Below are 57,671 nucleotides of genomic sequence, written 5' to 3' on the forward strand. Positions count from 1 at the left end.
TTATCGGCAGTTTCCCGCTATTTATCGGCGATTTCTTAGTTTCCACTCTTTATCAGCAGCGAAAAATTTATTTTACCAGCGTTTCTGCTTCTTCGAACTTTTTACTCCATGCAGCTGGATCTTTACTCCATAAAAGCAGGCTTTCCTGATTTTCCGAACTAACATAGCCCTTCGAGATAGCCACTTCAATTAAGGTAGAAAAATCGGTTAAAGAAAAACTCTTAATATTTACTTCCTCAAATAATTGTTTCCCTTTTTCAAGGCCATATGTAAAGATCGATACGACCCCTAGCACGTCACACCCAGCCTCTTTTAGCGCATTAACCGCTGTGATTACACTGCCGCCGGTAGAGATTAAATCTTCCACTACGACTACTTTTTGGCCTGCTTCAGCTTTGCCTTCAATTTGGTTCCCTTTACCATGTCCCTTTGCTTTCGAGCGTACGTAGCACATCGGGAGGTCCATAAGACCACTGACCCATGCAGCGTGTGGAATCCCAGCCGTTGCGGTTCCAGCAATGACTTCAGTACCTGGAAAATGTTCCTGAATCAACTGCTGCAGTCCTGCCGCAACTGCGTTCCTCACCTCAGGGTAGGAAAGAGTTAGGCGATTATCACAATAGATTGGAGATCGAAGTCCTGACGCCCATGTAAACGGTGCCTCAGGATTTAGGGCAACCGCGTTAATTTCTAGTAATTTTTCAGCAATTATTTTTTTCATTGTTTTACTCCCTTCCATGCTTCCATCCATTGTTGATAACTTGTGAGCGGGTCGTGTGAACGGGTAATGGATCTTCCTACAACAATCGAACTAACCCCCATTGTCCGTGCTGCTTCAGGGGTTGTGACACGTTTTTGGTCTCCAACCTGATCTGACGCCATCCGAATCCCTGGGCATACCGTCAGAAATGATTGACCAGCCCTTTCCTTTATCAAAGGGGCTTCCCATGCAGAACACACAACTCCATCTAGACCAGCTTGTTTTGTAATCGAGGCATAATGAAGCACCGATTCCTTCAAGGAGATCGGAATAAGCTGTTCTTTTTGCATTTGTTCCTCAGACGTACTTGTTAATTGTGTGACTGCGATACAGGCAGGTCGTTTCCGTCCTGCAGGAGTACCTGCTTCAAGACCTTCAAGGGCTGCCTGCATCATATCTATTCCACCGGCTGCATGAACATTTACTAAATCACACTCTAGACGGGCGAGACCCTTCATAGCACTTTGGACTGTATTCGGAATATCATGAAGTTTTAAATCTAGAAAAATACTGTGGCCTTGCTCCTTTAATTGATGAATGATCGAGGGACCTTCCTGGTAAAACAATTCCATCCCTACTTTTACAAAAAGCTCTTCGCCAGCGAACGGCTTCAGAAATTGATTGACTTCGTTCATACCGGGAAAATCAAGCGCGATGATAAGCGAGTTGTCCATGTTCCTTCCAGCTCCTTCCTGTACATTCACTGATGTGGTCAAATCCTAATTCTTCAAGCAATCCTGGTAATTCATCTATGATTGTCGGGCAAACAAACGGATCTACAAAATTGGCCGTACCCACGGCAACCGCACTAGCCCCCGCATAAAAATATTCAACGACATCTTGAGCCGTCTCCACGCCGCCCATACCGATAATTGGAATGTCTACTGCCTGGCTGACTTCGTGAATCATCCGAATCGCCACTGGTTTTATAGCTGGGCCCGACAATCCACCGGTTCGATTGGCAAGAATCGGTTTGCCTGTTTTTAAATCAAGTCTCATTCCAATAAGGGTATTAATCATGGTCAATCCATCCGCACCACCTGCTTCAACAGCCTTTGCCATTTCTACAATGTTTGTTACATTGGGCGACAGCTTCACATATATAGGTACCTCTGATACCTCTTTAACCTTACGGGTTAATTGTTTCGCTGTTTCCGGAATGGTTCCAAACGCAATCCCTCCTGTTTTTACGTTCGGACAGGAGATATTCAGTTCAAGCGCATGTACATTCGGTGCCTTAGAAATTTGACGGGCTACCTCCACGTAGTCTTCTTCAAGCGAGCCGGCAACATTTGCAATAATTGGTACATCATACTGAGATAAAAAAGGCAGCTCTTCTCCCAGAACTTTATCCAGTCCCGGATTTTGCAAGCCAATTGCATTTAACATGCCTGCAGAAGTTTCAGCTACACGTGGTGTTGCGTTTCCGAACCTTGGCTCTACAGTGGTCGCTTTAATCATAATTGCGCCTAGTACACTCAGATCATAGAACTGACTGTATTCTCTGCCGAAGCCGAAGCAGCCGGACGCAGGCATGATTGGGTTTTTTAAGTTTAAGCCTGGTAATGTAATGTTTAATCGACTCATATCAATACCTCCCCGGCTCGAAATACAGGACCATCACTGCAGACCTTTTTATAAGAAACGCCTGTTGGATCATCCTTCTTTTTACATACACAAGCAAAGCAGGCACCGATGCCGCAGCCCATCCGCTCTTCTAGCGATAAGAATACTTTTTTATCTTGATAATCCTGTTCAATTGCTCGCAGCATCGGAGTTGGCCCGCATGTATAGATACAATCAAACTGAAAATCTTTCATGATATCAGTGACAAATCCTTTTCTTCCATATGAACCATCAACAGTCGCTACGTACGTTTCGCCATTTTTCAAAAATTCCTCTTCGTAAAAAACGGCTGATACAGTTTGAAAGCCCAGCACATGGATGACTTTTACACCTTTTTTAACTAATTGATTTGATAATTCATATAGTGGCGGCACGCCAATCCCCCCGCCGACAAGTAAAGCAGTATCCCCTTTACTGACTTCCTCAACAGGAAAACCATTGCCGAGTGGACCAAGGATGTCGACGTGCATCCCAGGATTTAATTCGGCTAGCAAACTGGTTCCTCTTCCCTCTTTACGGTAAATCATGGTTAACGTTTTTTGTTCTTGATCGAAAGAAGAAATACTAATTGGTCTCCGCAACAGTGGATCCAAGCCATTGGATACTTTAATATGGACAAATTGCCCTGGTGACGTGATTTGCGTCACCAGTTCTCCATTGATAGTCAGCTCATAGATATCTGAGGCTATTTCTTTTTGGCTTAGAATTTTGCATAATTCTTTTTGGATCATGCAAATACTGCCTCCTTTTTCATCGCTGCCATCGGCTCTGCTGAGAAGTTCATCGATTCGATTACCTTTAAGATTGCATCAGCTGTATCTAATGATGTTAAGCAAGGTACACCATTTTCAACCGCTTCCCGGCGGATTCTAAATCCATCACGTTCCGGCTGCTTGCCTTTTGTTAATGTATTGATAATGAACTGTGCCTCACCATGATGAATGACATCTAATAACGTTTTTCCTTCTGAACCAATTTTACCGACAATCTTCACTCTTAGGCCTGCTTCTTCTAAAATAGCCGCGGTACCACTTGTTGCCATTAAGCGATAGCCGTTTGCCGAGAATCGTTTTGCCAATTTTAAAGCTTCCTGCTTATCCTTATCGGCGACAGTAAACAATACGGTACCAAACTGCTGAATTTTCATCCCTGAAGCAACTAAACCTTTGTATAGTGCTTTTTCAAGGGTAATATCTTTCCCCATTACCTCACCAGTTGATTTCATTTCAGGTCCAAGCGTAATGTCGACACTCTTCAACTTTGCGAAGGAGAAGACTGGAACTTTGACATATACCCCTTCTTTTTCAGTAACAAGACCTGGAATGTACCCTTGGTCAAGAATCGATACCCCAAGAATCGCTTTAGTCGCAATTTTGGCCATTGGTACATTTGTAATTTTACTTAAGAAAGGAACTGTTCGGCTCGATCTTGGGTTTACCTCTAATACGTAAACTTGATCTCCCGCGAGCACATATTGGATGTTTAGAAGTCCAATAATATTTAGCCCCTTCGCTAATTTTTCGGTGTACTCCACAAGTGTTTGTTTTACTTTTTCACTCAGAGTTTGCGGAGGATAAACGGCAATCGAGTCACCTGAGTGCACTCCAGCTCGTTCGATATGTTCCATGATTCCTGGGATTAAGACATTGGTGCCGTCACAGATGGCATCCACTTCAATTTCTTTTCCTGTTAAATATCGATCAATCAGCACCGGATGCTCTGGATTTACTTTTACAGCGTTTTTCATGTAGTAGAGAAGTTCTTCTTCACGATAAACAATTTCCATTGCTCTTCCACCAAGAACATAGGAAGGGCGGACTAGAACCGGATATCCGATATCCTCGGCAATCACAAGTGCCTGTTCTACTGACATGGCCGTTTTTCCTAGTGGCTGCGGGATGTTTAACTGCTCTAACGCCTGTTCAAATTTATCACGGTTTTCAGCACGATCTAAATCTTCCAAGCTTGTACCGAGAATTTTCACTCCGTTTTCTTCAAGTTTAGCAGCCAAGTTGATTGCGGTTTGTCCGCCAAACTGGACGACCACTCCAATAGGTTTCTCTAAGTCAATAATACTCATTACATCTTCGATTGTTAGCGGTTCGAAGTAGAGCTTGTCGGAAATACTGAAATCCGTAGAGACCGTTTCAGGATTGTTATTGATAATAATTGCTTCATAGCCTGCTTCTTTGATGGCCTTTACAGAGTGTACAGTCGCGTAATCAAATTCAATTCCCTGACCGATTCGAATTGGGCCAGATCCTAGAACAATAACACTATTCTTCGCTGTTACAATCGACTCATTTTCATCTTCATAGGTGCCATAGTAGTATGGTGTAGCCGATTCAAATTCAGCAGCACAAGTATCAACCATTTTATAAACTGGGATAATACTGAGATTTTTTCTTGTATTATAAATTTCTGTTTCGGATGTATTCCAAAGTTGGGCGATTTTTTTATCAGTAAAGCCTTTTTGTTTTGCTTCAATTAAAATTTCCGCATCAAAAGGATTAGCAGCAAGGACTGCTTCGAGTTCAATAATCCCTTCCATCTTCTTTAAGAAAAACAAATCAATTTTACTCCATTCATGGATTGTTTCAATTGTTAACCCACGTTTTAACCCTTCTGCGATGTAAAAGAGTCTTTCGTCTCCCGCTTTACGGATCCGCTTCTCAAGTAATTCATCATCAATCTCAGATGCACCGTTTAGTTCAAAATGATGAACGCCTGCTTCAAGGGACCTGATCGCTTTCAATAACGATTCTTCGAATGTACGGCCAATCGCCATAACCTCACCGGTTGCTTTCATTTGCGTACCAAGTGAACGATTGCCCGATTCGAACTTGTCAAACGGCCATCTTGGGATCTTTGTCACGATATAATCAAGAGCTGGCTCAAAGCTGGCATAGGTTTTTCCTGTTACCGGGTTTAACATTTCATCAAGGGTTAAACCGACTGCAATTTTGGCTGCAAGCTTTGCAATCGGATAACCGGTTGCTTTTGATGCTAGTGCCGAAGAACGGCTAACACGTGGATTTACTTCAATAATATAGTAATTAAAGCTATCTGGATCTAGCGCAAGCTGAACATTACAGCCTCCTTCAATTCCTAAGGCACGAATGATTTTTAACGAAACATTACGAAGCTGCTGGTATTCACGATCACTTAATGTCTGGCTTGGTGCCACTACAATGGAATCTCCGGTGTGTACGCCGACCGGATCGATGTTTTCCATATTACACACTACAATCGCATTGTCATTTTTATCACGCATCACTTCGTATTCAATTTCCTTGAAGCCCGCGATACTTTTTTCCAGCAGACATTGATTCACTGGGCTGTGCTTTAGTCCGCTTGTGACAATTTCCTCAAGCTCTTCGTCGTTATGACAGATTCCGCCGCCAGTTCCTCCTAAAGTAAACGCCGGACGAACAATCACTGGGAAACCAATTTTTTCAACGAATGCTTTTGCTTCAGCTATTTCATGGATAATTTCACTATCTGGAACTGGCTCGTTTAATTCATTCATCAGGCTGCGGAATAGGTCGCGGTCCTCTGCTTGGTTAATTGCTGAAAGTTTCGTACCAAGAATTTCGACCTCGCATTCAGCCAAGACACCGGATTTAGTTAACTCAACAGCCAGGTTAAGACCTGTTTGTCCGCCAAGTGTTGCCAGCAGCGCATCAGGACGTTCTTTGCGAATAATTCTGCTGACAAACTCAACGGTAAGTGGCTCGATATAAACGGCATCTGCCATCTCTGTATCGGTCATGATAGTGGCCGGATTAGAGTTAACCAGGATCACACGATATCCTTCTTCTTTCAGCGCGATACATGCTTGGGCACCCGCATAGTCAAATTCTGCTGCCTGGCCAATGACAATTGGTCCTGAACCGATTACTAAAATGGAATGGATGTCTGTACGTTTAGGCATTTGCTGTAACCTCCTGTTTGTTCTTTTCCATCAAGGCAAGAAATTGGTTGAATAAGCCGTTTGCATCTTCAGGTCCCGGAGACGCTTCTGGATGGTATTGAACCGTAAAAGCTGGATAATCAAGATGTCTTAGCCCTTCGACTGTTCCGTCGTTTACTGCAATATGAGTAATTTCTAATCTAGTATTCTTAATCGATTCTTCTTCGACTGTATAGCCGTGGTTCTGTGAAGTAATCGCAACTTTCCCTGTTGAAAGATCTTTGACCGGATGGTTCGAACCGCGGTGGCCAAACTTCATTTTTTCCGTATTAGCTCCGCACGCTAAGGCAAACAACTGATGCCCTAAGCAAATCCCGAACAATGGCACCCTTCCTAATACTCCTTTTAACATATCAATTGCTTCTGGAACATCTTTTGGATCTCCAGGTCCATTTGATAGCATGATTCCGTCTGGACGTAACTGCAAGATCTCATCTGCTGTTGTATGATAAGGGACAACGACAACATCACAATCCCGCTGGTTTAGTTCCCGTAAGATTCCGTGCTTCATGCCAAAATCAACAAGGACTACCCTCTTGCCACGACCTGGACTTGGATAAGCATTTTTAGTTGAAACTTGTTTTACCTGATTCGTTTGAAGCGGCGCTTTTCGCAGCTGCTCAATAACCTCGTTCGAATCTTTATCAATGCTGCAGATGGCACCTTTCAGCGTTCCGTATTGGCGGATAATCCGCGTCAATTTTCGAGTATCAATCCCTGCTATTCCCGGGATTTTTTTCATGTCAAAATATTCATCTAATGTGTACTCATTTCTCCAATTGGATGGGAAGTCCGCTGCTTCTTTTACAATTAAACCCTTTATTGCTGGATTGATTGATTCGAAATCGTCTCGGTTGATTCCGTAATTACCGATTAATGGATAGGTTAAGGTTACAAGCTGCCCGCAATAAGAAGGATCGGATATGATTTCTTGATAACCGGTCATTCCTGTATTAAAAACAACTTCACCAATTGTTTCCGTATCACTGCCAAAACCTTTTCCGATAAATATGGTTCCATCTTCTAAAATAAGCTGTTTTTTCATACCAACACACGTCCTTTTTCCCAAGCAATTTCTCCTCCGGCGATGGTGATTTCCGGCCATCCTTTACATTTCCAACCGCCAAATGGTGTATTTTTTCCTTTTGATAAGAATTCCTCTGTGTTAATTTTACGTTCTTCTTCTAAGTCTAACAGGACCAAATCTGCGGGTGCGCCTACTTCAATTTTTCCGTATGGCAGCCCAAATGCCTCTGCTGGTTTAACTGTTAAATAGTCTATTAACTGTTCAAGAGTTAGGATGTTCTTCAGAACAAGGTGAGTATATAATAGCGGGAACGCCGTCTCGAGCCCGACAATACCAAATGGTGCTAATGTCATTCCCTCAAGCTTCTCTTCTGCAGTATGCGGTGCATGATCGGTTGCAATAAAATCAATCGTTCCATCTAAAAGTCCTTCTATTAAAGCTGTGCGGTCTTCTGTATCACGAAGCGGCGGATTCATTTTAAAGTTTGCATCAAGGCCAGGAATGTCATCTTGGGATAACAACAGGTGATGCGGTGTTACTTCTGCCGTTACTTTAATTCCTGCTCGTTTCGCATCTCTAACCACTCGGACTGATTCCTTCGTACTGATATGGCAGACATGATAATGGCAGTCAGCTGCTTCTGCTAACAGTACATCTCTAGCAATTTGAACAGATTCACAGATAGATGGAATTCCATTCAAGCCGTGTTTCTGCGCAAATGAGCCATCATGGACAGAGCCTTTATTAATCAATGTGTTTTCTTCACAGTGAGCAACAATCGCCATATCAAGTGCTGCTGCTTTTTTCATTGCTTCAAGCATCATGCTTGCAGACTGAACTCCTACACCATCATCCGTGAAGGCAAACGCTCCGTTAGCTTTTAGCCCTTCAAAATCTGTTAACTCCTGACCTAATTGACGAATCGTTATCGAAGCATAAGGCAGCACCCTAACCTTCGCTGTATCCTGGATCCGCTTTTGCAAGTCCTCCATGTTACTAATGGTGTCAGGCACCGGTCTTGTGTTTGGCATGTTGGCAATAGTGGTAAATCCGCCTCTTGCCGCGGCTTGTGTTCCAGTTTTGATGGTTTCCTTTTTTTCGCCGCCTGGTTCGCGGAGGTGGACATGCAGGTCGATAAATCCTGGAGAAACTAATTTTCCTTGCGCGTTAATTGTGCGATCTGCGACCGCATCAATTCGAGTTTCAATTTTAGTAATAATGCCATCCTCTATTAATAAATCAGCCTGTTTTTTTCCCCCATTAGATGCTATGTAGCACGCGTTTTGAATAAGTAGTTTCATATTGGTTTCCTCCTTCAAGACTTTCGATTGATCTCTTGATTGCTGCCATTCTGACATACACACCGTTTTCCATTTGTTTAAAGATTCTTGATCTCTTGCACTCTACAAGGCTATCAGCTATTTCTACATTTCTATTAACTGGAGCAGGGTGCATAATAATGCTGCCCGGCTTCATCATCTTTTCTCTTTCAAGTGTGAGTCCATATTGTTTGTGATACTCATTCGCCGTGAAGCTGCTTTTTTCTTGATGCCGTTCATGTTGAACTCTTAGCAGCATAACAACATCCACTTCTTGAATTGCTTGATCAATCGGTCTATATTTCGAAATATCGGCGCTGCGGGAATCAAACCATTCTTCAGGGCCAGAAAAAATCACTTCTGCTCCAAGTCTTGTCAATACATCCGCATTAGAACGGGCAACTCGGCTATGACGAATATCTCCAATAATAGCGATTTTCAACCCGGTAAATTGGCCAAACTCCTCATGAATCGTCATTAAATCTAGAAGTGATTGTGTAGGATGATGGCCGACGCCATCACCACCATTGATAATTGGTATATTTACCTTCCCTACTAATTCATCAAAGTAGCGGTCCTGATCATGTCGAATTACAACTGTTTTTACACCAATGGATTCTAATGTTTTCACTGTATCATAAAGTGTTTCACCCTTTTGAACACTAGATGTCAGTACTTCAAAGTGGATTGCATCAAGACCTAACCTTTTTTGCGCTACTTCAAAGCTGCTTTTTGTTCTTGTACTTGGTTCAAAAAATAAGTTGGCAGCGAAAATTTTTCCCTCTGGATGCCACTCCATTCCTTTTTTAAAGTTATGGGCATCGTTTAAGATTTGATAAATCTCATCCACCTTTAATTCATTTGTGGTTAATAAATGTTGTAACATCCAATTTCCGCCTTTCAAAGATAATAAAAACACCCTGACCTTGTGATCAGGGTGTAAACGACCATACCTTCACAAAGATACGAGAATTCTAGCGCCGCCTCTTTGTTCAAGTTTTACACCCTTAGAAGCCTCACTGGACTTCCTTTAAAAGGTTATCTTGTCTTTATGCAGTTTTTTCATTTGCTGCTTCAGCTTCAAACATATTTTCTTCGGCCGCCTGTCTTCCAGGCAGAATTAGATTTAACAATACTCCGATAATGGCCGATAACGCCATCCCTTGGATTTGAATATTATAGGGAAGTTTTACAATCGCTCCGCCAATTCCAAGAACTAAGATGACGGATGAAATGACAAGGTTTCGTTTGTCGCCGAAGTCAATTTTACTATCTACCAACATTCTTAAGCCTGATGATGCGATAATTCCGAAGAGTAAAATGGATACCCCACCCATGACTGGTGTCGGAATTGTTTGGATTAACGCTGTTACCTTTCCGATAAACCCGAAGATAATCGCGAATATTGCTGCACCGGCAATAACGTAAACACTGTATACGCGAGTAATGGCTAAGACCCCAATATTTTCACCATAAGTTGTTTTTGGTGGTCCGCCGATTAAGGCTGATATGATTGTAGCTGTTCCATCTCCTAAAATGGATCGATGTAAGCCAGGATTTTTAATGTAGTCACGTCCTACTACCTTACTAAGAACAAGCTGGTGACCGATGTGTTCCGATAAAGTTACGATCGCAATTGGCACAACCAATGCGACAATGTCCCATGAAAACTTCAGTTTATAAGTGACAAACGGGATTACGAATTCCGGCATTTCAAACCAGTGTGCATGGAGGACTGGAGTGAAATCGACAATCCCGACTATTAACGCATAGAGATAACCGATGATAATTCCCGCTAGGATCGGGATTACACTAAAAATCTTTTTAGCGTAGATTGAGAAAATGATGGTCGCGGCCAAGGTTACAAGGGCAACCGAGAAATGAAGCATACTATATTTTCCTGCCGCGTTGTTCATCGCGTTTCCCACAGCATTTCCGGAAAGAGCAAGACCGATTACCATAATGACAGGGCCTACAACAATTGGAGGCAGTAAATTCATAATCCAGCGGTGACCTGACCTGCTAATCACGATGGCGACAATTCCATAAACGAGACCGGCGATAAAAGTTCCAACCATTGCAGCTCCAGCTCCGCCTGTTTCATAGAGAATCTTAATTGGTGCTATATATGCAAAAGATGAACCCAGGTATGCCGGTACTTTTCCTTTTGTTATTAAGAGAAAGGCTAGCGTTCCTAATCCACTCGAGATTAAGGCAAGTGCCGGACTTAGACCAATAAGATATGGTACAAGTATTGTCGCTCCAAACATGGAGAATAAGTGCTGTAAACTTAAGGTAAACCATTGACCTGGTTTTGGAATATCTTTCACATCTAAAATTGGTTTGTTATTCATTGTTTCTCCCCCATTAACGATGGTTGTTAATCTTTATTGTCTTCTTTTCAGCCATAAAAAAACCCTCTTGTGTACATGAGGGTACAAAGAGGGTGTAGAAATGCCACTAGTTTCATGGCTTTTCCCCTTTGTCAGCCTCACAGGACTGCCTTTTAAAAGGGCGTGCTATTTATTTGTCAAAAATACCTACTTGATCAATCTTATCTACTTCCACTAGTTCAACGACAATTTTTTCATCGCTGGAGGTTGGTACATTTTTACCTACATAATCAGCTCTTACAGGAAGTTCCCGATGCCCTCTGTCTACAAGGACTGCCAGCTGAATCGCTGCCGGCCTGCCAAAATCCATCAGAGCATCAAGACCTGCTCGGACCGTTCTGCCTGTATATAATACATCATCAACCAGAATAACAATCTTATCACTGATATCAACTGGAATATCTGAACCCTTTACAAGCGGCTCTTGATTTTCTGTTTTTTTTGTTAAATCATCCCGATAAAGGGTTATATCAATTTCACCAACTGGGATTGGATTTCCTTCTATTTCCTCAATTCTTGAGGCTAGGCGTTTCGCCAAATAGATTCCCCTTGTACGAATACCTACAAGCACACATTCCTCAATCCCTTTATTTTTCTCAATAATTTGATGAGCAATCCTCGTAAGTGCCCGATTAATGGCTTGTTCATCAAGGACCAGAGCTTTTTGGTTCATTTTACACCTACTTTTTATTATCTTAAAATAAAAAACCTCTCACCGGTTTTGGCGAGAGGTAGATACGTTAATTTTAGTTAAAGGCATAGTACGCCTATAACTTAACCGTCTCCTTCTCAGCCTCACAGGACTGTTTTAAAGGCTTATTAAACTATACTCATAGTACCTCATAATTAGGCTACCGTCAATTATTATTTACGAAGTTGTTCAAGAAGTCGTTCAAAATCCTCTGGCAGGGGCGCTTCGAATTCTAAATATTCTTTTGTTCTTGGATGGGTAAATCCAAGTATACCGGCATGCAAGGCTTGTCCGTTAATATCTAATGTTTTTCTCGGACCATACTTTGGATCACCAGCAAGCGGATAGCCGATATATTTCATATGGACACGGATTTGATGCGTCCTGCCTGTCTCTAATTGACATTCCACAAAAGTAAAATCCTTAAAACGTTCGATTACATGAAAATGAGTAACCGCATGTTTACCGTTATCGACAACCGCCATACTTTGTCTATCTTTTGTATCCCTGGCAAGCGGCGCATCAATGGTACCAAAATCATGAGGAATGACTCCGTGAACAATCGCTTTATACTTACGAGTAACTGTCTTTTCCACCAATTGATTTACAAGGCTCTCATGTGCCATATCATTTTTCGCAACCATTAATAGTCCTGATGTATCTTTATCAATACGATGAACAATCCCGGGACGTAACACTCCATTGATCCCGGATAAATCATTACAGTGTGCCATTAGTCCATTTACAAGTGTTCCAGACATATGCCCAGGGGCCGGATGAACCACCATTCCCCGCGGCTTATTGACCACTAATACATCTTTATCTTCATAATAAAAATCTAAATCCATTTCCTCAGGAATAACATCCAGTTCTTCAGGATCTGGGATATTAATTTCGATTTCATCATTTAAGCTGCATTTATAATTCGTTTTAACGGGTTGTCCATTAACCAGGACATTCCCATTTTTAATCCATTGCTGAACCTGTGTTCTTGACCATTCTTCGTCTAAACCTGAGATGACCTTATCAATTCGGTCTCCTTTTTGATCTTCAAGAATGGTGTGTTCCATTTTCTCCATATGATTTCTCCTTTGATCCCCGCTCATCTAGCAGCATTTGAATCATTAACAAAATGACACCAATTACTAATGCTGAATCAGCAATATTAAAGACTGGAAAATTATAGTTAAAAATATACGTATGGATAAAGTCAACTACTTCTTTTCTCAAGACACGATCGATAAAATTACCAATCGCACCTCCAAGCATTAATGCTAAAGAGACTCCTAATAACATTTTTCCTCGTGCAGCTTTGTGCAGATAAAACATAATGGCTACAATAACCACAATGGTAATAACATAAAAAAGCCACATTTGGCCTTGGAGAATCCCCCATGCAGCTCCACGATTGCGATGAGAGGTGATATACAAAACATTGTTAATGATTGTAATACTCTCCCCTAAAAACATGTTGTTTACGATTAACCATTTTGTAAATTGGTCTAATAAAATTACAAAAATTGCGATTAAGTAATAAAACACTTAAAAATACCTCCACATTAAGCTGACTAGAGTCAGCAATACGCTTTTCTAATCTCCTTTGCATTTTAGCATACTTAATCGCATAACGACAATGTAACATTATAAAAAAGCAGTTGAAAGGGGCTTTTTGTAATAGTGCTCTAAATCCTCTGTGTCTTTAACCGACCTAATGGTGGGAATCATTTTAAGTAAATCATCAGGGATAAATTCACCAGAAATTTCACACTGGCCAAATTTCCCCTCCTCAACCTTTTGAATAGCGGTATTAATGTCTTTAAGCTCTGCCTTCAAAATAGAGGTTAGCCACTGTTTCTTTTGCTTCTTAAGAGAGTTCTCAATTTCTTCCTTCGTTTGACGGAGTTCTAAAAACAGCTTTTCCTGCATGGCATTCATAGTTGTTACCTCCGTTATTTGTCATTTGTAATATTATCTCCGCAGATTCATTCCTGACACGGTAAAACAATTGACAACCACTACAACTATTAGTGAAAAAGGTAAATTTTAAAAGGTCGAATAGGGTATAACAATATAGAAAAAGCCCCTTGCCAGTTGTTGGCAAGGGGCTAAACATTATGCTAGATGTGAGTAATTTTCTTTAACCACATTGGCACAACGCGGACAAAGGGTACTATGCTCTGGATCTTGACCCACCTCTGGGGTGACAGTCCAGCAGCGTTCACATGTTTCACCTTCCGCTTTTGTCACAACAATTGCGGCTGTTTCTAATTTCACAGCATCTTCAGGTGCCTGATCATACGATCCAGCCACTTCAAAGCCGGAGACAATAAACAACTGCTTTAAATCCTCACTGATGGAATTCAACAGCGCTTTTGATTTTTCATTTACATATAAAGTTACCTTAGCCGTTAAAGACTTACCAATTACTTTCTGATTACGGGCTTCTTCAAGGGCTTTTAACACGTCGTCCCGGAGAGTCATAAAAGCGGACCATTTTTCCTCGAGAGCTTCTGCCCCTGCTAACTCTTTATACTCCGGCAGGTCTGTTAATTGGACACTTTCCTCTTTAACAGCCGGAATAAACTGCCATACTTCGTCAGCAGTATGCGAAAGAATTGGAGAAACCAATTTAGTTAACGCAAGCAGTGATTCATATAACACCGTTTGGATTGCACGGCGCTCGTGATTATCGGCTGCCTCAATATAAAGAACATCCTTAGCAAAATCAAGATAGAATGCACTTAAATCTAACGTACAGAAATTATTGACAGCATGATAAATGCCCGCAAACTCGTAGTTCTCATAAGCATTTCGTACATAACTGATTAATTTATTCAGTTTTACAAGCATAAATTGATCCACTTCACGTAAATCTGCATATTCAACTTTGTTGACAGACGGATCAAAATCAGCTAAGTTTCCTAACAAGAAACGGAAAGTGTTACGGATTTTACGGTAAACCTCTGCCACTTGTTTTAGAATGGCATCTGAAACACGAACATCTGACTGGTAGTCAACCGATGCAACCCAAAGACGTAAAATATCGGCACCTAATTGATTCATAACCTTTGCTGGAACGACCACATTTCCAATTGATTTACTCATCTTTCTGCCTTCTCCATCAAGCGCAAAGCCGTGGCTTAGTACACCTTTGTATGGAGCCTTGCCCGTTACAGCAACAGCCGTTGATAACGATGAGTTAAACCAGCCGCGATATTGGTCCGAACCTTCAAGATAAAGGTCTGCTGGTCTTACTAAATCTTCTCGTTCAAGCAATACCGCCTGATGGGAAGATCCAGAGTCAAACCAAACATCCATGATATCTGTTTCTTTAGTGAATGTTCCATTCGGACTTCCTGGATGTGTAAATCCCTCAGGAAGTAAATCTTTTGCTTCCCGTTCGAACCAAACATTGGAACCATTCTCACGGAATAGGTTAGAAATATGTTCAATTGTTTCATCCGTAATAATTTCCTCGCCACTCTCGGCATAGAATACGGGAATAGGAACACCCCAGACACGCTGACGAGAGATACACCAATCACCGCGGTCACGAACCATATTAAATAATCTTGTTTCTCCCCAGGCAGGAACCCATTTGGTTTCTTTTACCGCCTCCAATAGTTCTTCCCGGAAATCTTTAATTGACGCGAACCATTGAGCTGTCGCACGGAAAATAACCGGCTTCTTGGTTCTCCAGTCATGCGGATATGAGTGCGTGATAAATGATAGCTTTAATAATGCTCCTGCCTCTTCTAAGGCTTGGGCAATTGGTTTATTAGCTGTATCGTAAAATAAACCTTCAAACCCTTCGGCCTCACTTGTCATCACACCTTTATCATCTACAGGACATAACACGTCTAGGCCATATTTCTGTCCAACATAGAAGTCATCCTCCCCATGACCTGGAGCCGTATGAACGCATCCAGTACCAGCATCCGTAGTAACGTGTTCCCCTAACATCACTAGAGAATCACGACCGTATAATGGATGAGCAGCAATGATATATTCCAGCTCTGAGCCTTTGACCTTTTGAACGACTTCTGTTTCTTCCCAGCCTACCTCTTTTGTAACTGCCTCTAATAATGCCTCTGCGACGAGGTATTTCCCACCGTTTACGGCAACCACCACATAAGTTAAATCAGGATGTACAGAAATACCAAGGTTAGCCGGAATCGTCCAAGGAGTGGTCGTCCAGATTACAATACTTGTATCTGTATCTAGGACACCCTTACCGTCTTTAACTTTAAAGCTGACGTAGATAGACGCAGATTTTTTATCTTGGTATTCAATTTCAGCTTCAGCCAAAGCTGATTCACTTGACGGAGACCAATAAACAGGCTTTTTGCCTTTATAAATGTAGCCTTTTTTCGCCATCTCACCAAATACTTTAATTTGTTGTGCTTCATATTCAGGTTTAAGGGTGATGTATGGATTTTCCCAGTCTCCCCTTACACCCAGACGTTTAAATTGAGTGCGTTGGTTATCAATTTGTTCAAGGGCATACTTTGTACAAAGCTCACGGAATTCTGCCACAGTCATTTCCTTCCGTTTAACACCTTTATTGGTTAGAGCCTGTTCAATCGGTAAACCATGTGTATCCCAGCCAGGTACATACGGAGCATGAAACCCGCTCATTGATTTGTAACGGACAATCATGTCTTTTAAGATCTTATTTAGAGCATGCCCCATATGGATATCTCCATTAGCGTATGGAGGTCCATCATGAAGGACAAACATTGGACGTTCCTTTGTCCGCTCTTGTACTTTTTGATAAATGTTCATTTCTTCCCACTTAGCCTGTAGGTCAGGTTCTCTTTGGGGAAGGTTGCCACGCATCGGAAATTCCGTTTTTGGCATTAAAAGTGTGTCTTTATATTCCATTTTCCTTTTCCTCCTAAAATCCTTGTTCATAATCAGAATCGGGAATAGATAAATAAAAAAACCTTCTCATCCCAAATAGGGACGAGAAGGTTTTTTCCCGCGGTACCACCCTGATAGATAATACCTATTCGTACTATCCTCTTTACCATTCGTAACGTGAATAACACGCCTAAGCTTACTATCCCGATTGGGGTTTCAACCTGGAACTCGAGGGTGATCTTCCAATTTTTCAACTTTATCGGGCTTTCACCACCCCCGACTCGCTAGAAAAGTATAAAGAAAAATTGTACTGTCCCTTTCATCGTCAATTTCCATTCTATTTACTATGTCTAAAAATTATATGCTAATAAAATGCATTTCGTCAAGCTAATGAATCTTCTTCTTCATGAATCTTTAATTCTGTAGCATCGACTTCATACTCTAATAAATGATCCCAATCATCAGTATTCAGCATATCGAGCTGTGCTTCAATCAACATTTTAAAACGAGTCCGGAATACTTTTGATTGTTTCTTTAAATCTTCAATTTCCAGAGCAATTTTTCTTGCTTTAGAAAGAGATTCATTCACAATCCGGTCGGCATTTTTCTCGGCTTCTTTGATGATCAGTTTCGCTTCCTTTTGCGCATTACGTTTTACTTCTTCCCCGGCCTCTTGGGCAATAATGATTGATTTATTGAGTGTTTCTTCAATATTCACAAAATGGCCTAGACGCTCATTCATCTCATTGAGGCGTTCTTCCATTTCTCTTTTTTCTCTAAGTACAAGTTCATAGTCCTTGATAACCTGGTCAAGAAATTCATTTACTTCATCTTCATCATACCCGCGAAATCCTTTATTAAATTCCTTATTATGAATATCTAACGGCGTTAACGGCATTAAAGCCACCTCCATGCATTCTGTACTTCGATATGTATAAGCAAATATTCGACAAGTTTTTCGAAAATCCTGCTACATTTACAATTATTTTTGTTTCCCTACAATAACTCGCCATTTTTCTTTTTTTGTTTTGCCATCTAATCCAATAATTTTGGCTCGTCCATGTCCTCTGACCGAGAGCATATCACCTGCTTCACATGGAAAGGAAGGATTCTCGATAGAAGTCCAGTTCACTTTGACTAAACCATGCTGAATTAAGGCAAGAGACTTTTGCCTGGATAGATGATAAATCCCCGATATAACCGTATCAAGTCGTAAGGATGATAATGTTAACTCATTCTCATCCCAAACTGCAGCAGCAGCAACAGCATTTTCGATACCTGTTTCAACTAATTTAACGCCTGCCCTGCCGATTGATTCGACATTGTTCTTTATATATTGACTTATCTCTTTAGCAGCAAAAAATTGAACCCGTCCCTCACTTATCAGAATGTCACCAAATTTTCCGCGTTTGAGACCTACAGACATGAGTGTCCCTAAAACCTGCCGGTGTTCAATCGTGACAAACTTTCGTGGATATTGAATTTCAAATAAACTGATTTGAAAATCATCTTCACTCGGAATTAGATAATCCGGATAAATGAGGGCCCTGTTTCTTTCTAAACCAGAAATCCCGCCAAAGAACTGGTATTTTACCTCGCCATGCTCACCGAGCAGCATTTTGAGAATATGCTGCTCTCTAGGATCGAGGAAATCAGTTAACTTAGGAGCGTATTGCTGCTCTACATTGCTTTTCCATTGTAAGACCTGATCTATAAATTCCCGTTCCTCTGGACGGAAATGCTGATATATATTCATCCCTTTTAACACAACCTATTTTCATTCTTATACAAGCCACCTGTAGAGACTGCCTAAACCGCTAGTGGCAAAATTCAAAACAAGGAATGCCACAATCGGAGAAATATCCATCATTCCAATTGGCGGAATGATTTTTCTAAATGGCTCTAAATAAGGTTCACAAATTCTTGCCAAAAATTGTCCAATCCAAGATGCTCTTGCATTTGGAAACCAAGACATCAATATATAGATAATTAACGCCCATGAATAAAGATTGATTAATTTTATTAATAAGGTAAAGATAAAAGCCATTCACATTACCACCTTGTATTAGGGTTATGGTGTTCAGGTAGGAAATCTGTAATATTCCCAGTGACTTCTACATTATCAGGAGTACATAAAAAAATACTTGAGCCGATTTTTTGAATGTCTCCCCCTATCGCGTAGACGACCCCACTTAAGAAATCTACGATCTGACGGCCTTCGGTCTGGTCAATACTTTGCAGGTTAACGACCACAGCGCGACGATTTTTCAAATGATCGGCAATCTCTGTTGATTCTGAATATGTTATTGGCTCCAGTATGATTACCTTTGAGGATTTTGTGGTATTTGTTGCATTATTCGAACCGGCAGGCTTTGGGATACTTTGAAAACTAACAACGTTTTGACTTTTAACAGGCTGTTGTTTTTGTTTAACTGGAACGGTCTTCTCTACAAATTCTTCATCGTTATTATCATATTCATCATCTAAAAAGAAAAATGTTTTTAATTTTGATTTAATCGTCATTTTCTTCTCTCCTTAACCGTCTTCACCGACAAGTGCCGTACCAATTCTAATCATGGTCGCCCCTTCTTCAATAGCGATGGCAAAATCATTGGACATTCCCATTGAAAGATTTTCACATGGTGCAAAATTTAACTGCAGGCTCTGAACTTGATCGCGAAGCTCTCTTAATTTCCGAAAACAATCCCGAAGAATTTTCTCATCATCAGTTAATGGAGCCATTGTCATAAGTCCATCCACCACAATGTGTTCGTAACCAGAAAGTGCTTTGATAAAAGGAATAGCTTCAACTAAAGAAAGGCCGTGTTTCGATGCTTCACCAGAAACATTGACTTGAACAAGACATCTCACTTGATGGTTTGCACGCTTATTTATTTCTTCTGCAAGTGATAAGCGGTCCAAAGAATGAATATAGTCAACTTTATCAATAATATTTTTAACTTTTCGTGTTTGCAATGATCCAATATAATGCCATGTAGGCTTGTCCTGTAATACTTCCCACTTTTCTAAAAGACTGTCATCACGGTTTTCACCAAGATGACGAATACCTGCCCCCAGTGCTTCTTCGGCACGTTCAATGCTGACGTATTTTGTCACCGCAATCAACGTTACCTCTTCACTGCTTCGATTCACTTTATGGCAAGCCTCATTTATTTGCAGGTTAATGCGCTTTAGGTTTTCAGCTACTTTCATTGTGAATAATTACTCCTTCCAGCCAATAAAACTCATCATTCTTCCTGTTCTGCCTTTATCACGGCGATGAGAAAAAAATTCCTCATGATCGCAGCTAGAACATAAGCCTGTTTGAAGAATATTTTGCTCTGGAACACCAGATGCAAGAAGAATTTGTTTATTTAGTTCCTGTAGATTAAGGGAATATTGCCCTTCACTAATTAAATTATAGGTGAATGCCGCGCCTTCTACTAGTGATTTTTCTACAAAGTTTATAACATGTTGATCAACCATATAACAATTTTCGCAAATGGAAGGTCCAATTGCGACATAAATTTTATCTGGCCTAATCCCCTCTTGACCCCATGAGTCTATCATTTTCTTGGCGATTTGACCAACGCTTCCTTTCCAGCCCGCGTGAGCGATACCAATCATCCTTCTCTCTGGGGCAATAAAAAAAAGAGGGACACAGTCAGCAAAACAAAGTGTTAACAGGATACCCTCTTCATCCGTATAAAATCCATCAGTACCTTTAAAGGCATTTTCGTATGAATCGGATCCAATTCCACGATCACTTTTTGTTATTTTCTTGAGGATCGTATCGTGTGTTTGTTCAGCACCAACCCAGCTGCTTAACGGAAAATTCAGCAATTCAGAGACTTTTTCTCTATTTGAACTTACAACGGTTACATCATCACCAACATGAAATCCTAGGTTCAGGGTTTTAAAGTATCCCTTGCTCGTCCCGCCATTTTTCGTTGTGAAGCCGGCCGTCAATTTCGGGAACCGTCTCATCCAACTATCAATTGATAAATAGGAATGATTATTTTTAACAAAGGGTTCCATCATATTACCTCTTTTGTTTTTCTATAGTTTACCATGAAAAGAAATTTTGGTCACCGCATATGAAAGATTTAAACTTCTGTCTGCTCCCCTATCAATTCATTGCTGCCCTTATATCTAACCAAAATGACGTCATGTCCTATTTTAAGGATATTTTTCCACGGAATGATGATATCTTCATCTTTACCAAAGAAACCAAGAACTCTGCCGCCTCCAGAAATAATCACTGCCTCAATTTTCCCGGTTGTTAAATTAATCTCAATATCCCCAATATTCCCCAGCCTTTTACCATCAGATACATTTACGACATCTTTTATTTGGAATTCCGAAATTTTCACCACATCACCACTCCCGCTCCCATACTATTATCACTATATGTGGGCACAGGCTATTTTATCTATAAAAAATAAAGCTGTCCGGTTGGACAGCTTTAGCTTTGAATATTTTTGTTCATTTGTCTAATTGCTGCTTTCTCAAGACGTGAAACTTGGGCTTGTGAAATACCAATTTCATCTGCGACTTCCATTTGTGTTTTCCCTTGGAAGAATCGCTTTCTAAGAATCAGCTTTTCTCGTTCGTTAAGTCTTCGCATGCCCTCCTTAAGGGCAATTTCTTCAATCCAATTAATATCTTTATTTTTTTCATCACTTAGCTGGTCCATTACATAAATAGGGTCACCGCCATCATTATAGATGGGTTCAAATAAGGAGACCGGATCTTGGATTGCATCCAATGCAAAAACGATTTCCTCATGCGGTACTTCCAAGACCTTTGCAATTTCTTCTGCAGTTGGTTCACGTGAGGTCTCGCTCATCAATCGTTCCCTCACCTGTAGCGCCTTATAGGCAATATCTCGTAAGGAACGCGACACACGAATTGGATTATTATCACGCAAATACCTTCGAATTTCTCCTATGATCATAGGTACGGCATAAGTGGAAAACTTTACGTTTTGACCTAAATCGAAGTTATCAATTGATTTCATGAGTCCAATACAGCCAACCTGAAATAAATCATCAACAAACTCGCCACGATTGTTAAACCGCTGAATGACGCTAAGGACAAGACGTAAATTACCGTTGACAAGCTTTTCACGAGCACTTATATCGCCCTCTTGCATTTGCTTGAAGAGTATTCTCATTTCTTCGTTCTTTAAAACAGGAAGTTTTGATGTGTCTACACCGCAAATTTCAACTTTATTTCGAGTCAATCCTTTTCCCTCCTCACAGGAGCTGCTGTACAAAAAACAGTATCTCCCCGAGAAGGAAAAATATGCACCTGTCCTTATAATCTGGCAGGTGCATAAATGTCGAAAAATGCGGTGACATCACGAATTGAATAGGTTTTTGGAATGGAAAAATTTTTCTTTTATAGTTAAAAATTTATAGTAATTAGTCTGTTCCAACTCCTGTCCGTTCCTAAACCATTTTATTGAATTCTTTCCGCAATCTTTTGATAATTCTTTTTTCCAGTCTGGAAATATAGGATTGAGATATCCCAAGCATATCGGCAACATCTTTCTGGGTTTTTTCTTCTCCATTTGTCAAGCCAAACCTTAGCTCCATAATTTGCTTTTCACGGTCAGTAAGCTGATGTAATGCTTTTGTCAGCAGTTTCCGATCAACACTTGCCTCTAAATCTTTTGTAATAATATCATCGTCTGTTCCTAAAACATCTGATAAGAGCAGCTCGTTACCATCCCAATCGATGTTCAGCGGTTCATCAAACGATACTTCTGATCTTATTTTGTTATTCCGTCTTAAGTACATTAGAATTTCATTTTCAATGCATCGTGATGCATATGTAGCTAGTTTTATTTTCTTTTCAGGATTAAACGTATTGACTGCTTTGATCAATCCAATTGTTCCAATACTAATCAGATCCTCAATATTGATGCCTGTATTCTCAAATTTTCTCGCAATGTACACAACGAGACGTAGATTTCGTTCAATTAGGATTGATCTTGCAGCCTTATCACCACCAGGGAGCTTTTTCAACAAAACCTCTTCTTCGTCCTTACTCAAAGGAGGTGGTAATGCTTCGCTTCCGCCGATGTAATAAACTTCATCTGTTTTAAGTCCTAGTTTTAGTAATAATTTATACCAATAGTAAGTTAAGCGAAATCTCCATTTTTTCATGTATGTTCCTCCTTCTAAAAAATGTTCTGATTGAGTATAGTTATATTAACTTACCTTCACAGTCCCTCCTTGCTGCTTAGGTCCCGTCAGCATTTTGGGATGAACAATACATTGGAAGGCATCATCAGCCGAGAGCTGCTGCATCGTAAACGAAACAAGACCCTTTTCACATACATATTGATCACCGTTATGTTCGATTAAAATGAGATCGGGTTTAATGGCAACAATCAGCTGGTGCTCTTGTCCAACGACTCGGCACGGAATGATTCTTAGCCTATTCTGCCAATCATTAGGCAAATCCTGACTTCCTATTATGAACTGTTCTGGATCGGCCGCTGCCAGCCTGCTAATGGATTCTGGAACAGCTTCCCTTTGGTTTATTAGAGAAACAATCATAACAGGGAGTTTAGACAACGGATCATACAGTTGATTTCCACTATCAACCAATCCCTTGAAATGCATCCTTTCGTCGGCGATATGGAGTTGAACACTGACAATTTGATCAAATTGGATTTTTGTCATTTCCATACCTTCTACATTTTTTCTTGCGAAGTGCCAGGCCAGCGGAAAGCCAATCAGTACAAACAGCCAGCTAATTGGGTCACCAAATCCCTTCACACTTGAAGATAGAACCTTTACGGACAGCTCTAAATCGGATTGAATGAAATAATGGGCACCCATTAAGCCTCCGCCAATCAAAAAAGTAGAAACATAGAGCGTCATTAAGGCCTTAAAGAAAAAGGTTAACCGTTTAAATCCAAAAGTGCATAGTACCATCAACATTGAGCAAATAAGTTTTGAGATAGGATGGCTGGTATAGGCATTTAGTGGTGTAAACGATAATAAAATAATCAATGAACCTATAAATCCACCGGCAAGTAATCTCCAGATTTGTATTCTTCTTTTAAGAAATATAGCCGTTAAGTACAGGAGAAGGCTATCGAATAACAAATTAAGAGCCCAAATTACATCAAGATAAACTGTCAAGCCAGCTTCCTCCTTAATTCAGCTATTGGCTCATGATTCTATTCTTCTGTTTACGAAAAAGTATAACGTACTTTACTAGCGGAAGTGTGTCACTTTCTGTAATCAAAAAATCAGAAATTTTCACAAAAGCAAACGGAATTTGTCATATTTATATAGTTGAAAATATGAAAAAGGCGCAGTCCCTAGTGGACTGCGCCTCTTTCATTTTAAAAAATTATCTTCTTCTATTGCGATTACGTAAGAATGTTGGGATATCTAGTGCATCCTCTTGAGAAACATTGGTATTACGGACTGGTTCCTGTGGAGCTTCTTCACGTTTGTGTTCTCTCTTAACAGGGTTGACAGTCGTTTTCACTTGTCCAAAAGATGGTCTTGTAACTTTTGGCTGAGCTACTTCTTCATTAAAGCCCGTTGCAATAACTGTAACAATAATTTCGTCTTTTAATGTTTCATTGATAACAGAACCGAAAATCATATTTACTTCTTGATCGGTTGCTGTAGCAACGATATCGGCTGCTTCTTGAACCTCATAAAGGCTTAAGTTAGATCCACCGGTAATATTCATTAGTACACCTTGAGCACCATCGATAGATGTCTCTAGAAGAGGAGAATTGATTGCCTTTTTAGCAGCTTCAGTTGCACGATTTTCACCGGCAGCAACTCCGATACCCATTAAAGCAGAACCTTTATTAGACATAATCGTTTTTACGTCAGCGAAGTCCAAGTTAATTAATCCTGGTGTAGCAATTAAATCAGAGATACCCTGAACCCCTTGACGCAATACATTATCTGCTTCACGGAATGCTTCAAGCATAGGCGTACTTTTATCAACTATTTCAAGGAGACGATCATTTGGAATCACAATGAGTGTATCAACTGCTTCTTTCATTGCCCCAATACCGCCTGATGCCTGGTTCGAACGCTTTTTACCTTCGAAGGTAAATGGTCGTGTGACAACACCTACCGTTAAGGCACCTAAATCGCGGGCGATTTGCGCAATAACTGGAGCTGCACCAGTACCAGTTCCTCCGCCCATCCCAGCTGTTACAAAGACCATATCGGCCCCTCTAAGCGCCTCTTCAATTTGTTCTTTGCTTTCTTCTGCAGCCTTTTTACCTACCTCTGGATTAGCACCTGCTCCCAGACCGCGGGTAAGTTTGGCACCAATCTGCATTTTAACTTCTGCTTTTGATAGATTTAAGGCCTGTGCATCTGTATTAACGGCGATAAATTCTACGCCTTGAACTCCATGTTCAATCATTCGATTTACTGCGTTATTGCCTCCGCCGCCAACTCCAATTACTTTTATTGTTGCAAGAGAATCTAAATTTGTATCAAATTCTAACATGACAAATCCTCCTAATTCGTTGATCTACTTTTTCTTATTCAAAAAAGTAACCAAGGAATTTTTTTACTTTTGATGACATTTTTTCTTCAGGTTGTTTTTCTACCTTAGTTTTAGGTTGATGTTGTTTTGGTATTCTTTTTTCGATTGGCTCCGAAACCGACACCGCAGAGGTTGATCCATTGGTTCCTCCAGGTAATCTAGCATTCTTGTAAGCATACTTAATTAAGCCAACCGCTGTTGTATATTGAGGTTCTCTTACACCTATATAGTCAGGTGAGGCAATACGGACTGGATTTTGGAACATATCTTGAGCAAGCTCCAACAAACCTTGCATTTTTGCTGATCCGCCTGTTAAGACAAAACCACCAGGTAAATCCATTACACCCATACGTTTCAATTCATTTGCGATCAGTTCAAAAATTTCTTCCATTCTAGCTTCAATAATTTCAGACACATAGAGTTGGTTAAATTGCTGATGCTGGTCACTTCCGATGATTGGTACGCTGAAGAATTCATCTTCCGAGGCATTATCATAGAAGGCATGTCCATATTTTATCTTAATATTTTCAGCATCCTCTGTTGAGGTATGCAAAACTTTAGAAAGATCATTTGTAAGCAGATCTCCGCCAACTGGAATCACACTGGTTGCTTTTAAGAATCCTTCTTCGAACACAGCAATCGTAGTGGACCCTCCGCCGATATCGATCATGGCAACACCCAGATTCTTCTCATCCCTTGATAAGGCAAAATCTCCTGCTGCCAATGGCTGCAGGATAATATCTAAAATTTCTAGGCCTGCACGTTCCACACAGCGTAAAGTGTTGATGATTATCGATTTAGAACCAGTTATCAGCGTTCCTTCCATTTCTAGACGAACACCAATCATCCCGCGAGGATCATTAATTTCATCCTTACCATCAAGAATAAATTGTTTACGAATAACGCCAATGTTTTCTCTTTCCGGTGGTATAGAACCAACGTGAGATGCCTCAATTACACGAATAACATCCTCATTAGTTATTTCCCGGTTTTGGCTTGATACAGCTACAATACCGTGACAGTTATGCAGCATGATGTCTCTGCCTGATATACCGACCACTACTTCGCGGATTTCCATTCCGATCATTCTCTCTGCCTGCTCAATTGCCCGCTTAATAGAATGAACGGTATCATCCATGTCAACAATCGACCCTTTACGCAAACCTTCTGATTTCACATTTCCAACACCAATTATGTTTAACGTGTCTTTTCCAGAGTCATTGACCATTTCACCAATGATTACTTTTACACTGGATGTACCGATGTCAAGACTAACATATATTTCATTGCTGTTCATTCTATGGCACCTCCTTTTAATCTCCTTGGGAAGAACAACAATTTCATTTTTCGACCTATACTAGTTTCATAGTCATATCTTATAAAATTATTCGTCACAACTACATATTTCCCTTTAAAAAATTCAACTTTTTTCTATTTTTTCTTTGTTTGTTGACCATTTTGTCAATAATATTCTCCGTATCACGGCAATATTTTGAAACAATCTGACACCAAACGCAAAAACGGCTGCTAAATACAAGTCTACACCAAGATGAACACCGAGAAAAGCTAAACTTGCTGCCAGAACAATATTAAAAAAGAATCCTGATACAAACACCTTTTCATCATAAATATTTTGCAGGTATGCTCTAATTCCTCCAAAAAGTGTGTCAAAAGCTGCCAAAATAGCAATCGACAAATAATTGGAATACTCCTCAGGGATTCGAAGTTCCGTTAGTAATCCAAGAATGATACCAATTACAAGTCCCATAAACGGAAGCCACATCAGGAACCGCCTCCTTCTTTAATCGGCTCCATATACTTTACCCGGATCGAATTATCATAGGCAGGTATCGTAATGTCGGGTTTTGATGCCGAAACTTCAAGTCGTAAGCTTTCAGTAAAAAATTCATCCCTGGCTTTTGATACCTTCATTCGGTTTGATAAATTTTCCGCAGTATTCATATCATCTACGCCTATATTTATCTCAATTGGCAGTCCTTTTATGGTATGCCCATCAATTTTTGTTTCTCCATTTATATCTCTAATTACAGTGGTATTAATGATCCTTTGACCATCTATTGCTACATATTTTGCTTCATACATATTCAGTTCGTTTAATAACCTTTTTAAAAGCTCAGGCGAAACCGAATCTTTCACTGGGGCTCCAAGCCGGACATCTTCCATCACCGGTTCAATCATGAGGCTGATTCCAGGACCGGTGATTTCCGTTAACCCTGCCTCCCCTTTTAACTCATGTAATGTATCATTTAACGCTTGTTCCTTACTTTGTTTTCGCTTAGATTCATAGGCTGATAGTTTTTCATCGTTAGAACGTATCTCACTCAGCAAATTAGATTGTAGTGCTTTTTCCTTTAGGAGTGCCTCTCGAAGCTGCCATATATCCCGCGTATCACGTTCTACTGGTTTCTTCACTGTTTGGAACTGAATTGCGATCATAAATCCAACCAAAGTCGCTACTAAGGTAAAGCTTATATTGATCGTCCGCTTGTCCACTTTTTTCACCTGACCTTCTCCTTCATTTCGTGTGGACACAAATTAGCTGCCTAAGATTGGATTAAGGACGATTTCATCCTCCTTTTCCATCGAAAAAACTACATTGTCATTTACTAATTGATCCTTCACTCCACCTGTAAGATTTAATGAAGAAGAAAGAACATCCGGATCACCTATCGCCGTAATAACAAACGGTGCTGGATACGGCATTCCATCAACTGTAATAACCGGTCCATTACAGACAATATAGGAATGGCTTGTCAGCCTCTGTCCGTTAATGGCTACAGCTGCAGCCCCTGAGATATACAATTCGGTGATTACTTTAAAAACATGCTGTTCATGTACAAGGTAATTGTTCACATTGTCTTCTTTTGGGTCATAGGCTCCATCAGAAAGAGTCACTCTAACACCCTTGCCCCGTACCTTTACTTTTCCAAGGAACATCCGATATTTCTCTGCATCTTCTGCAAGATTAAGGAAACTTTCGGTCTCCTTAGAAAGATTTTTTTCATTTTTCAGGACCTCGCCCTGCTTCTGATTTAATTCCTTTTGCAGTTTGCGATTGGTTTCCTCTTGAGCAATTAATTGGTTTCTTAATCCTAGGGTTTCTTCATATTGAGTACCTGAAAGATTCCGTTTTTCATTTTGAAGTTTTATTTGGGTAAGGTGATACGAAAAAGCAACCATAAAACCCAAAACCAAGCAAACGAGTGACAAGATAAAGTGCTTCCCTTTCACCTTTATCTTATTCAACGTTTTTCCCCTCCCCATCCGATTCAAAAGCCTTAAAATAGGAACCTACTTCCAAGTCAATTAATCCTTTCTTTGTCGGATCTAATTGGCTAATAATCGAAGGATAATGGACCATTTTTTCTGAAAAACTTCTCAGCGTTGCGCTGACTTCAAAGCCATCATTCATAAATAAGGAAATATGATACCGGTCAGTTTTTTTCGGAGTATAATGTATTTCAGAAATGGAGTTTGTAATTTCAATTGGAAGTTTTTCTAACTCTTTTACCATTAGGTTAAGAACCGAACCTTCCTTAAATTCGAAAAGAATCGGAGAATTAACTGGGATTATTTCCGTTTTTCTGTCCTTTAAAATCTTACCATTTTCCATAATGGGAAGGTAGTTTTTACCGTTTTTAAGATATGCAACTCTAATATGTTCTTTCACTTGAATTTGAATAGAATTAGGCCATTTTATCTGAACTTCTGCCTTTTTAATCTCTGATAATTGGTCAAGTTTTAAAGCAACATTACTTTTTTTTACCTTCCAGATATTCGATTGCGTTGTAATACCACTCGCCTTAATGATTTCATGATCTGAATATACTTCATTCCCTGTCACAATAATATGTTTTACATGACTTAATGGAGATTGGGAATAGGCAACAACGACTATTACTGCAAAAAACAAAATCAGCAGGAGTACAAGACGTCTGTTTGCCTTTCGTCGTCTTTGCTCCTTCAGTTTTGGTATACGATCCTCAAGAGCAACGATTTTACCATTTTCCATCCCTAAACTCTCCTCCAAAAGAAAAGCGTGAGCGCTATTTTGAGCGCGTAAGTTATAGTTTACAAATTATGTATGAAACCTTAAAACTTTAAGCGGTTGCCCCAAAGCTTGTCCATTTTACTTAACGGCCACTATAAAGAGAAACAACGGCACGAAAATTCATGCCGTCACTGATTTTCTTGCTAGTATCCACGTATTATTATTATTTGTAATTATAACACAATTTTTGTCATTCGTAAGGAGTTTCTTACCGTAAAAGTAAGGTTATCTACCGATAATCTCAACTTCTGTTTCCATTTTAACCTGATATAAACGATAGATTGTATCCTTTACATACTGTATTAATGATAGGACATCTTCCGCAGTTGCATTGCCGGCATTCACAATGAAATTTCCGTGCATTTCTGATATTTTTGCCCCACCGATGCTATAGCCCTTTAAGTCAGCATCCTCAATTAACTTACCTGCATAATTTGGAAGGGGATTGCGGAAAATACTGCCTGCACAAGGAAAATTCCATGGCTGTGTTTCTTTCCGATAATCCTTGTTTTTTTGCATTTGGGCAACAATCGCTGCACGGTCACCTTGGGTAAGTTTAAAAACTGCCTCTAAAACAATCCCAGGGCGTTTCTTTTGAAGAATAGATGTTCGATATGAAAACTCCATCTCTTGATTCGACAGCCATTCCATCGATCCATCATCAAACAGAATATGAGCTTTCGTTAAGATTTTGCTAATATCTGAACCATGTGCGCCAGCATTCATATACACTGCACCGCCAACAGAACCAGGAATGCCGCTGGCAAATTCGAGGCCAGAAAGCCCTTTTTTACTGATTGAAGTAGCCAGACTAACAAGAGAGTATCCACCGCCGACGGTAATTTCAGTTTCATTTATTTCGAGGTGGTCTAAACCTGAACCTAGCTTAATAACCGCCCCTTCTATTCCTTTATCCGAAACTAACAGATTAGACCCTCTGCCAATGGCTCGCCATTTAAGGCCATTCTTTTCAATAACTGCCATAGCCTTTTTTAAGTTATCAACTGATGAAGGTTCAATAAAAAGGTCAGCAGGACCACCAATTTTTATTGTCGTATGATTTAACAATGGTTCATTTGTCTTCACTTTTCCAATATTTAAGTTTTGTAATTCTGTTAAAATTGTGTCCATCTATACCACCTAACTTTCCTAGATGCGTTTTTTTCAGTTTATGCAAGAAATTTATTTGGGCTACTTTTGATTTGTTTTTACAAGTTGTTTCATTACCTCATAAAGCCGTCCGGCTGAATCAGGAACGCCCATTTTTTTGGCTTTAGCTTTCATATCTTTTAAATGTTCACTGTTTAAGAGAATTCGATCAATTTGGAAGACAAGACTTTTATTATTTAAATCCTTCTCTAGCAGTAATTGTGCTGCGCCATGATCACTTAAAGATCTGGCATTTTTTTCTTGATGGTTATTGGTTACATAGGGGCTTGGAACTAGAATACTTGGAATTCCTAATGAGGTTAATTCGGCAAGTGTGGTGGCTCCCGCTCTTGACACAACCAAATCAATCCCAGCCAGCACTTCTGGCATGTTATGAATGAATGGCTTTATCACCACATTTTTGGGATTTCCCACTAGCTCTACTTCCTTTTGGACAGCCTCATAATGGACGTCACCCGTAATATAGAGAACTTGGTATGGTTTTTCTGCTAATTCAGCGAGTGCCTTAACAACAGCTTCATTAATCGGCCGAGCCCCCCGGCTCCCGCCAAAAATTAGAACGGCTGGTTTGGTGGCACTAAGTCCTGCTGATAAACGTCCCTTAATTCCATCCTTACCAAGCACCTCAGAAGCTCTAGGATTTCCCGTAAAAATAACTTTCTCATTAGGAAAATATTCCCTTGCCTCTTCAAAACAAATAGCGATCTTGTTTACATATCGGCTTAAAAATTTATTGGTTAAACCTGGTACACTATTCTGCTCGTGAATAATAGTTGGAATTCCAAGCCCTTTTGCAGCATAAACAACAGGACCGCACACATAACCACCTGTGCCAATCACAACATCGGGTTGAAACTCTTTTAGAATTCTCTTACTATCCTGAACACCTTTTATAAATCTAATAATGGTTTTTACATTATCAAACGATAGTTTTCTTTTAAAACCAGTAATATGAATCGATTTAAACTCAATATTTTCCCTTGGGACAAGCTTACTTTCTAAGCCATTCGTTGTTCCAATATATAAAAACTCTGTTTCTTTGTTTTCTTTTTGAATTTCTCTAATGAGTGCGAGAGCAGGATATATATGTCCACCAGTCCCTCCGCCACTTACTACTACTTTCATTTTCTCACCTCTAAAAAGTTGCTAAACACATTCTACTATAAAAACAAAAGAAAATATGCCAGAAAAAATAATGTTATTGAATTGTAATAAAGAAAGAATGGCTTAATTTTTATCTATTTATAGATAGACTTAAACTGCTGCCCCTATTAAATTTCCATTAAAACATAAAAAGAACCCTGCCAAGTGAACAGGGTATCAATTCAATTTAAAAGCGTGAATATCGGCTGATATTCAGGAGAACACCAATCGCCATTAGCATTAATGTTAATGAAGATCCTCCGTAACTTAAGAATGGCAGAGTAATACCTGTAACCGGCATTAGCCCGGTAACAACCCCAATATTTATCATAACTTGAATGGCCACCATGGCAATAATTCCAACAGCAAGGAAGCTTCCATATAGATCAGGTGCACCAAGGGCAATCCGAATGCCCCGCCATAACAAAAGGGCAAACAAAAGTAAAATGAACGAACCGCCAATAAAGCCGAGTTCTTCGGATAGGATCGCAAAGATAAAATCTGTCTGCGGTTCCGGTAAGTAAAAAAACTTCTGCCTGCTCTCCCCGAGTCCTAAGCCAAATAACCCGCCCGGACCAATTGCATAAAGGGATTGAATAATTTGAAATCCACTCCCCAATGGATCCGACCAAGGGTCAAGGAAAGAGGTGATCCGTTTAATCCGATATGGTGCAGAAGCAATTAATCCAATAAACCCTGCTACTCCCAGAAGACCCAAAAAAGCAAAATGACTGATTCGAGCGCCAGCAATAAAAATCATGACCACGCAAGTCCCCATCATTACCGTTCCCGTTCCTAAGTCTGGCTGGAGCATAATCATAGCAAATGCAACAAAGGCAAGACCAAGAGAAGGCATAAGGCCCTTTTTAAAGGAGGTAATGAATTTTTGGCGTTCTGATAAATATTTTGCTAAAAAAGCGATCATAGCAAGTTTCATAAACTCGGAAGGCTGAATAGAAAATGCCCCTACCCCAATCCAGCTTCTTGAACCATTCCGAACATTCCCGATACCTGGAATTAACACGAGTACTAACAGAACAAAACAAACAATGAGGATTGTTTTGGCATAAGTTCTCCACGTCCAGTAATTTATGTTCATAATAAAAAACATCGCAACGATTCCCACCCCGGCAAAGAGGGTCTGCCTTTTTGCAAAGAAAAAGGAATCTTGGAATTTATATTCGGCCCAGACGGCACTAGCGCTGTATACCATGATGAGCCCGATTGCCAGCAGTGTGAATGTTACAATCATTAAGATAAAGTCGGGAGTTGTTCTTTTTGTCGGCACCACTATCCACCTCAAAACACGTGTTTTTAGGGCTCCGCTAGTAGTTATTAGCTGAACTAGATGAGTGTCTAGCTCCAGCGCCCAGCGGCTAGTGTCCTTCGCTCTTCTCCCTACGATAAGTCAACACGAAAAAGCTTCCGCTCTTCGTTTGTCTAGCTGCAGCGCCTGTTCAAGGCGCTTCCGCTTTTCCGTTTCCTTTATCTCAGTCGAAGCGCTCCAGGCCATACGCCGCTATACGTGCGCTTCCGCTTTTCGAAGGACAAGCCCTTACTTAAGCTTATGCACCGCTTCGATAAAAATGTCTCCCCGGACTTCAAAACTTTTATATTGATCCCAGCTTGCACAAGCAGGTGATAAAAGGATGACGTCGCCAGGTTCTGAATATCGATAAGCTTCCGGCACTGCCTTCTCAACATTATCGACACGGCTGATGGAATTTATTCCGGCTAGCTTCCCAACCCTCTCAAGCTTAGGAGCTGTTTGACCAAACGTGATTAACGCTTTTACATTGGTTAAATACGGAAGCAGCTCATCAAACTCATTACCGCGGTCAAGTCCACCCGCAAGTAAAATCGTCGGCGCTTTAAACGCCGATAAAGCCTTAATAGTGGCTAAGATATTCGTAGCCTTCGAATCATTATAAACCTTCCTGCCATTTACATCAGCGACATACTGCAAACGGTGCCTGACACCCGTAAAGGTTTTGAGGACGGTTTGGATGGCGCTGTTTTCTACGCCTGATAGTTTGGCAGCAGCCATGGCAGATAAGATGTTTTCGAGGTTATGTACCCCCGGCAGTACGATTTCACTAATTTCCATTACCGGCTCACGATTAAAGATCAACCAGCCATCCTTAATAAAAGCTCCCTCTGAAAGTTCCTTTTTAGTGGAGAAAGGAATAATCGTCGCTTTTGAATTTCGCGCAATTTCCATTGTTTCTTCTTGGTCCGCATTGATGACTAAATAGTCATGTTCAGACTGGTTTTTCGTAATATTGGCTTTCGCCTGAATGTATTCCTTTCTGGTGCCGTGATAATCCAGATGGGCATCATAAAGGTTAGTAATGATCGCAATTTTCGGAGTAAAGCTGTTAATTCCCATTAATTGAAAAGACGAAAGTTCGATGACAATCCTATTGTCCTTTGTCGCCTTTTGAGCAACACCTGAAGCAACCGTACCGATATTACCTGCTATTAACGGCTTTTTGTTTCCTTCCTTCATCATTTCATAGACAAGGGTAGTCGTAGTTGTTTTGCCATTTGTACCTGTAATCCCTATAAAGGGAGCTTCAGAAATTTCATACGCAAGCTCTACCTCCGTAATGACAGGAATTTCCTTTTCAATAGCCCCTTCAATCATTGGATTATGATAAGGAATACCTGGGTTTTTCACAATTAGTTCGAAACCCTCATCCAAGAGTTCAATTGGGTGCTCACCACAAATTACTTTTATCCCTTGCTCTAGTAATCCTTGAGCCTCGGGATTTTCTGATAATGGCTTTTTATCATTCACAGTAACAAACGCTCCAAGCTTATGTAACAAAGAGGCTGCCGTTACACCACTTTTAGCTAAACCCAGTACAAGAATTTTTTTATAACGATAAGATTCGATCTGTTTCAATTACAACCACACCTCAATATAGATTCCTAGTATCGCTAAAATTAATCCAACACTCCAAAACGTTACGACAACCCGCCATTCCGACCAGCCCACTAGTTCATAGTGATGATGCAAGGGGCTCATTCGGAAGATCCGTTTCCCGGTAGTTTTAAAGGAAGCTACCTGAAGAATGACCGACAAGGTTTCAATTACAAATACACCGCCAATAATAATTAGCAGGATTTCCAGCTTTGTTAGGATTGCAATCGCGGCAATTGCCCCTCCTAACGCTAATGATCCTGTATCACCCATAAATACTTTAGCAGGATGGGCATTAAATACCAAGAACCCTAACACCGCTCCAACAACGGCTACAGAAAACACGGCAATTTCAAACTGATTTTGATTCCAAGCAAGCACAGCGAAAGCTCCAAAAGCAATCGCTGCGGTGCCTGACACCAAACCGTCGAGACCATCCGTTAGATTGACCGCATTAGAGAAGCCGACAAGCCAGAAAATAATTAATAACACATATCCCCAGCCCAAATCAATGGAAAAATCACCAAAAGGAAACTTGATTTCAGTTGACTGACCAGTGTGTTTATAGATTAGATAAAAGATGACAGATATAATAATTTGTCCTAATAGTTTCTGCCTGGATGTAAGTCCGAGGTTACGTTTTAATACAACCTTAATAAAGTCATCCAAAAAACCTAACAGGCCAAATCCAAATGTGACAAACAAGAGTAAAAAAGCTGTTACTGGTGTATGGTCTGCAAATTTCGCAATCATAACCAGCGTGGTAATGATTATTGAAAATAAAATCATCACTCCCCCCATCGTCGGAGTACCTGATTTTTTCTGGTGCGACTTAGGGCCTTCCTCACGAATGCTTTGTCCAAATTTCAATCTTCGCAAGAAGGGAATAAAAATAGGAGAAAGCAAAACCGAGATCAAAAAACCCATTATTATTGTGAAAAAAATAACTTGCTCCTTCATTTTATCCCCTCCTTTCCTGATTATTTTCTGATGTCAGCTTTGCTAGTTGCCCAGCAATATCATATGTTTGGTTATTTTTATTAAGAAGTTTATTGTTTGAAATTTTAAAGATTGTTCTATCCATATGCTTGTTCGTTTCTCCATCTATTTTTTCTATATAAAGATTAATGATATCTCTTAAGGCTTCCGCCAGGTCATTTGTTAAAAAAATCGGAAACTGGTTAGGCAGGTAGCGCGGAAGCGTAACTTCTTTATCCCAAATGGCAGCTACAGCCCCATTTGAGATGGCTTCTAAGAGCTCCCCTGACTCTTTGCTAATCGGCACAAATAATCCTTTTGACTGTTCCAAAGCGGCTAAGTCAGACACTGTACTAAACAGTATTTCATCTTGAGTTCCCCGTTTATCGGTAAACAACCGGGCCAAATCTTTTAAAGCTAGAAACATGACTATCTCCCCTCAATCGCTTCCCTTGCAACAAGACGGTCATCGAAATCATGAACCTCATTACCAATAATTTGATAGGTTTCATGCCCTTTACCGGCGATTAAGATGACATCTCCAGCTGATGCCTGACTTACAGCTGTATATATGGCTTTTCTCCGGTCAGGAATGACTTGATAGGTTTCCCCTTTTACCCCTGCTTCCATATCCTTCAAGATATCTAAAGGATCTTCGCTTCTAGGATTATCTGATGTCAAGATCGGATCTGTTGCTAATTGACAGGCAATCTGCGCCATTAATGGGCGTTTTGTTCGGTCGCGATCCCCTCCGCAGCCAACAATAACGAAAACCTTTTTCTCCGCAAAATGCTGGATCGTTTTTAATACATTTTCTAAACTATCCGGTGTATGCGCATAATCAACAATGACGGTAAAATCCTGACCTGCATTTACAAGTTCAAACCTTCCAGCAACCCCCTCGACACTTTCAATAGAATGAATGATTTGTTCGATTGGAAGTTGCGAGACTAATGCAGCTCCAATACTGGCCAGTACATTGTAGACACTGAATTTGCCAATTAACTGCATGCGAATTGGATAGGTAACACCCAATATATCAAGGTCAAAGACGGTTCCCTTCGGTGTCATCTGAATATTTTTGGCCTTGAGATCTGCCTTTTGCTCAATTCCGTATGTAACAACATGTGCAGCAGTTGAACGGCTATACATTTCTGAAGCATCATCATCCGCGTTTAGGACAGCATATTTTGGTTTCCTTAAGTCAAATGTATTACCAAGCTGCGCAAATAATAAGCTTTTTGCCCGCTTATATTCTTCCATTGTGTGATGGTAGTCAAGGTGGTCTTGTGTAAGGTTAGTAAAAACCGCCACATTATAATCACAGCCATGAACCCTTCCTAAATCCAGGGCATGCGATGAGACCTCCATCACAGCTGTGTTAACACCAGCATCGACCATTTGGTTAAAGGTTTTTTGAAGCGTCAAACTTTCCGGAGTGGTATTTTTGGTTTCAATGATCTGGTCCGCGATTTTTGTATACATCGTGCCAATTAAGCCCGTCTTCTTCCCGGCATCGGCAAATATTTTTTCAATTAAGTGGCTAGTGGTTGTTTTCCCATTCGTTCCTGTTATTCCGATTAAGTGAAGACTTTTAGTCGGCTGCCCATAAAAGGCATCAGCAAGAACGGCCATCGCCCTCATAGTATCGTTAACTAGCAAAACCGGAACGTCTAACTCTAATGGTCTTTCAGCAAGAACGGCAGCTGCTCCATTCTTAACTGCTGATTCCGCGAAATCATGTCCATCCACGGTATATCCTTTAATGCAAATAAATAAGCTCCCTTTTTGCACCTTTCTATTATCGTTTTCAATCGATGTAATTTCTGGGTTCTCCCCATTATAAGGCAAAATGGGGTGCAAATTTTCAAGCAGCTTTTGTAGCTTCATTTTTTCTCAAATCCTCTCATTACTGCGCATAACTATTATCAGTAGTTTATGCCTAAACGTAAATCCTTACGAAAGTTCCATCTTATTTTACATTAAAATATTTTATTTTACCATTTAGTAATGAATCCGTAATAAAAATTTTAGGCGGCGGAAAACATTCCGGCCGCCTCCTATTTTCACGTTATTGATTTATTTAGTCTCCTTTACCAAAGTAAAGTCTTACTTTTGAGCCTTCTTTTACCTTCGTACCCGGATCCGGAGATTGTCTCACTACCACATCACCTTCGCCGCTTGAATCAATTGAAAGATTAATAAGCTGCTCTTGAAGTTCACTTTTCGACATGCCAACAAAATCTGGTAACTTCACCAAAGGTACATCGGGCCATTTGATTTCTTTCTCTATTTGATCCTTACGCGGTTTCACTCCCATTGCACTTAAGCCGTCTTTCATAATTGCACCTACGATCGGAGCGCTGACGGTACCCCCGAAGGCAGTAACCCCCTTCGGATTATCAACTGCTACATAGATTACAATTTGCGGGTCGTCTGCAGGTGCAAACCCCATAAAGGAAACAATAAAGTTATTTTCAAGGTATCTTCCATTCTGTGCTTTTTGTGCTGTTCCTGTCTTTCCTCCGACTCGATACCCTTCAATAAATGCCCTTCCACCTGAACCCTTTGCCACAACACTTTCTAATGCACTACGGATTTCTTTCGATGTTTTTTCTGTAATAACCCGTCTTTTTACTACTGGCGTATTTCTCATCACCACTTCTTTTGTAACTGGATCAATAAGCTCTTTTGCGATATAGGGCTTGTATAGAATCCCGCCATTAATGGCGGCAGATACCGCTGTAATTTGTTGGATTGGTGTAACAGACACACCCTGTCCAAAAGCCGTCGTCGCTTGTTCAACTGGACCAACCCGATTCAAATTAAATAATATTCCGGTTCCTTCGCCTTGCAAATCAATACCAGTCTTTTGGCCAAATCCAAAATCCTTAATATACTTAAAGAGCTTATCCTTTCCTAATCGTTCTCCTAACTCGACAAAACCCGGGTTACAAGAATTTTCAACAACCTCGAGGAAGGTTTGGTCACCGTGGCCGCCTCTCTTCCAACACTTTAACCTTGCCCCAGCCACTTGAACAGAGCCTGAATCATGAAAATGCTCCTTCTCCAAGTTGACCTTCCCTTCATTCAATGCTGCAGCAAGAGTGATGATTTTAAAGGTAGACCCTGGTTCATAGGTTGACCAGACTGGGAGGTTTCGATTGTAGACCTCTTGAGAAACATTTCGAAAATTAGCGGGATCAAACGTTGGCCGGCTCGACATCGCCAATATTTCACCGTTATTCGGATTCATTGCGATGGCGACAATGCCATCGGGATTATACTTCGCTTGGGCGATATCCAGCTCTCTTTCAACGATTGTTTGTATTTTCGAATCAATCGTTAATTGTAAATCGAGCCCTTTGGTGGGCTGCTCATAGTCATCTGCCATATCGTTCATTCTTTCCCCTTTAGCGTTGGCATAAAATTTCACAGCCCCCCTTTCACCACTCAATTCTTTATCATAAAACTGTTCAAGTCCCATTAGTCCTTGGTTGTCCACTCCTGTAAAGCCCAGAACATGAGAAAGGTAGCTTCCATTTGGATAATACCGTTTGGAATCTTCTCCAACATAGACTCCTTCGAGTCCAAGAGCCCTAATTTCTTTCGCCTTTTCATGGGAGATTTTGCGGCCTTCTTTTATCCGGACTGATGAGGCTTTTTTAGTAATTTCTCGGTAGGCTGTTTCTTTAGACATATTTAATACCGTCGCAAGCTTCTCAGCTGTGGCTGCCGGGTCTTTAATTTGCCGTGGTATTACATAGACGGTGGGTGCACTAATATTGGTTGCTAACGCTACCCCATTCCGATCAACAATTTTGCCCCGCTCCGGTTCAAAAGGGATATTTCGACTCCACGAACCTTTCGCTTTATCGGTCAGCATATCACCAAGAACAAACTGAACGTATCCAAGGCGAACATCAATAATTAAGAAGGCAAGGAATCCAACGAATAGTGCAATCATTAGCCGTTTTCGAACAGTAACATTAGAAACACGCATATAATGAATGATCCTCCTTTAGTCCACATTCACTTTCAGTATCGTTCATTTATATGCTTGTACTTATTTAAATAGAACGGGACAACCTCCTGAGGTAAAATAAAAACCCGCTTTTCCAGCGGGTTTTTATTAGTCTTGAACGGTTTGCTCACTATTTGATTGTTCATTAGCATCTTGTTTCTTATTATTGGTCGATTGTTCTTCCGGGGTTTTTAATTCGACATTGAGATATTCCCCGCTTTTTAAAGGTTCATCCGGCTTAATATTTTGATAGGTGACAAAACCCTGCCCCTTAGAATTCAATTTTAAATTGGCCAACTTAGCAACCTTCATGACATCACGGAGCGACCAGCCTGCCATATCAGGTGCCGTCATTTTGCCGGAAGTTTTAATAATTACTTTTTCACCTTCTAAAATGGTGGTTCCAGCCTTAGGCAGTTGTGCAGTTACCTTTTTACCGTTACCTAGAACGACAGTTTCAAATCCATCTGCCTTTAAGCTCTGAACGGTATCCTGAACAGGCTCACCCACCAATTTAGGCAGCTTATTAATTGACGCCACTTCAAGCTTAGAAGGTTGGATATTTAAATAATTTAAACTACTTTTCATCACCGGATTAAAAATTTCAGAGACCGGAATTGCCCCTTGACCCGCTTCAGCCCCTTGAAGTTTAGGTTGTTGTACGGCTACATAAACAATTAGTTTCGGGTCATCTTTTGGTGCCATCCCTAAGAAAGAAAAGACATAATTATTCGCACCGGGTAAATATTTACCATTTGGTCCCGGAATGTTAGCTGTACCTGTCTTACCAGCAACACTATAACCGTCAATTTTGTAACGTGCTCCTGTGCCTTTAGGCGATGTGACAACCGTTTCTAAAATATCACGTACCTCTTTAGCCGTACCAGCCGATATCGGAGTTGAAACGACTTTCGGTGAGGTTTCCTCGATCCTCTTTCCTGTATCGTGATCAACAATTTTCTTCACCACATGAGGCTGTAACATTTTTCCATTATTAGCAATCGCAGTTGCTGCCTGAATTTGTTGAATGGCGGTAATTGCTGTACCTTGTCCATATGCTGTGGTTATTTTTTCAATCGGATAGTGGTATTGAATTTTCCCTGATGTCTCATTAGGAAGTTCAATTCCTGTAGGTTTATCAAAACCAAATTTGGTCAAATACTCTCTAAATTTCTCGAAGCCTAACTTTTCTTTGGCTATTTTAGCAAACGCTACATTGGACGAGCGTTGAACTCCTTCTAGATAGGTAATAGATCCCCAGCCTGAATAATTGTGATCGTGAATCGTTTGGCTTTTTTCTGTTACTTTAAATGATCCAGATTGATACTTTTCATTTGGATTAAATACTCCCTCCTGAACAGCTGCGGCCAGAGTAAAGATTTTCATGGTTGAACCTGGTTCGTAGGATGTTTCAATCGCTTCATTATGCCAGCTATCAGTAATTCCTTCTTTTGTTTCCGGTTCAAATGACGGACGCTGGCCCATTGCTAGAATATCCCCTGTTTTAGGATCTGCAACAATCGCAATTATTTTTTTTGGTTTATAATCCTTTACCACTTGATCCATCGCATCTTCTAGGAAGGTTTGAATCTTTTGATCAATCGTTAAATAAACATCATTTCCATTTTTCGCTGCCGATATTTTTTCTTTACCGTCAGGCAGGATATACCCCCATAAATCACTCTCATAGTTTATACTGCCATTTTTTCCTGTCAGTTGATTGTTTAAGGTTTTTTCAATTCCCATTTTCCCGACAGTTTTATAGGTTCCGTCCTTTTGCTCAGTCCGGTCTACATAGCCGACTACATGCGAGGCGAAAATTCCATTTGGATAAAAGCGTTTTGAATCACGAGAGAACGTAATACCAGGAAGTTTTAGATTTTCAATTTTCTTCTTTGTATTAAAATCGATATCTCGTCCTTCCTTACCAAACTCTACTTGAAAACGTTTTTTCTTTTTTCCATTTGATAAAATACTATAAATCTCAGATTCATCTAATTTTATATATTTTGATAGTTCCTCTGCCGTTTTATTAAGATTAACGACATGTTGAGGTTTTTTAGGATTGGTTGTCATCTTCTTATCTAAGATCGCAATAAGGGTGTAAGCTGCTGTATCTTCAGCGACCGCCACACCATTTCGGTCATAGATCATTCCCCTGTTAGCCTGCAAGGTTCCCTCGCGATTGTATTTCTGTTGTGCCTTGGCGGCAAGAGGCTGTCCATTTACTTCTCCTGTTATTTCAATTGAAAAATACCTGCAAATCAATACAAAAAAGAGCAGGCCGAATATCACAAACAATATCGCTGCTCCCACATTCATATATGGCTGTTTCCTATTCATTTCTGCTGCACGACCTTGACGTTATTTTCATCTTTTACTAAACCCATTTCCTTTGCCTTCGCGAAGATTCGGTCATAAGAACTTAGTTCACTTACTTGAACCTTTAGATCCCCATTCACTTTTTCCTGTTCATTTATCTTATCCTGAACAGATTGGAGGTCTTTGTTCGCTTCATAGATTTTGGATTGATTGGAGACTAGATGGATTGCTCCAAAACAAACCATTCCAGCGAACACCACTCCAATGATTTTTTCCCCCGGAGTCAGCCAGGACTTTTTAATTTTTATTTGTCGTTTAATTTGAACTGATTGCTCGGCTTGTTGCTGTTCTAATACTTTCCTGGCAAGATTACTCAAATACTTCCCCTCCAGATTCTATCATCTAATCTTCGTCTTACTCTAAAAAATGTCAGCTTTAGCGCACGAAAACGTGCGCATAGAGGTTTTTATAATTTTTCAGCAATTCGAAGTTTTGCTGAACGTGCCCGGTTGTTTTGCCCCAATTCTGCTTCAGATGGAAGAATCGGTTTACGCGAAACTAGTTTTAAAATAGGTTTAAACTCATCCGGAATGATGGGTAATCCATGTGGTAAAGGGGGTGTCTCACTTGCCTTTTTAAAGGCTGCCTTACAAATTCGATCCTCAAGAGAATGGAAGGTAATCACACTTATTCTCCCCTCAGGATTTAATAAGTCAATGGCTTGATTGAGAGACTGTTCAAATACAGCCAGTTCATCATTAACAGCGATTCTAACCGCTTGAAAAACTCGTTTGGCAGGATGTCCGCCCTTTCGTCTTGCAGGTGCTGGAATGGCGTCCTTAATTAACTCCACAAGCTCTCCAGTGGTCTCAACTGGCTTAATCGCTCTGGCACTTTCAATTTTCCGTGCAATTTGTTTGGAAAATTTCTCTTCTCCATACCGAAAAAAGATACGAACGAGGTCTTCATATGACCAATGATTAATCACGTTGTACGCGGAGATATCAGCTTCGTTATCCATTCTCATATCCAACGGGGCATCATGGTGGTAACTAAACCCCCGCTCCGGTGTATCGAGCTGTGGTGAAGAAACTCCCAAGTCATATAAAATTCCATCTACCTTATCAATCCCACGGTTTTCAAGCTCTTCTTTTAAATATAAAAAATTACTTTTAATAATAACTAATTGATCACCGTATTCGGCTAATTTCTCTTTCGCATTAGCAATCGCAATCTCATCTTGATCAAATGAATAGAGCCTTCCACCCGCGCCTAGCCGTGAAAGAATGAGAGAGCTGTGACCTGCCCCTCCCAGCGTACAATCTACATAGATGCCATCTGACTTAATATTTAATCCGTCAACAGCTTCATTTAATAACACAGTTGTATGTTCAAACATTTACGTACCTTCCTTTTCCAATCGAACGATATATATGAGTAATATATTAATATAACTTTCCCATTATATATCAAAGCCAATCATATTTTCTGCTATTTCAGCAAAAGATTCTTCAGATTGAGTAAAATAATCCTCCCAAATCTGCTTGCTCCATATTTCAATTCGATTGGAAACACCCAAAATAACACATTCTTTTTCTAATTTAGCATATTGCAATAGTGGTGCAGGGATATTAATTCTTCCTTGTTTATCCAGCTCACTTTCTGTCGCTCCGGAAAAGAAGAATCTAGTAAAAGCACGGGCATCTTTTTTTGTAAGCGGCAGGCCTTTTAATTTTTCTTCAATCAGCCCCCACTCAGAAACTGGGTAACCAAACAAACATTGATCCAATCCTCGCGTGATGATAAACATGTCACCAAGTTCTTCACGGAATTTGGAGGGCACGATTAAACGGCCTTTCGTATCAATGCTGTGATGGTACTCACCCATGAACATACCCATTACCCCCACTTTCTATTAAAAATGTACCACATTCCCCCACTTTCCACCACCTATTTTTTAACTATTCGCCCCACTTTTAAAAAAATCCTTTTTTAGCCATGATTTTTTAGAAAAAAAAAGAAAAACTCCACCGCTAAAGGTGGAGTTTTATCTATAGTTTTATGACCTTATGCCTGCCATCGAATTCGTAGCTGCCAGTCATAATATCTGCTATAAAGTGTGGACCATATTGATTTAAATAATAAAAGATATTCCAGACCCGTTCTTGTGGGGACCCATCTGGCCGTAAAGCAAGATCTACACGTGCATATTTTCTTAAGAGCGTCTCGTGTTTTAGCTTTACGGATTCTTCAAGTTTCGATCGCATGAAACCAATTTCTTTTAACAAGTAATGTTCATTTTTCTTGAGCATTGGCAAAAGACCACGATCTAATTGCTCAGTTTTCGCCTCGATTAGTTTGTACTGCTTCACTAACTGATCCATTGTACTTGTAAATAACTGTTCAAGTTCTTGGTCTTTAATGGCTTCTAAAAACCTTTCTTTCTCCTGCTTAGTACCCCTGCTTAAAACTTCACTCAGATTTAAATGTAATTCGGCTAAATCTGTTTCTACTGATCGATCTAAGAAGGTGATATTTAAACGCGGGACAATTGGCGGCATTTTTATATGAAAATGCTCAAACACAAGTTTTAGTTCCGCCCAATAAGCGATTTCCCCAGGTCCAGCAATAAAGGCAATGGTCGGGAAAAGCCATTCTTGCATTAAGGGACGTGTAACCACATTGTTGCTTAAAACAGCAGGATTTTCATTGGCTAATGAAAGTAATTCCTCTTCTGTAAAGGAAATCGCCCCACTTTTACCCACAAAGCAATCGTTCTCACGATCAAACTCCAGCAGGATCCTCTCATTTAACCGTTGATGATAATAGAAGAGATTGGCAGCTTTCTCAGATGCATCAATAGCATTTGGAAACCCCCTCTTTTCTATTTGTTTTTGCTGCTCTAATAAAGAGAAAGTGATCACGTCGTGATGCTTAATCTGCTCTTGAAAAAAACCCTTTTGTAACTGTCGAAATTCCTTGTTACCAGAGTCAACGATAAGCAGCCCATAATCCTTAAACAGTTCCATAATAAGGTTTGCAAAGAAATCAACAAAATTAGATGATTTTACTATTTGCTTTTCCGCAAATGCTACCAGCCCATTGGTGTATTCGGTTTCACCAAAATTTTTTATTAAGTTCTGAACCCATGACAGACAAATATCTTTATCCAACACAATATCAGAAACCATTTTCTTTTGAAGCACCTTTTCAGGATACACCCATTTATCTGCCTTCTGTTCTGTTTGGACATACACATGATTAACTTCTTGAAAATCATGATCCTCTCCTGCAATCCAGAAAACGGGAATAACCGGAACACCAAGCTGTCTTTCTTTTTGTTCTGCCAGCTTTATAATGGAAATAACTTTATGTATAGAATAGAGGGGTCCTGTAAGGATTCCAGCCTGCTGACCGCCAATTACGACAAGACTATCAGGTTGTTTAAGTTTATTAATTGATTTCTTTACAGCTTCTGAAGAGGGAAAACTCTTCATAAAGCTCTCAATATGCTGAGCAACCTCCATGCGTGGAAACGGTCTATCGTTTAACTCATGCATTCTTTTCATATCTTCTTGTACGTCATTATAGCGATAATGAAAAAAAGGCTGGATTTGAATAGATTGTTCCAAATAATTCGATGCAAATCGATTCGTTGCCGGCAAAGAGAGATTTAAAATCTCCATTCATGTACTTCCTTTCTGTAACCATGATTCATTCTTAAACGAGTATACCATTATCCGCCCTATTTAAAGAAAACTTTTGCTCTAATTTAGGATGAAAAACTAAAGGTGATGGCTCGGGATACTAAACCATAAAAGGTAAGGACAAAATAGGCGAAAAAAAATAAGATAAAATTAAACCGCCAAAAACCTTTCCAAACTCGTTTGACGATGATTTCCTCCTTAACCTTCCAATGAACGAAAACAAACACCATTGCGATTAAGAGCATTATTAGTATTATTAACCAAAAAAACGATTTTTCCCATAGAGTGACAATTAAAAAATGGACGGAAATAATATACAAAATAGTTGTATAATCAAGAGCCTTATGCAGCGCTTTTTTTGTGGATTTTAACAATAACTTTATTACAGTATAGACAAGAATGGTCCCTAAAACCGGTATCGCAAAGAATATGGTTAGAATAGACGAAAAAATGGTGCTCACGCTACCTCTCCCCTTGGCTTTCTTTTCCTTTAATTAGATAATAAAGCGTTACTAGTTGAGGCGATGTTATCCCTTTGCGGTCGGCTTCTTCAAGTAAATACCCTAAAATGGCGTCTACCTCTGTCAGTCGGTTAGCTTCTATATCTTTTAACATAGACGAACGATTATCCGCTGTTTGTTGACATATTTTAATCACTTGCCCCCAATATTCTTCCGGTTGCTTAAGATTTAATATAGCAGAAATTTCACAAAATAGATTTTGTAATATCTTATAATAAAATGGATTATCCACTAGTACCCCATTTTGCACTTGAAGGATCGCCGTTAATGGATTAATCAAGGCGTTGGCAATTAACTTTTTTTCCAGCATAGCAAGATATTCTTCTTGATAAGTCATCGGAAACACTTTAGAAACGACACCCGTCAACCATTGCAGGAACCCAGAATCCCCCTTATAAACGGCTACATTAGTTGTACCTGCACCGTTGTGCCGGACGGTATAAAGATTCTCTCGAAGAGCTCCATGCTCCACTGAACCGACATACAAATTAGTTCCCTTAAGATCGTTAAGCAGTTTTAAATGCCCCATCCCATTTTGTAAAAATAAAAGGTTTTCAGGCATTGTCGGTGTTTGTTTTAATCTCTCTATAATTGAAAATAGCTGATATTGTTTTACCGCTACAATCGTTAACTCATCTGACCCCTGCCAGTCCGTTATCGGCACAGCTTTAACTACAGCAACTGTCCTGTCCATCCTGTTAAGCAATGAGATTCCATGTAAATCTATTTCATTTGCTTGTTCTTGGGACCTTGTATAAACAGTTACATCAAATAATCGGCTAAGGTAGGCAGCAAACAATAATCCAATTGATCCCGCTCCAATAATCCCAACCCTCATGGAAGTTTACCCCTTTTTTTAATCTGCATTGTAATACCGCTTGCTAATATTCTATCAGATGATTCCATTTGTTAGTAGACACAAAAAAACCTTTTCGAATATCTGTCGAAAAGGTTCCATCTTTTATACAGGATAGACGGGATGTTTCCTGACACTAAAGGTTAGCTCTTTTGTTTCATAGTAAGTAAACCGCTGAATCAAGACATCTCTTAGTTCGGAAGGCGCAACAATTTCATCAACTATTAACTCAGAAGCTAATTTATAAATGTCAATTTGCTCTTTATATTCTTTATGCTTTTCTTGGACAAAAGCAATCCTTTCTTTTGGATCGGCAATTTCATTGATTTTATTAGAGTAAACCGCATTTACAGCCGCTTCAGGGCCCATGACCGCTATTTGGGCAGTAGGTAAGGCAATGCAGCAGTCAGGCTCAAAGGCTGGACCTGCCATTGCATAAAGCCCTGCACCGTATGCCTTTCTCACGATCACGGAAATTTTGGGTACAGTGGCTGAACTCATAGCGGCAATTAATTTGGCGCCATGACGGATTATCCCGGCCCGTTCCACTTTTGTGCCAATCATAAAGCCAGGAACATCTGCTAAGAACAATAATGGAATATGAAAGGCATCGCAAAGCTGAATGAATTTTGCTGCTTTATCTGCAGAATCTACAAATAAAACGCCTCCTTTTACCTTTGGCTGATTGGCGATAATCCCTACGGCCCTGCCATCGAGGCGGGCTAAACCAGTAATAATTTCTGGTGCGAATAGCTCCTTGATTTCATAAAAACTGTCATTATCTACTAATTGCTCAATACATTCCAGCATATCAAATGGTGCATTTTGGTTTTCCGGAATAATCGTTTCTAATTCTCGGCCTTGTTTTGCTTGGATTCCCGCAATTTTTTTCGTCACTTCTTTAAAGCTGGCAGGAAAAAAGCTGATATATTTTTTTGCAGAGTCAATGGCTTCTTCCTCACTATAGGCGAGTATATCGCCACAGCCCGAGACTGTGCAATGCATCCGGGCACCGCCCATTTCCTCAAGCGTTACTTTTTCCCCGATGACTTTCTCAGCCATCCTTGGCGAACCTAAATACATGGATGCATTTTGGTCGACCATAATGACAATGTCACAAAATGCCGGGATGTAAGCTCCTCCAGCGGCAGATGGACCAAATAAAATACATACCTGTGGGATCATACCAGAAAGCTTTACTTGATTATAAAAGATTTTTCCAGCACCGCGCCGATTTGGAAACATCTCTACTTGATCCGTGATTCTCGCTCCGGCCGAATCAACTAAATAAAATATCGGAACTTTTAACTTTTCCGCTGTTTCTTGAATACGGATAATTTTCTCTACCGTACGAGCACCCCATGAGCCTGCTTTAATGGTCGAGTCATTCGCCATCACACACACCGTCTGGCCATTAATTTTCCCGATAGCAGTTACAACACCATCTGCAGGAAGATCCTCAGCTTTAAAGTTAGCAAATTTGCCATCTTCTTCATACTTACCCTCATCAAATAATAACGATAAGCGCTCACGGACAAAAAGTTTTTTTTGTTCCTTAGCCTTCTCATGATACTTAGGCTGGCCGCCAGCTTCAATCCTTTTACGATTATCGTTTAATTGATCAACTAACGTATTAATTGTCGTCACCCGTGCTCCCCCTTTTTCTAAACATGCTATTCTAGTACCAGTAAGACATCACCCTCATTAACAAAATCCCCGCTATTTACCTTTACCTCACGGACAACTCCCTCTATACCGCTTTCAATTGGGATTTCCATTTTCATTGATTCTAACATGACAACTTCCTGCCCAGGATTTACTTGAGCCCCCGCTGCAACGAAAATGTTTAGGACCGTACCTGCCATTGATGCTGTGATTTCCTTCATTTTTGAATTCTCCCCTTATTTAACATGATTTTTATTTAAGAAATGAGTGGTATACTCTCCCTTTTGGAAAGAGTCGGAGTCTAGGATTGTTAAAAAAAGCGGCACATTTGTTTTAATACCCTCAATTTTTATGTCATTAAAAAAACGGTTTGCAGCAGCTAATGCTTTTTGTCGTGATTCCCCGTAAAAAATGCATTTGGCAATCAACGGGTCATAAAAAGGAGTTACTGTCCCGCCTTCCATATATCCGTAATCAATCCGACTCCCTTCTTCCACTTTCCATTGAAGAGTGGTAATTTTTCCTGGAGAAGGTAAAAAACGGACAGGATCTTCCGCATACAAACGAAATTCAACGGCATGACCATCCGATGAAATTTCAGCTTGCTGTAACGGGAGCTTTTCACCTCGAGCAACTAGGATTTGCCACTGCACCAAATCAAGCCCTGTGATCATTTCCGTTACCGGATGCTCGACCTGTAAGCGTGTGTTCATTTCAAGAAAATAAAAGTTTTCTTCTTGATCTACAATAAACTCTACTGTTCCTGCGTTTGTATAGTTAACGGCACGAGCAGCTTTAATCGCTGTGTCAAACATCTTTTGCCTTACATGTTCAGATAAAAAGGGTGACGGGGACTCTTCAACAACCTTTTGATGTCTTCTTTGAATGGAACAATCCCTTTCAAACAGATGAATTATATTTCCAAGCCGATCACCGAAAACCTGAACCTCAATATGTCTGGATTCCGTAATATATTTTTCGATAAATACTTCATCAGAACCAAAGTAAGTCATCGCTCTCTTCTTGGTAGATTCATATGACTTAATGAGCGCTTGCTCATTTTCACATAAGACCATGCCAATTCCTCCCCCGCCGCCGCTCGCCTTCAGCATAATCGGGTAACCAATGGTCTCTGCTAGGCTGCAGGCCTCTTCAATCGTTTTCAATCCACGGCTGCTTCCGGGTACTACCGGAACACCTGCATTCACCATTGTTTGACGGGAAGCAATTTTATCCCCCATTAACTCAATTGTTTTAGGCTCAGGTCCAATAAAGATCATACCTGCTTTGATGGTCTGCTCTGCAAAAGCTGCGTTCTCCGATAGAAAACCATATCCAGGGTGTATCGCATCCACTTTTTCGTCGCGGGCGATTTCCAAGATCTTGTCAACTCGCAAATAAGACTTGCTGACATGCGGTTCTCCGACATGTATTGCCTTAGTTGCTTCTTTTACAAAAGGCATATCCTTATCAGCTTCGGAATAAATAGCAATCGTTTCAATTCCCATCATCTGACAGGTTTTAATAATCCTAAGGGCAATTTCTCCTCGATTGGCAATTAAAATTTTTTGCACTTTTCTTCCCCTTTCATTCCCTTTTAACGCCTTCCATAAATGTTTCTACACGATTCAAGAAATTTCCTGCAAATTTTGCAAACGCTTTCGCAACTTATTTGAAGAATTTTTTATCTATTTGTTATATAATGATAGTAATCGATTTTGAATAATGCAAATATTAATTCTCTTTATATTATTCAAGAGCATATGAATATATACAGGAACACGATATCACATTTAGGAGGCAGGCTATGGTGTACAAAGTGGAGAAACTAAAAATAAATTTTAAAACGTTGGAAGAGTTTAAAAAATTTAAAGAATATGGTCTTCAGGAATTATCGATGCTTGAAGATTTGGAAGCAAATATGATAGATAATAATAGTGAATCCCCTTTTTACGGAGTCTATTTCGGGGACAAACTAGTAGCAAGAATGAGTTTATATCAAATTGATGTAAAATTTGACCGTTATTTCTTCCCACCACAAAATTACTTGGAATTGTGGAAGCTTGAAGTATTACCTGGCTACCAAGGAAAAGGATTTGGGAAAGCTTTAGTTGATTTTGCTAAGAGCTTTGGTCTGCCTATTAAGACAAATCCAAGAGTACAATCTAGTGGATTTTTTGAAAAATTGGGCTTCGCTAATGTAGAATATGAAATGGAGCGTGACCGCGGCGAAAATCCTCTTGTTTGGTATCCAGACGGCGTCGAAGCACAGCAACATCAAAAATAATTAAATACCTTAATAAATAGGAAAAAGCGGACGTGAAGTCCGCTTTTTCTATTTTTCCACCCTTTCAAGGTTACCGTTTTTGTCCATTTGAAACTTCACTTTTTGCTGGCGGTCTTCATCCTGCAGGACAACCATTTTTCTTGCTCTTTCCATGATCTCGATTAATGAACGGTAATCCTCTTCAATGGCTTTTAGGTTTTTTGACAATCTTTCATTTTCGGCCGCTAAATAGTAAGTCTTCTTTTCTAACTCTTTAATTTTTTCGACCGACTTTTTCCTCTCTTCTTCAAAACCAGAAGAGGCTTCTGCCTGCTTATGAAGATTCTCTAAAAAATGAATGACAGTAGGAAATGTAACCTTGCTGACTTGCTCTTCTGAAGCTTTTGGTTGTATAGTTTCTACAACCAAAAGCTCATTTTGATTCGTCTCCTCAATCAGGACATCTTGTTTCTTTAATTCTTTGCGTTGTTTCTTTGCTAGTTCAATCCCAGTTTTATATTGCTTTCTTACATATGAATTCCAGCGAAACCCACATGCTGCAGAGGTACGTGTTAATTGTTTGCCAACTTCCTCAAATGCCTGGAGTTGTGTTCCGCCTTCACGGATATGCCTTAAAACCACTTCAGCAAGTAACAAATCCTCGTCTTGGGACCATGCATCTTGTCGAGTTGGTGACATTTGTTCATCCCTCCTAGTGTTTTTATAATACATATGCATCTACTAGAAAAGATAGACTTAATCAGAAGTTGTCTTTTAATCTTTATTCACAGTTTTTTTACTTATAAATTTTTTTACATATTCAATATGGGCATCACTTTCCCAAAGAATGGAACAATTTCGGACTTCTTCCTCTATTCTTTCTCGAAGTTTAGCCTCTTCCCACTTTCGAATCCAGATTCTTTTATAGGATTGGAGGACCTTCAAATCAGTCCCTAGTATTTTCTCAATAAATTCTTCACCTGCTTGAAGCGGGCTGGTCTCGTAGAGGGCGTTAATAAATCCAGCCTCTTTTAACTGTTCCGCTGTTTGCAGCTCTGCTTCCATCAAAAGCTTCATCGCACTAGGGTTAAACATTTTTTCCGCTAGGATGGAACCCCCGCCCCAGCCTGTCGTGATTGCTTGCTTCCCTTGAACAAAGCCTGCTTTTATCCCTTTCCTTGCTAAGCGAAAATCACATGCTGCTGCTAGTTCGCACCCACCGCCAATAGCTATTCCGTTCAAAAGGGCTATCGTAGGGATGGGTAAAGTGAGGAGCTTATATAGGATATCAGCCATTTTAGATAGCATAGGATATGCATCCTCCTTTGTATGGAGGGCATGAAAAACGGCTAAATCTCCCCCTGAACAAAAGGCATTCTCGCCCGTCCCCGTTATTATAAGTGCCTTTATTTCCGAATCTGCCGCGCTCTTTATCGCCTCGTCCAGGCCTTTCATCACTTCATAATTAATTGCATTTCTTTTTTCACTTCTTGTAATCGTAAAGACCAGATAACCCTTCTTTGATTTAACAATCGTGTATGACAAAACCTTTTCCCGCCCCCTTACATAAGTTCATGTTTTTATTTCTGGATGTATGTATAGCTGATTATAAACGACAAAAGCACAAGGGCATATAGCTCCTTGTGCTTTTTATCATAACGGAAATTAGTCGTTCACAACGTCTTTTCCTTTGTATGTTCCGCAAGCTTTACATACGCGGTGTGCAAGTTTCATTTCACCACAGTTTGGGCAACTTACCATACCAGGTACGTTTAATTTAAAATGAGTACGACGTTTTCTTTTTGCAGTTTTAGAAGTTCTTCTAAAAGGTACAGCCATTCTTCCCACCTCCTTAAAGAGTATTAAGAAAGTAATGAAGGCCAGAAATGCTGGTTCTTCACTTTGCTTCTTAGATTTTGCCGATTATGATTCGGAAGAAGATTTGTTTTCGTCAAAAAACTTTGCAAGTCCTGCTAGTCGCGGGTCAATCTTTTTGGATTGATCTTCTTCAGAAACAACTTCCCAATCCTTGCCGGATTGCGGCGCAGCTTCTTCAGAATCGACATCCTCACAAAACACTTGCATTGGAACCTCAAGTAAAAGAATTTCTCTAATGATTGGCGTAACGTCAATCAAGTCACCCTTTACTTGATATGTTTCCTCTTCAGTTTCATAGACTGATCCTTGTAAGAGGAAAGTTTCAGTTGTGTCGACATTAATCGGAAGTTTTACATCCACTAAAGTACGAGAACAAGGAAGAATTAAAAAACCTTCGATTTTTAAATGAAACGTCACTTTCGTTGAATCAATATCTCCCCGACCAGTGATATGCATCGGAGAAACTTCCCGAATTGTGGGATCAACTTGTTTAATCTCATCTACACGAATGATTTCATCAATGATAAAATCCTTGTTTCGATATTTTTGTAATTGATTTAATGTCCATTTCAATTGAATCACCCCAAGGCAACAAAGGTAATTATAGCCTTCGATAATATTTTTGTCAATGTTTTTTCTTTACACCCAGCAGGGTGATTTTTTCTGCAAAAATAAATTGACGGTAAAAAGATTTCCATTACTAGTGTATCCAGTTGTGTCCTTTACAAACATCTAGAACATCTTATCATATTATTTGATTGGTTTCCTTAAAATTTTGCTATAATGTTAAAAAAATATAAAATCCTAAATTGAAGTGGGGTCAATTTCTTTTAGTAAGGAGAATAATATGAACGCTGTTGGTTTAATAGTAGAGTACAATCCTTTTCATAATGGCCATGCCTTCCACTTAAATGCTTCAAAGGAAGCTTCAGGTGCCGAAGTTGTAATTGCAGTAATGAGCGGTAATTTTCTGCAAAGAGGTGAACCTGCACTTGTTTCAAAATGGTATCGTACCAAGATGGCACTATTGAACGGAGTGGATCTTGTCTTTGAACTCCCTTACATGTTTGCCGTCCAAAAAGCCGAGATCTTTGCGGGAGGTGCGATATCTATTTTAAATGCCGCAGGCTGTGATTCCGTTTGTTTTGGGAGTGAGAGCGGCGAACTTTCCTCTTTCACTGAAACCATTGATTTTATGATTGAGCAAAAGCAGCAATTGGAAGAAAATATTCACCATTTTATCACCACAGGAGTAAGTTATCCAAAAGCAGTATCGTTAGCCTATCACCAATTAACCGATTCCAACTCCTATTTAGATTTAGCGAAGCCAAATAATATCTTAGGGATTGAATACATAAAAGCAATCAGGAACCAACAAAGTTCCCTTAAACCTCTAACAGTACCAAGAAAAAACGCGGATTATCACGATGAGCACTTTGCCTCTGAAACAATCGCAAGCGCGACAAGCATCCGTAAAGCAATCTTTTCGAAGGCAGGGGATCAGAACTCAATTAATCAATATGTACCTGCTCCAACCAGCCAATTGTTATTGGAATATCTAAAAAAATACCAGGTTTTTCATCAATGGGAAAATTACTGGGGTTATCTTCAATTCCGTCTGCTTACAAGCAGTCCCGATGAATTAAGAGATATATATGAAATGGAAGAGGGACTGGAACATAGATTATTAGCGGCAGCCTTAATATCGGGCAGCTTTCATGAATTTATGGAAAAGATTAAAACAAAACGATATACATGGACGAGACTGCAACGAATATGTGTCCATATTTTAACAAATACAAAAAAAGGGCAAATGGCAGGTCCTTCAGATCAAGCCACATATTTAAGGCTTTTAGGCATGACCAATAAAGGCAAAGAATATTTAAATAAGCGAAAAAAAGACTTCTCCCTTCCGCTCGTTTCGAAGCTTTCCGCTTATAAGGAGAAAGAAATTCAGCTTGACCTGAAAGCGGCACGCGTTTATTCCCTTGGTATTGCCAATCATGCAGCAAACGAATTAATGAATCAGGAATTTACGCAGCAGCCGATTTGGATAAAAAAAGGATGATGGTCACATCATCCTTTTCCTTGATCAGGTAATTTCTTGAGATATTGTACGGCTTCGTCAAATGTATCTACAGGTACAATTTTCATTTTTGTTTTTATATCCCGAGCGGTTTTCAAAGCATCTCGATAATTGGATGTCTTAGAGCCTTTTTCGTTAGGAGCTAAAAATATTTCAGCACCCGCTTTATCAGCAGCCACTATCTTTTGTTCAATTCCACCAATTGGCCCCACGTTTCCTTGTTCATCAATCGTCCCTGTACCGGCAATTTGGTATCCTCTTGTTAAATCCTCACTTGTTAACTGGTTATAAATTTCTAGAGAAAACATTAACCCTGCTGATGGGCCGCCAATTTCATCTGTCCTTACTTTCACTTTAGGATCAACAATGATGGCTTTGTCGTCCACTAGTGAGATCCCAATTCCTATTTTAGTGGGATCCTCTTTGAATTTCTGCAGACTAACCGAAACAGTGTTTGTTTTCTTATTTCTTAAATACGTTAAGGTAATTTTATCGCCCGCTTGTTTTTTGCTTACATAATCAATGAACTTTTCAGAGGATGGGAAACTATTCCCGTCCACCTTAAATATCCGGTCACCAGCCTGGAGTTTTCCTTCTGCAGGCATTCCTGGAACAACTTGGACCACATAGATCCCTTTATATTTGTATTTAACTGGAAGTCCAGCTTTTCGATAGGCAACCTCAATCGCATTTAGTTTCGAGCCTGCCATCATATGAAGCTGTCTGGCATTGTATTCATCCTCTGTTTCCTTATCAGTCAGAATCATATTCAATGGATAAAGTTCCTCATACTTCCTCATTTTCGCTTCTAAATAGGAATAAATATTGGCCCTTCCCATTCTTACGGTTGTCAGCATAAAGCTTCCTTCTTCTTTATAGCCGTCATCTACGGTGATGATTGGTTCTAACTCCTTGGCCATCCCTGGCTTTGAAACATAAAAGGGCAGTGAATAATACATACCGCCAATTAAGATAAGTGCCAACAAAATGATTGTTCCTGTGTATATTTTCCTACGCATTGCTCGTGTTACTCCTTCCACTTTTCGATGACGGATTTTATCTGTTTGATATGTTTATTAGTTTCTTCCATGCCAATATTAATGATTTCCTCTGTATTAGTGAAGGCACGTGAGCTATACATTTCAACAGGGGGGCGGATCATGATATCTGCCGATGTTTCCCTTTGGCTGATAATTTCCGTCTGCATGATATCTATACTTTGCATGATTACATCGTAAATTGTTGTTATTTCAGCGTTTCGTTTTACCCTTGATACATCTACCGCTATAACAATATCTGCCCCCATTTCTTTGGCGACTGATATTGGGACCCGATCGGCAACACCGCCATCGACTAGAATTCTCCCATTATATTTTTCTGGTACAAAAATACCTGGAATGGAGATACTTGCTCTTACAGCTTCAGCAACAGGCCCATTTTGAAAAACGACTTTTTCACCTGTTAATAAATCTGTTGCCACAATCCCAATCGGGAGGGAAAGTTCCTCAATGTTTTTCCCATGGGTAAAAACCCTGATAAACTCTTTGATCTTTTTCCCTGATATAAAACCCATTTTAGGAACTGTAAAATCTAAGAAATACTTTCTTTTAAAGGCAGTGGACAATTTATACAAACGATCGAAATCAAGTCCAGCACCATAAAAACTGGCCACAAGTGCCCCCATACTGCTTCCTGCAATTAAATGGATTGGAATTTCAGCTTCCTTCAATGCCATTATTACACCTAAATGAGCAAACCCGCGTGCACCACCTGAACCAAGTGCCAAACCAATTTTTGGGTGCTCCATCACCACTGACCTCCCATTATTGTTGCTTAAAAGAGTGTAGAATTAAAGCTAAACTCGTTCAATCTTATGGTCTAAATTGCTTTTCTATGAGTATATTTGATGTATATGGGGACAAGGGTCAACGATTTTCTCATAAGATTAATCTATATTTTAGCATTGATACTATTGATTTGCACGATTTGAGCTATCGTTTGGAAGGAGGGATCTTAATTGGTTCTGTCAAAACTAAAAACGGTTTTTTTATCCGTTTCTGCTACCATTTTAGCTGCATCGCTTATCTCCTTTCCAAGGGAGTCATTCGAAGCATCCATTCGCGGTCTTACTATGTGGTGGGAAATTGTCTTTCCTTCCCTTTTGCCTTTTTTTATTGTCTCTGAAATGTTGATTGGATTTGGAGTTGTAAAATTTATCGGGGTAATGTTAGAACCTCTGATGAGACCCTTATTTAAAGTTCCGGGCGTTGGCGGGTTTGTATGGGCAATGGGGATGGCTTCTGGGCAGCCTGCAGGAGCAAAATTCTCTGCACGGTTACGTCAAGAAGGACATTTAACGCAAATAGAAGCAGAAAGGCTTGTATCCTTTACCAATTCCTCAAATCCCTTATTTATATTTAGTGCTGTTGCGGTTGGCTTCTTTAATAACCCTAAGATTGGACTACTGTTAGCAGCTGCACACTACTTAGGAAATATATGTGTAGGAATTATCATGCGTTTTTACGGAAAGGAGACACCTGAGACTTCAGATGAAAGAAAAAAATTTAAATTTAGAACAGCCCTCTCGGTTCTCCATCAAACGAGAATAAAAGATAATCGGCCGATTGGAAGACTTTTAGGTGATGCAGTTAATTCTTCGATTCAAACCTTATTAATGATTGGCGGCTTTATTATTTTGTTCTCTGTGATTAACAAATTACTCTACTTACTACATATAACGGCCATACTGGCCAAAACAGTTGAAGTGCTGCTATCGTCTCTGTCATTCCCAGATATGTTGAGCATTCCCTTTATTTCAGGACTATTTGAAATTACAATGGGAAGCCAATTAATAAGTC

General features: G+C 40.0%; 57 protein-coding genes and 1 other annotated feature (1 of these 58 running past the window's edge). Of the genes, 3 read left to right on the forward strand and 54 right to left on the reverse strand.

Annotation, left to right across the window (positions count from 1 at the left end):
- Window positions 1-67: 67 nt before the first annotated feature.
- The 48 genes from pyrE to V7077_RS00240 all read right to left on the reverse strand — a co-directional run bounded on the left by pyrE (window position 68) and on the right by V7077_RS00240 (window position 50,157).
- The gene (gene pyrE, locus V7077_RS00005) at window positions 68-721 is read right to left on the reverse strand and encodes an orotate phosphoribosyltransferase (RefSeq protein ID WP_335497720.1); all 654 of its coding nucleotides are present in this window, start codon (window positions 719-721) and stop codon (window positions 68-70) included.
- Entirely contained in the window at window positions 718-1,434 is a 717-nt protein-coding gene (gene pyrF / locus V7077_RS00010) for an orotidine-5'-phosphate decarboxylase (RefSeq protein WP_335497722.1), read from the reverse strand. The genes pyrE and pyrF overlap by 4 nt, the downstream gene beginning before the upstream one ends.
- Window positions 1,406-2,347, reverse strand: coding sequence for a dihydroorotate dehydrogenase (locus V7077_RS00015; protein WP_335497724.1), 942 nt, complete (start codon window positions 2,345-2,347; stop codon window positions 1,406-1,408). The genes pyrF and V7077_RS00015 overlap by 29 nt, the downstream gene beginning before the upstream one ends.
- Window positions 2,344-3,117 carry a dihydroorotate dehydrogenase electron transfer subunit gene (locus V7077_RS00020; protein ID WP_335497726.1) on the reverse strand — a complete coding sequence of 258 codons (774 nt, stop codon included), beginning with the start codon at window positions 3,115-3,117 and terminating at the stop codon, window positions 2,344-2,346. The genes V7077_RS00015 and V7077_RS00020 overlap by 4 nt, the downstream gene beginning before the upstream one ends.
- On the reverse strand, window positions 3,114-6,320 hold the full coding sequence (gene carB, locus V7077_RS00025; protein ID WP_335497728.1) for a carbamoyl-phosphate synthase large subunit: 3,207 nt from the start codon (window positions 6,318-6,320) through the stop codon (window positions 3,114-3,116). Before carB ends, V7077_RS00020 begins: the two co-directional genes overlap by 4 nt.
- Window positions 6,313-7,404, reverse strand: a complete 1,092-nt coding sequence (locus tag V7077_RS00030; protein ID WP_335497730.1) for a carbamoyl phosphate synthase small subunit — start codon at window positions 7,402-7,404, stop codon at window positions 6,313-6,315. The genes carB and V7077_RS00030 overlap by 8 nt, the downstream gene beginning before the upstream one ends.
- On the reverse strand, window positions 7,401-8,687 hold the full coding sequence (locus tag V7077_RS00035; RefSeq protein WP_335497731.1) for a dihydroorotase: 1,287 nt from the start codon (window positions 8,685-8,687) through the stop codon (window positions 7,401-7,403). Before V7077_RS00035 ends, V7077_RS00030 begins: the two co-directional genes overlap by 4 nt.
- On the reverse strand, window positions 8,647-9,591 hold the full coding sequence (locus V7077_RS00040; RefSeq protein ID WP_335497733.1) for an aspartate carbamoyltransferase catalytic subunit: 945 nt from the start codon (window positions 9,589-9,591) through the stop codon (window positions 8,647-8,649). The genes V7077_RS00035 and V7077_RS00040 overlap by 41 nt, the downstream gene beginning before the upstream one ends.
- 163 nt (window positions 9,592-9,754) lie before the next feature.
- Window positions 9,755-11,059: a uracil-xanthine permease family protein gene (locus tag V7077_RS00045; RefSeq protein ID WP_335497735.1), complete on the reverse strand. Its 1,305-nt coding sequence runs from the start codon at window positions 11,057-11,059 to the stop codon at window positions 9,755-9,757.
- A 169-nt stretch (window positions 11,060-11,228) separates the two neighbouring features.
- Window positions 11,229-11,771, reverse strand: a complete 543-nt coding sequence (gene pyrR / locus V7077_RS00050; RefSeq protein WP_335497736.1) for a bifunctional pyr operon transcriptional regulator/uracil phosphoribosyltransferase PyrR — start codon at window positions 11,769-11,771, stop codon at window positions 11,229-11,231.
- Between the two features lie 191 nt (window positions 11,772-11,962).
- The gene (locus tag V7077_RS00055) at window positions 11,963-12,868 is read right to left on the reverse strand and encodes an RluA family pseudouridine synthase (RefSeq protein ID WP_335497738.1); all 906 of its coding nucleotides are present in this window, start codon (window positions 12,866-12,868) and stop codon (window positions 11,963-11,965) included.
- Complete coding sequence (lspA, locus tag V7077_RS00060) at window positions 12,840-13,331, reverse strand: signal peptidase II (RefSeq protein ID WP_335497740.1); 492 nt, start codon at window positions 13,329-13,331, stop codon at window positions 12,840-12,842. The genes V7077_RS00055 and lspA overlap by 29 nt, the downstream gene beginning before the upstream one ends.
- 99 nt (window positions 13,332-13,430) lie before the next feature.
- Window positions 13,431-13,724 carry a hypothetical protein gene (locus V7077_RS00065; RefSeq protein ID WP_335497741.1) on the reverse strand — a complete coding sequence of 98 codons (294 nt, stop codon included), beginning with the start codon at window positions 13,722-13,724 and terminating at the stop codon, window positions 13,431-13,433.
- A 177-nt stretch (window positions 13,725-13,901) separates the two neighbouring features.
- On the reverse strand, window positions 13,902-16,673 hold the full coding sequence (ileS, locus tag V7077_RS00070) for an isoleucine--tRNA ligase (protein WP_335497742.1): 2,772 nt from the start codon (window positions 16,671-16,673) through the stop codon (window positions 13,902-13,904).
- Window positions 16,674-16,747: 74 nt separating this feature from the next.
- Window positions 16,748-16,984, reverse strand: a binding site (T-box leader).
- Window positions 16,985-17,034: 50 nt separating this feature from the next.
- On the reverse strand, window positions 17,035-17,550 hold the full coding sequence (locus tag V7077_RS00075) for a DivIVA domain-containing protein (protein WP_335497743.1): 516 nt from the start codon (window positions 17,548-17,550) through the stop codon (window positions 17,035-17,037).
- An 84-nt stretch (window positions 17,551-17,634) separates the two neighbouring features.
- Window positions 17,635-18,408, reverse strand: a complete 774-nt coding sequence (locus V7077_RS00080) for an RNA-binding protein (RefSeq protein WP_335497745.1) — start codon at window positions 18,406-18,408, stop codon at window positions 17,635-17,637.
- 27 nt (window positions 18,409-18,435) lie between these two features.
- Window positions 18,436-18,699 (reverse strand): YggT family protein, encoded by a 264-nt coding sequence (locus V7077_RS00085; RefSeq protein WP_335497747.1) that lies wholly within the window; start codon window positions 18,697-18,699, stop codon window positions 18,436-18,438.
- Window positions 18,700-18,704: 5 nt separating this feature from the next.
- Entirely contained in the window at window positions 18,705-19,175 is a 471-nt protein-coding gene (locus tag V7077_RS00090) for a cell division protein SepF (protein WP_335497750.1), read from the reverse strand.
- A gap of 12 nt (window positions 19,176-19,187) precedes the next feature.
- Window positions 19,188-19,865 (reverse strand): YggS family pyridoxal phosphate-dependent enzyme, encoded by a 678-nt coding sequence (locus V7077_RS00095; RefSeq protein WP_335497751.1) that lies wholly within the window; start codon window positions 19,863-19,865, stop codon window positions 19,188-19,190.
- A gap of 9 nt (window positions 19,866-19,874) precedes the next feature.
- On the reverse strand, window positions 19,875-20,690 hold the full coding sequence (gene pgeF / locus V7077_RS00100; protein WP_420489594.1) for a peptidoglycan editing factor PgeF: 816 nt from the start codon (window positions 20,688-20,690) through the stop codon (window positions 19,875-19,877).
- A gap of 68 nt (window positions 20,691-20,758) precedes the next feature.
- Entirely contained in the window at window positions 20,759-21,028 is a 270-nt protein-coding gene (locus V7077_RS00105) for a YlmC/YmxH family sporulation protein (RefSeq protein ID WP_335497755.1), read from the reverse strand.
- Between the two features lie 89 nt (window positions 21,029-21,117).
- Complete coding sequence (gene sigG / locus V7077_RS00110; protein ID WP_215040714.1) at window positions 21,118-21,897, reverse strand: RNA polymerase sporulation sigma factor SigG; 780 nt, start codon at window positions 21,895-21,897, stop codon at window positions 21,118-21,120.
- Window positions 21,898-22,105: 208 nt separating this feature from the next.
- Window positions 22,106-22,825, reverse strand: coding sequence for an RNA polymerase sporulation sigma factor SigE (gene sigE, locus V7077_RS00115; protein ID WP_215040713.1), 720 nt, complete (start codon window positions 22,823-22,825; stop codon window positions 22,106-22,108).
- Window positions 22,826-22,870: 45 nt separating this feature from the next.
- Window positions 22,871-23,812 (reverse strand): sigma-E processing peptidase SpoIIGA, encoded by a 942-nt coding sequence (gene spoIIGA, locus V7077_RS00120; RefSeq protein ID WP_335497757.1) that lies wholly within the window; start codon window positions 23,810-23,812, stop codon window positions 22,871-22,873.
- Between the two features lie 214 nt (window positions 23,813-24,026).
- Window positions 24,027-25,160: a cell division protein FtsZ gene (gene ftsZ, locus V7077_RS00125; RefSeq protein ID WP_335497758.1), complete on the reverse strand. Its 1,134-nt coding sequence runs from the start codon at window positions 25,158-25,160 to the stop codon at window positions 24,027-24,029.
- A 34-nt stretch (window positions 25,161-25,194) separates the two neighbouring features.
- Window positions 25,195-26,496: a cell division protein FtsA gene (gene ftsA, locus V7077_RS00130; protein ID WP_335497760.1), complete on the reverse strand. Its 1,302-nt coding sequence runs from the start codon at window positions 26,494-26,496 to the stop codon at window positions 25,195-25,197.
- Between the two features lie 123 nt (window positions 26,497-26,619).
- Window positions 26,620-26,982 (reverse strand): small basic family protein, encoded by a 363-nt coding sequence (locus V7077_RS00135; protein ID WP_215040709.1) that lies wholly within the window; start codon window positions 26,980-26,982, stop codon window positions 26,620-26,622.
- Window positions 26,982-27,713 carry a DUF881 domain-containing protein gene (locus V7077_RS00140; protein WP_335497857.1) on the reverse strand — a complete coding sequence of 244 codons (732 nt, stop codon included), beginning with the start codon at window positions 27,711-27,713 and terminating at the stop codon, window positions 26,982-26,984. The genes V7077_RS00135 and V7077_RS00140 overlap by 1 nt, the downstream gene beginning before the upstream one ends.
- Window positions 27,714-27,755: 42 nt before the next feature.
- Window positions 27,756-28,484 (reverse strand): DUF881 domain-containing protein, encoded by a 729-nt coding sequence (locus V7077_RS00145; protein WP_420489593.1) that lies wholly within the window; start codon window positions 28,482-28,484, stop codon window positions 27,756-27,758.
- Entirely contained in the window at window positions 28,459-29,232 is a 774-nt protein-coding gene (locus tag V7077_RS00150; RefSeq protein ID WP_335497763.1) for a cell division protein FtsQ/DivIB, read from the reverse strand. Before V7077_RS00150 ends, V7077_RS00145 begins: the two co-directional genes overlap by 26 nt.
- 264 nt (window positions 29,233-29,496) lie before the next feature.
- Window positions 29,497-30,402 (reverse strand): UDP-N-acetylmuramate dehydrogenase, encoded by a 906-nt coding sequence (murB, locus tag V7077_RS00155; protein ID WP_335497764.1) that lies wholly within the window; start codon window positions 30,400-30,402, stop codon window positions 29,497-29,499.
- A 60-nt stretch (window positions 30,403-30,462) separates the two neighbouring features.
- A complete protein-coding gene (murG, locus tag V7077_RS00160; protein WP_335497766.1) occupies window positions 30,463-31,566 on the reverse strand; it encodes an undecaprenyldiphospho-muramoylpentapeptide beta-N-acetylglucosaminyltransferase in 1,104 nt (367 codons plus the stop codon).
- A gap of 205 nt (window positions 31,567-31,771) precedes the next feature.
- A complete protein-coding gene (spoVE, locus tag V7077_RS00165) occupies window positions 31,772-32,836 on the reverse strand; it encodes a stage V sporulation protein E (protein ID WP_420489595.1) in 1,065 nt (354 codons plus the stop codon).
- A gap of 303 nt (window positions 32,837-33,139) precedes the next feature.
- Complete coding sequence (gene murD, locus V7077_RS00170; RefSeq protein WP_335497768.1) at window positions 33,140-34,492, reverse strand: UDP-N-acetylmuramoyl-L-alanine--D-glutamate ligase; 1,353 nt, start codon at window positions 34,490-34,492, stop codon at window positions 33,140-33,142.
- Window positions 34,493-35,470, reverse strand: a complete 978-nt coding sequence (gene mraY, locus V7077_RS00175; RefSeq protein WP_215040702.1) for a phospho-N-acetylmuramoyl-pentapeptide-transferase — start codon at window positions 35,468-35,470, stop codon at window positions 34,493-34,495.
- A 1-nt stretch (window position 35,471) separates the two neighbouring features.
- Window positions 35,472-35,915: a hypothetical protein gene (locus V7077_RS00180; RefSeq protein ID WP_335497769.1), complete on the reverse strand. Its 444-nt coding sequence runs from the start codon at window positions 35,913-35,915 to the stop codon at window positions 35,472-35,474.
- Between the two features lie 2 nt (window positions 35,916-35,917).
- A complete protein-coding gene (locus tag V7077_RS00185) occupies window positions 35,918-37,378 on the reverse strand; it encodes a UDP-N-acetylmuramoyl-L-alanyl-D-glutamate--2,6-diaminopimelate ligase (protein WP_335497771.1) in 1,461 nt (486 codons plus the stop codon).
- Window positions 37,379-37,571: 193 nt separating this feature from the next.
- On the reverse strand, window positions 37,572-39,491 hold the full coding sequence (locus V7077_RS00190) for a stage V sporulation protein D (protein ID WP_335497773.1): 1,920 nt from the start codon (window positions 39,489-39,491) through the stop codon (window positions 37,572-37,574).
- Window positions 39,492-39,620: 129 nt separating this feature from the next.
- Window positions 39,621-41,855: a penicillin-binding protein gene (locus tag V7077_RS00195; RefSeq protein WP_335497774.1), complete on the reverse strand. Its 2,235-nt coding sequence runs from the start codon at window positions 41,853-41,855 to the stop codon at window positions 39,621-39,623.
- A complete protein-coding gene (gene ftsL, locus V7077_RS00200) occupies window positions 41,852-42,211 on the reverse strand; it encodes a cell division protein FtsL (protein WP_335497776.1) in 360 nt (119 codons plus the stop codon). The genes V7077_RS00195 and ftsL overlap by 4 nt, the downstream gene beginning before the upstream one ends.
- Before the next feature lie 89 nt (window positions 42,212-42,300).
- Complete coding sequence (rsmH, locus tag V7077_RS00205; protein ID WP_335497778.1) at window positions 42,301-43,233, reverse strand: 16S rRNA (cytosine(1402)-N(4))-methyltransferase RsmH; 933 nt, start codon at window positions 43,231-43,233, stop codon at window positions 42,301-42,303.
- 63 nt (window positions 43,234-43,296) lie between these two features.
- Window positions 43,297-43,728, reverse strand: a complete 432-nt coding sequence (gene mraZ, locus V7077_RS00210; protein WP_335497779.1) for a division/cell wall cluster transcriptional repressor MraZ — start codon at window positions 43,726-43,728, stop codon at window positions 43,297-43,299.
- A gap of 157 nt (window positions 43,729-43,885) precedes the next feature.
- Window positions 43,886-45,520 (reverse strand): bacillithiol biosynthesis cysteine-adding enzyme BshC, encoded by a 1,635-nt coding sequence (gene bshC / locus V7077_RS00215; protein WP_335497781.1) that lies wholly within the window; start codon window positions 45,518-45,520, stop codon window positions 43,886-43,888.
- An 86-nt stretch (window positions 45,521-45,606) separates the two neighbouring features.
- The gene (locus tag V7077_RS00220) at window positions 45,607-46,002 is read right to left on the reverse strand and encodes a DUF3397 domain-containing protein (protein ID WP_335497782.1); all 396 of its coding nucleotides are present in this window, start codon (window positions 46,000-46,002) and stop codon (window positions 45,607-45,609) included.
- 1 nt (window position 46,003) lies between these two features.
- The gene (locus V7077_RS00225; protein ID WP_335497783.1) at window positions 46,004-46,900 is read right to left on the reverse strand and encodes a 2-dehydropantoate 2-reductase; all 897 of its coding nucleotides are present in this window, start codon (window positions 46,898-46,900) and stop codon (window positions 46,004-46,006) included.
- A gap of 123 nt (window positions 46,901-47,023) precedes the next feature.
- Window positions 47,024-48,565 (reverse strand): acyl-CoA carboxylase subunit beta, encoded by a 1,542-nt coding sequence (locus V7077_RS00230; protein WP_335497784.1) that lies wholly within the window; start codon window positions 48,563-48,565, stop codon window positions 47,024-47,026.
- Between the two features lie 26 nt (window positions 48,566-48,591).
- Window positions 48,592-48,804 carry an acetyl-CoA carboxylase biotin carboxyl carrier protein subunit gene (locus V7077_RS00235; RefSeq protein WP_335497786.1) on the reverse strand — a complete coding sequence of 71 codons (213 nt, stop codon included), beginning with the start codon at window positions 48,802-48,804 and terminating at the stop codon, window positions 48,592-48,594.
- A gap of 15 nt (window positions 48,805-48,819) precedes the next feature.
- Window positions 48,820-50,157, reverse strand: coding sequence for an acetyl-CoA carboxylase biotin carboxylase subunit (locus V7077_RS00240; RefSeq protein WP_335497787.1), 1,338 nt, complete (start codon window positions 50,155-50,157; stop codon window positions 48,820-48,822).
- A gap of 233 nt (window positions 50,158-50,390) precedes the next feature.
- Between V7077_RS00240 and V7077_RS00245 the strand changes: the two genes are divergently transcribed.
- A complete protein-coding gene (locus V7077_RS00245; protein WP_335497788.1) occupies window positions 50,391-50,870 on the forward strand; it encodes an N-acetyltransferase in 480 nt (159 codons plus the stop codon).
- Between the two features lie 48 nt (window positions 50,871-50,918).
- Here the strand turns inward: V7077_RS00245 and V7077_RS00250 are convergent, their stop codons facing one another.
- The 4 genes from V7077_RS00250 to V7077_RS00265 all read right to left on the reverse strand — a co-directional run bounded on the left by V7077_RS00250 (window position 50,919) and on the right by V7077_RS00265 (window position 53,300).
- Complete coding sequence (locus tag V7077_RS00250) at window positions 50,919-51,548, reverse strand: RsfA family transcriptional regulator (RefSeq protein ID WP_335497789.1); 630 nt, start codon at window positions 51,546-51,548, stop codon at window positions 50,919-50,921.
- Window positions 51,549-51,623: 75 nt separating this feature from the next.
- The gene (locus V7077_RS00255; protein WP_335497790.1) at window positions 51,624-52,394 is read right to left on the reverse strand and encodes an enoyl-CoA hydratase/isomerase family protein; all 771 of its coding nucleotides are present in this window, start codon (window positions 52,392-52,394) and stop codon (window positions 51,624-51,626) included.
- 120 nt (window positions 52,395-52,514) lie between these two features.
- Entirely contained in the window at window positions 52,515-52,688 is a 174-nt protein-coding gene (gene rpmF, locus V7077_RS00260) for a 50S ribosomal protein L32 (protein WP_024029176.1), read from the reverse strand.
- Between the two features lie 84 nt (window positions 52,689-52,772).
- Window positions 52,773-53,300 (reverse strand): YceD family protein, encoded by a 528-nt coding sequence (locus V7077_RS00265; protein WP_335497792.1) that lies wholly within the window; start codon window positions 53,298-53,300, stop codon window positions 52,773-52,775.
- A 274-nt stretch (window positions 53,301-53,574) separates the two neighbouring features.
- Here V7077_RS00265 and V7077_RS00270 point away from each other — a divergent pair, with 274 nt between their 5' ends.
- The gene (locus tag V7077_RS00270) at window positions 53,575-54,795 is read left to right on the forward strand and encodes a nucleotidyltransferase (RefSeq protein ID WP_335497793.1); all 1,221 of its coding nucleotides are present in this window, start codon (window positions 53,575-53,577) and stop codon (window positions 54,793-54,795) included.
- Between the two features lie 8 nt (window positions 54,796-54,803).
- Here the strand turns inward: V7077_RS00270 and V7077_RS00275 are convergent, their stop codons facing one another.
- Together V7077_RS00275 and V7077_RS00280 are read right to left on the reverse strand one after the other, a co-directional pair.
- On the reverse strand, window positions 54,804-55,832 hold the full coding sequence (locus V7077_RS00275; protein WP_335497795.1) for a SepM family pheromone-processing serine protease: 1,029 nt from the start codon (window positions 55,830-55,832) through the stop codon (window positions 54,804-54,806).
- Between the two features lie 8 nt (window positions 55,833-55,840).
- Complete coding sequence (locus V7077_RS00280; protein ID WP_335497798.1) at window positions 55,841-56,620, reverse strand: patatin-like phospholipase family protein; 780 nt, start codon at window positions 56,618-56,620, stop codon at window positions 55,841-55,843.
- Between the two features lie 210 nt (window positions 56,621-56,830).
- On the opposite strand from V7077_RS00280, the gene ylbJ reads away from it, so the two are divergent.
- Window positions 56,831-57,671 carry the 5' portion of a sporulation integral membrane protein YlbJ gene (gene ylbJ, locus V7077_RS00285; RefSeq protein WP_335497799.1) on the forward strand. The gene runs 371 nt beyond the window's last position, so only the first 841 of its 1,212 coding nucleotides appear in the window; the start codon lies at window positions 56,831-56,833; the stop codon falls past the right edge of the window.

Origin of the sequence: Neobacillus vireti (assembly GCF_036962465.1) — a bacterium.
In the GTDB taxonomy this organism is placed as follows: Bacteria; Bacillota; Bacilli; order Bacillales; family Cytobacillaceae; genus Neobacillus; species Neobacillus vireti_B.

What these genes read in the sequence shown, in the direction of transcription:
- V7077_RS00085 (WP_335497747.1), bottom strand. Translation starts at nt 18,699, where the DNA reads ATGGCTTTTATCTTTACCTTATTAATAAAATTAATCAATCTTTATTCA.
- rsmH (WP_335497778.1), bottom strand. Translation starts at nt 43,233, where the DNA reads ATGTTTGAACATACAACTGTGTTATTAAATGAAGCTGTTGACGGATTA.
- bshC (WP_335497781.1), bottom strand. Translation starts at nt 45,520, where the DNA reads ATGGAGATTTTAAATCTCTCTTTGCCGGCAACGAATCGATTTGCATCG.
- murB (WP_335497764.1), bottom strand. Translation starts at nt 30,402, where the DNA reads ATGGACACAATTTTAACAGAATTACAAAACTTAAATATTGGAAAAGTG.
- ftsZ (WP_335497758.1), bottom strand. Translation starts at nt 25,160, where the DNA reads ATGTTAGAATTTGATACAAATTTAGATTCTCTTGCAACAATAAAAGTA.
- V7077_RS00145 (WP_420489593.1), bottom strand. Translation starts at nt 28,484, where the DNA reads ATGGGGAGGGGAAAAACGTTGAATAAGATAAAGGTGAAAGGGAAGCAC.
- V7077_RS00040 (WP_335497733.1), bottom strand. Translation starts at nt 9,591, where the DNA reads ATGTTACAACATTTATTAACCACAAATGAATTAAAGGTGGATGAGATT.
- ftsA (WP_335497760.1), bottom strand. Translation starts at nt 26,496, where the DNA reads ATGAACAGCAATGAAATATATGTTAGTCTTGACATCGGTACATCCAGT.
- V7077_RS00195 (WP_335497774.1), bottom strand. Translation starts at nt 41,855, where the DNA reads ATGAATAGGAAACAGCCATATATGAATGTGGGAGCAGCGATATTGTTT.
- V7077_RS00135 (WP_215040709.1), bottom strand. Translation starts at nt 26,982, where the DNA reads ATGTGGCTTCCGTTTATGGGACTTGTAATTGGTATCATTCTTGGATTA.
- V7077_RS00030 (WP_335497730.1), bottom strand. Translation starts at nt 7,404, where the DNA reads ATGAAAAAACAGCTTATTTTAGAAGATGGAACCATATTTATCGGAAAA.
- pyrE (WP_335497720.1), bottom strand. Translation starts at nt 721, where the DNA reads ATGAAAAAAATAATTGCTGAAAAATTACTAGAAATTAACGCGGTTGCC.
- V7077_RS00015 (WP_335497724.1), bottom strand. Translation starts at nt 2,347, where the DNA reads ATGAGTCGATTAAACATTACATTACCAGGCTTAAACTTAAAAAACCCA.
- V7077_RS00045 (WP_335497735.1), bottom strand. Translation starts at nt 11,059, where the DNA reads ATGAATAACAAACCAATTTTAGATGTGAAAGATATTCCAAAACCAGGT.
- V7077_RS00225 (WP_335497783.1), bottom strand. Translation starts at nt 46,900, where the DNA reads ATGAGGGTTGGGATTATTGGAGCGGGATCAATTGGATTATTGTTTGCT.
- pyrF (WP_335497722.1), bottom strand. Translation starts at nt 1,434, where the DNA reads ATGGACAACTCGCTTATCATCGCGCTTGATTTTCCCGGTATGAACGAA.
- V7077_RS00245 (WP_335497788.1), top strand. Translation starts at nt 50,391, where the DNA reads ATGGTGTACAAAGTGGAGAAACTAAAAATAAATTTTAAAACGTTGGAA.
- pgeF (WP_420489594.1), bottom strand. Translation starts at nt 20,690, where the DNA reads ATGGAACCCTTTGTTAAAAATAATCATTCCTATTTATCAATTGATAGT.
- V7077_RS00095 (WP_335497751.1), bottom strand. Translation starts at nt 19,865, where the DNA reads ATGAAAGTAGCTGAAAACCTAAAGCGCATTAACCTGCAAATAAATGAG.
- V7077_RS00065 (WP_335497741.1), bottom strand. Translation starts at nt 13,724, where the DNA reads ATGAATGCCATGCAGGAAAAGCTGTTTTTAGAACTCCGTCAAACGAAG.
- V7077_RS00075 (WP_335497743.1), bottom strand. Translation starts at nt 17,550, where the DNA reads ATGCCGTTAACGCCGTTAGATATTCATAATAAGGAATTTAATAAAGGA.
- V7077_RS00280 (WP_335497798.1), bottom strand. Translation starts at nt 56,620, where the DNA reads ATGGAGCACCCAAAAATTGGTTTGGCACTTGGTTCAGGTGGTGCACGC.
- V7077_RS00250 (WP_335497789.1), bottom strand. Translation starts at nt 51,548, where the DNA reads ATGTCACCAACTCGACAAGATGCATGGTCCCAAGACGAGGATTTGTTA.
- sigE (WP_215040713.1), bottom strand. Translation starts at nt 22,825, where the DNA reads ATGAAAAAATGGAGATTTCGCTTAACTTACTATTGGTATAAATTATTA.
- V7077_RS00080 (WP_335497745.1), bottom strand. Translation starts at nt 18,408, where the DNA reads ATGAATATATATCAGCATTTCCGTCCAGAGGAACGGGAATTTATAGAT.
- V7077_RS00020 (WP_335497726.1), bottom strand. Translation starts at nt 3,117, where the DNA reads ATGATCCAAAAAGAATTATGCAAAATTCTAAGCCAAAAAGAAATAGCC.
- V7077_RS00180 (WP_335497769.1), bottom strand. Translation starts at nt 35,915, where the DNA reads ATGTTTCTAGCTTTAAAAGATTTGGCCCGGTTGTTTACCGATAAACGG.
- mraY (WP_215040702.1), bottom strand. Translation starts at nt 35,470, where the DNA reads ATGAAGGAGCAAGTTATTTTTTTCACAATAATAATGGGTTTTTTGATC.
- mraZ (WP_335497779.1), bottom strand. Translation starts at nt 43,728, where the DNA reads ATGTTCATGGGTGAGTACCATCACAGCATTGATACGAAAGGCCGTTTA.
- V7077_RS00055 (WP_335497738.1), bottom strand. Translation starts at nt 12,868, where the DNA reads ATGGAGAAAATGGAACACACCATTCTTGAAGATCAAAAAGGAGACCGA.
- V7077_RS00270 (WP_335497793.1), top strand. Translation starts at nt 53,575, where the DNA reads ATGAACGCTGTTGGTTTAATAGTAGAGTACAATCCTTTTCATAATGGC.
- carB (WP_335497728.1), bottom strand. Translation starts at nt 6,320, where the DNA reads ATGCCTAAACGTACAGACATCCATTCCATTTTAGTAATCGGTTCAGGA.
- V7077_RS00275 (WP_335497795.1), bottom strand. Translation starts at nt 55,832, where the DNA reads ATGCGTAGGAAAATATACACAGGAACAATCATTTTGTTGGCACTTATC.
- ileS (WP_335497742.1), bottom strand. Translation starts at nt 16,673, where the DNA reads ATGGAATATAAAGACACACTTTTAATGCCAAAAACGGAATTTCCGATG.
- spoVE (WP_420489595.1), bottom strand. Translation starts at nt 32,836, where the DNA reads ATGATTGTAACATTCACACTGCTGGCAATCGGGCTCATCATGGTATAC.
- V7077_RS00185 (WP_335497771.1), bottom strand. Translation starts at nt 37,378, where the DNA reads ATGAAGCTACAAAAGCTGCTTGAAAATTTGCACCCCATTTTGCCTTAT.
- V7077_RS00190 (WP_335497773.1), bottom strand. Translation starts at nt 39,491, where the DNA reads ATGCGTGTTTCTAATGTTACTGTTCGAAAACGGCTAATGATTGCACTA.
- V7077_RS00235 (WP_335497786.1), bottom strand. Translation starts at nt 48,804, where the DNA reads ATGAAGGAAATCACAGCATCAATGGCAGGTACGGTCCTAAACATTTTC.
- murG (WP_335497766.1), bottom strand. Translation starts at nt 31,566, where the DNA reads ATGAAAGTAGTAGTAAGTGGCGGAGGGACTGGTGGACATATATATCCT.
- rpmF (WP_024029176.1), bottom strand. Translation starts at nt 52,688, where the DNA reads ATGGCTGTACCTTTTAGAAGAACTTCTAAAACTGCAAAAAGAAAACGT.
- V7077_RS00150 (WP_335497763.1), bottom strand. Translation starts at nt 29,232, where the DNA reads ATGGAAAATGGTAAAATCGTTGCTCTTGAGGATCGTATACCAAAACTG.
- pyrR (WP_335497736.1), bottom strand. Translation starts at nt 11,771, where the DNA reads ATGAACCAAAAAGCTCTGGTCCTTGATGAACAAGCCATTAATCGGGCA.
- V7077_RS00035 (WP_335497731.1), bottom strand. Translation starts at nt 8,687, where the DNA reads ATGAAACTACTTATTCAAAACGCGTGCTACATAGCATCTAATGGGGGA.
- V7077_RS00090 (WP_335497750.1), bottom strand. Translation starts at nt 19,175, where the DNA reads ATGACGATTAAATCAAAATTAAAAACATTTTTCTTTTTAGATGATGAA.